Raw genomic sequence first — 57,671 nt, forward strand, 5'->3', positions numbered from 1 at the left:
GAGCTGGGTCCACTTCTGCGGGCTCGCGGAGAGGGTGCGGCGCAGCAGGTCGAGGATGTGGCCGTACTCCTCGCTGTCGTCGGCCGTGGTGGCCGGTACCGCGCCGGCCTTCTCGAACTCGACGCCCTTGTGCACCAGGAGTGTGGCGTCGCCGCCGTCGTCCAGGATCATGTTGGGGCCGCCGGTGGGGGTGTTCGGCCAGGTCAGGGCCTGCTCGGTGCACCACCAGTACTCTTCGAGGGTCTCACCCTTCCAGGCGAAGACCGGCACGCCCTGCGGGTTGTCCACGGTGCCCTCGGGGCCCACGGCGATGGCCGCGGCGGCGTGGTCCTGGGTGGAGAAGATGTTGCAGGACGCCCAGCGGACCTCCGCGCCCAGCGCGACGAGGGTCTCGATGAGGACGGCGGTCTGCACGGTCATGTGCAGGGAGCCGGTGATCCGGGCGCCGGCCAGCGGCTGGGCCGTGGCGTACTCGGAGCGCAGGGACATCAGGCCGGGCATCTCGTGCTCGGCGAGGGTGATCTCCTTGCGGCCGAACGCGGCAAGGGAAAGGTCCGCGACCTTGAAGTCGGTGGCGGTGGTGGTCATACGGGCTGCTCCTCGTGGTGGTCGAGGTGGACGTGGACACGGCGCTGCCGCGCGGCATGGCGTGTCGAGCGCTACGGACACACCTGTCCCGTTGTGGCAGCGCAATCCGTCGGAGGCCCTCTCTCCCTCGGCCGGTCGTGGTGCGGTGACCGCCCGACCGCCATCAGCAGCGACGTCTGGCTACGTATGAATCTACACCGGCCGCCCCGTCCGCCGCAGGGCCTCGCGGTCAGCGGCCGCCCGGCGTCTGGTCGGGGTCGGGGCCCGCCGCGGCGGCTGCGGCGCTGTAGATGTCGGGTTCGAGGTAGATGACGCGGGCGATCGGCACGGCGGCGCGGATGCGCTCCTCGGCGGCGTCGATGGCCGCGGCCACCTGGGCGGCGGTGTCGTCGTGGTCCACGGCGATCTTCGCCGCGACCAGGAGTTCCTCGGGGCCGAGGTGCAGGGTGCGCATGTGGATGACGCCGGTGACGGTGTCGCCGTCGGTGACGGCGGACCGGATGCGGGCCACGACGTCCGCGGCGGCGCCCTCGCCGATGAGCAAGGACTTGGTCTCCGCGGCGAGGACGAGGGCGATGCAGATGAGGAGGGTTCCGATGCACAGGGTGCCGACGCCGTCCCAGACGCCGCTGCCGGTGGCGACGGCGATACCGACGCCAACGAGGGCGAGGGCGAGGCCGATCAGGGCGCCGAAGTCCTCCAGCAGGACGACGGGGAGTTCGGGTGCCTTGGCGCGGCGGATGAACTCGGTCCAGGACAGGTCGCCCCGGGTGTGGTTGGACTCCTTCATCGCGGTGCGGAAGGAGGAGCCCTCGGCGATGATCGCGAAGACGAGGACGCCGACCGGCCAGTACCAGTGGTCGACGGGGTGCGGGTGGCTGATCTTCTCGTAGCCCTCGTAGAGCGCGAACATGCCGCCGAGGGAGAACAGGACGATCGAGACGAGGAAGGCGTAGACGTACCGTTCGCGGCCGTAGCCGAAGGGGTGCTCCTCGTTCGCGGCGCGCTTGGCCTTCTTGCCGCCGATGAGCAGGAGCGCCTGGTTGCCGGAGTCGGCCACGGAGTGCACGCCTTCGGCGAGCATCGAGGACGAGCCGCTGAACGCGAAGGCGACGAACTTGGCGAGGGCGATCGCGAGGTTGGCGCTGAGGGCCGCGAAAATCGCCCTGCTTCCGCCTGACGCGCTCATGGGTGGTGGGTGTCCCTTCGGTCGGCTGGGCCGGTGGGCCCTCGGGACCCGTCGGTTCGTGCGGTGCGGAGGCGCATTCTCGCAGAGCGGTGCGGCCGGGCGGCGGTGCGCCGGTGGTCCCCGGAGCGGGCCGGCGTTCCGGGGGTGCGCCGGCCGCCCGGTGGTGGCGGCCCGGCGCGGGTCGGCTACGCGGCCACGGTCGCGCGGAACAGGGTGCCCCGGCCGGTGAGTTCGGTGCGCTCTCCGGCGGGAACGTAGGCGGACTCGCCTTGGGCGAGGGACAGCGTGGCGTCGGCGGAGGAGGCGGTGTGCGAGGAGGTGAGGGTGCGCAGGCGGACTTCGCCGCTGGTGCACAGCAGGATCTGCGGGGTGCCCGCGGGCAGCGTGCGGGGATCGGCGCCGGCGGCGAGGAGGTAGCGGGAGAGGCGGAACTCGTCGATGGGCGCCGGGTAAAGCTCCTCGCCGTCCGGGCCGGCCTCGGGGCGGAGCACGCCCGGGTCGCCGGCCGTGAAGCGGACGACGCGCATGAGTTCGGGCACGTCGATGTGCTTGGGGGTGAGGCCGCAGCGCAGGACGTTGTCCGAGTTGGCCATGATCTCGACGCCGAGGCCGTCGAGGTAGGCGTGCGGGACACCGGCACCGAGGTAGAGGGCCTCGCCGGGCTGGAGGCGGACGTGGTTGAGCAGCATCGCGGCGATGATGCCGCGGTCACCGGGGAAGCTGTGGGCGGCCTTGGCGTAGGCGGCGTAGGAGTCGGCGCGCGGGGTGCCGGGGGTCCGAGCCAGGCGGCTCGCGGACTCGGTGGCGGCGCGGACGGTCTCGGCCATGGCGCCGGGTTCGGCGCCGAGGACTGCGGCGAGCACCTCGCGCAGGGCCTGGTCCTCCGGCTGGGCGCGCAGGATGTCGACGTAGGGGGTGAGGGCGGGGACGCCGAGCGCGTCGACGAGGTCGGCCGCCTCGGCGGGCCGGCGGAAGCCGCACAGGCCGTCGAAGGGGGACAGCGCGACGATCATCTCGGGCTTGTGGTTGGCGTCCTTGTAGTTGCGGTTCGGGGCGTCCAGGGGGATCCCGCGGGCCTCCTCGTCGGCGTAGCCGGCGGCGGCCTGGGCGAGGTCGGGGTGGACCTGGACGGACAGGGGCGCGCCCGCGGCGAGGACCTTGAGCAGGAAGGGCAGGCGGGGGCCGAAGCGCTTGACGGCCGCCTCGCCGAGTTCCGCGGCGGGGTCGGCGTCGATGACGGCGTCGAGGGCGACGGGGCCCTGGCCGCGGTCGATGCGGGAGGGCGCGCCGGGGTGGGCGCCCATCCACAGCTCGGCCTGGGGTTCACCGGTGGGCTCGATGCCGAGGAGTTCGGGGATGGCGGTGGTGGAGCCCCAGGCGTAGGGGCGGACGGTGTTGGTGAGGCGGTTCATTCCGGTCATGGTCTCTCGGTCGAGGCGACGGCCAGGTACGCGGCGGCGAAGTCGGTGAGGGCGAGGAGTTCTGCGGCGGTCGCCAGCGGGGTGCCACCGGGGGCGGTGATCTCGCTGAGCGGCGTGTCGTGGGCGTATGCCTGCTCGCGCGCCGCTGGGGCGGCGGAGCCGGGCTGGTCGGGGGCCTCCTGGAAGAGGACGACGCGCAGGCGCAGTTCGTCGGCGTCCTCGACCCGGTCGCGGAAGAAGTCGTCGGGGTCGCCGGCCAGGGTGTGGGTGCCGGCCTGCAGGGGGCCGTGAGCGGTGAGGGCCGCGGGCAGTTCGGCGGCGAGCGCGGGCCGCCCGGCGCGGGTGGCGAGGACGGTTGCGAAGCGGCGCGCGGCGGCGGCCGCGACGGGGCCCTGGCTCCACAGCAGGGGCAGGGAGCCCTCGAGTTCGGCGGCGAGGGTCTTGGCCGGGTTGGTGTAGGTGGCGACGGCGGGGCCGCAGCGGGTGGCGATCTCGTCGAGGCGGTCGGCGACGGTGCCGAGGTCGCCGCCGCTCGCACCGATCAGCCCGATCCGGCCGACGAGGGCCAGCAGCGGGGTCAGCAGGGCCCAGAAGGCGCCAGTGTCCGTGTCCCCGGCGCCGCCGCCCGCGCTCGCGGGGCCGCCGACCGGGCCGGCGAAGGGAAGCGCGATGCCGCGGACCTGTTCGACGGCCTCGGCGAGCGGTGTCTTCGCCGGTGTGACGGCGGCCGCGGTGCAGCCGCGGCGGTACGCCTGCTCGACGAGGTCTGTGAGGCCCTGCTCCGTGCCGTGCTCGCTGAGCAGGAGCAGCAGGTCGAGCGGGCCGCTCCAGCCGGGCAGTGTCCAGCGGGCCTGCTCCGGGTGGGGGCCGGTCGGGGTGAGCAGTTGGACCGGGGCCGCGCCGGAGCCGAGGGCGGCGAGCAGGTCGCAGGCGGCCGCGGCTTCGGGGCCGCTGCCCGCGACGAGCAGCGCGCGCGGCCGCCCGTCGGGCCGCAGGTCGGCCAGTCCCGCCTCGTCGGCGAGCCGCAGCGCGGTACGCACCCGCGCCCCGGCGGCCGCGACGCCGCGCAACAGCCCGTGGACGTCGGCGCGGGCGAGCGCGTCGGGGTCCTCCAGCAGCGACTCGTCGAACAACACGACCTCCCGGTCGGGTACGGATGTGGCCAGGAGTCAGGCGGGGCGGCGGGCCTCGTCGACGAGCAGGACGGGGATGTCGTCGCGCACGGGGTAGGCCAGGCCGCAGGTGTCGGACGTGCAGAGCAGTTCGGCCGCGGGGTCGTCCTCGCGCAGGGGCGCGTGGCAGGCCGGGCAGGCGAGGATCTCCAGGAGGCTGGGTTCGACGAGCGACATGGTGGATCCTCCGTGCGGGTTGCGGCGGTCTGGGGCCGTTGCGGCCTGCGGGTTCAGCCTATCGCCGTGCCCGGTGGCCGAGCGGACCCGCCTGGTCGCCGGCCCGGGTCGGGCGGAAGCCGAGTGCCGGGCGGGCACGCGGACGGTGTGGCGGAGGAGCGTCCGCGGTGCCCGCGCCGCGCGCCGGACCAGGCGGGATGCCGGCCGATGGACACCGACCGCGGGACAGCGGCCGCTGGACACCGGCCACGGGACACCGGCCACCGGATGACCAGAAGGCACCCGGCGAGCAGGCGGGGCACCGTCCACCAAGGCCGCGAGGGGTACGGCGAGGGGTGCGGCGAAAGAGACGGCGAGCGGTGTCGGGGCGGGAGAGGGCCGCCGGCCGGTGGACGGGGGGAGAGACGGTGCCGACCGTCGGCCGCCCGCCCACTCAGCCGCGGACGATGGCGAGCACCCGGTCGCGCAGGCGCGCGACCTCGGCGGCGTCGCCGGCCTCCACGTTGAGCCGCAGCAGCGGCTCCGTGTTGGACGCGCGCAGGTTGAACCACCAGCCGGGCGTGGACACCGTCAGGCCGTCGAGCTCGTCGAAGGTGACGTCCTCCTCCGTGGCGAACGCGGCCCGCACGGCGGCGGTACGGCCGGCCTGGTCGTCCACGGTGCTGTTGATCTCGCCGGAACCCGCGTAGCGCTCGTAGGAGGCGACGAGGTCGGACAGCGGGCCGTCCTGAGTGCCGAGGGCGGCCAGCAGGTGGAGCGCGGCGAGCATGCCCGTGTCGGCGTTCCAGAAGTCGCGGAAGTAGTAGTGCGCGGAGTGCTCGCCGCCGAATACGGCACCGGTCTGCGCCATCCGCTGCTTGATGAAGGAGTGACCGACCCGGGTGCGCACCGCGGTGCCGCCGTGTTCGGCGATGACCTCGGGCACCGACCGGGAGGTGATCAGGTTGTGGATGACGACGGCGCCCGGGTGCGCGGCGAGCTCGCGGGCCGCGACCAGCGCGGTGACGGCCGAGGGGGACACCGGCTCGCCCCGCTCGTCGACGGCGAAGCAGCGGTCGGCGTCGCCGTCGAAGGCGAGCCCGAGGTCGGCGCCGGTCTCGCGGACCCTCGCCTGGAGGTCGACCAGGTTCTTCGGGTCGAGGGGGTTGGCCTCGTGGTGCGGGAAGGTGCCGTCGAGCTCGAAGTACATCGGCACCAGGTCGACCGGCAGGCCGTCCAGGACGGTCGGCACGGTGTGGCCGCCCATCCCGTTCCCCGCGTCCACGACGACCTTCAGCGGGCGGATGCCGGACAGGTCGACCAGGGAGCGCAGGAAGCCGGCGTAGTCGCCGAGGACGTCGCGGGCGGTGATCGTGCCGGGGGTGGCGGCGCCGGCCGGCAGCCCGGTCGCCGCCCACCGCTGGGCGAGGTCGCGGATCTCCGCGAGGCCGGTGTCCTGGCCGACGGGCGCGGCGCCGGCCCGGCACATCTTGATGCCGTTGTAGCGGGCGGGGTTGTGGCTCGCGGTGAACATCGCGCCCGGCAGGTCGAGGTGGCCGCTGGCGAAGTACAGCCCGTCCGTGGAGCACAGGCCGATTTCGGTGACATCGGCGCCCCTGGAGGCGGCTCCGCGGGCGAACGCGCGGGACAGGCCCGGCGAGGAAGGCCGCATGTCGTGGCCGACCACGAGCGCGGTGGCGCCGGTGACCGTGGCGAAGGCGGCGCCGAAGACCTCGGCGAGCGACTCGTCCCACTGGTCGGGGACCACACCGCGCACGTCGTACGCCTTGACGATCTGCGACAGGTCGGGCGACACCGAAGGACCCGATGGTTGGGGCACTGCACACCTCTGCGTTACGGTCCCGGGCAGTCCGGTTCCGGGCGGTCCGGTCCCGACAACCTATCCGAGACGCGGCACGCGGCTCGCGGGGCCGGCCCGGGCGGGGCCCACGGGTCGGGGCGGGCCCACGAATCGGGGCGGGCCCACGAATCGGGGCGGGCCTGGCGGTCGCGCGGGGCCCACCGCCCGGGCGCGGCCCACCGGTTCGGGCGGGACCTACTGGTCGGGCGACCGCAGGACCCGCAGGTGCCCGCGCCGGGCGACCTCCATCGGGTCGATGTCGCGCGCCGTGGCCGCGCCGCCCTGGCCGCGCTCATGGGGGCGGGCCGCTTCCCGGACCGCGTTGGCGAGGGCTTCGAGGTCGTCGCCGCTGGGCCGGACCGGACCGGTGTCGGTGGCGAGGCGTACGACCTCCCACCCGCGGGGGGCGGTGAGCCGCTCGGAGTGCTCGGAGCACAGGTCGTAGCAGTGCGGTTCGGCGTAGGTGGCCAGCGGGCCGAGGACGGCCGTGGAGTCCGCGTAGACGTACGTCAGTGTCGCGACGGCGGGGCGGCCGCAAGCGGTGCGCGAACAGCGACGTACAGGGCTCACGATGTTGGACGGTACCGCACTCTTGAGCGGGCCGCGACGACTCTCCGCCAGGTCACCCGGTCGTGTCGCCTGCCGCCGTTCGGGGCCGGCCGCGCCGAGCGCAGGAGGCTGACCTGCTGCGACCGCCGGAGCGGCGAAAACGCATACCGAGAGTAACGCTCAGGCCGCGAGCGTCGGGTGCAACGGCTCGACACACCAGGTGGCGGATATCCGTCACTTCTGTGGCCCGATCCGGTCCCGAAAGTGCTCGGATGCGGCATCAGCCGGTCACCGGACGGCAGGGCGCGCGCCGCGACACGGGGGACGGGGTCGGCCGCGCGCTCCTCCGGACGGCGGCCCGGCGCTCTCCGGAGGCGACGCCCTGCTGTGCGCGGCGGTGTCGGGGGCTAGGCTCACGCTGATGGACAGTTCGGCCCCCACTCCCCCGTCCCAGCCCGAGCCCAGGCCGCGGCACCGCGACCGGCACGGCCGCGGCATGCGCGGGCCCATCGCGCCCCCGCAGGTGCCGCTCGCGCTCAGCAGGGCCGACGCCTTCGACGACTTGGTGCGCGATGCCGCGGACCGGCTGGAGCGGCGCTGGCCGCAACTGGCCGACGTGGAGTTCGCCGTGCAGGACGTGCCCTGGCCGCAGGACACCCCGCCCGCCGACGGGGACCCGGTGCCGCTCGGGCGGCTGATCGGCGCGGCCAAGGACCGGCCGAGCCGGATCGTGGTCTACCGGCGCCCGGTGGAGATCCGCGCCAAGGGGCGCGACGAGCGCGCCCTGCTGGTGCACGAGGTCGTCGTGGAGCAGGTGGCGGAGCTGCTCGGGCTGTCGCCGGAGAACGTCGACCCCAAGTACGGCGAGGAGTGACCCGATCGCCCTCACGCCCTGGAGGCGGAGGCGATCGGCACCTTTCGAGGCCAGGTCCGCGCAGGCAGCCCGCCCGGAAGGCGGGCCGCCCGGTAGTCCGCATGTCGCGGCGGCCGGACCACGGCCGGACCGGCCTCCGGATCGGCGGCCGGACCTTCGCCCGGAAGCGCTACGGCTCCAGGACGCGCAGGTCGGCGCCGGCCAGCGGCACCTCGACCAGCCCCTGGTCGTCCGGCATCGGCTGGATGGTGAACATCGGCACCCCGTCGAGCGGCAGCGCGAGCATCCGTGACGCGTACAGCCGCCCGCCGGACAGCCGCTGCACCGTCACCGCGTAGGAGCCCTTGAGGCCGGACGGCTGCGGCGGCGCCATGGACACGGTCGTGCCCGCCTTGACGGTGACCGTCCTGCTGACCGCCGTGCCCCCGGTGGAGCCCGCGGACGAGGTGATCTTCACGCTGACGTCCTTGCCGGTGGCGGTCAGGCCGAGCGTGGAGCCCTTGGACCGGTTGTCGGCCACGGACGCCTCCCGGTCGATCGGGGCGGTCGCGGGCAGGAAGGCGATCTCCTGGTCGCTGCCCTTGCCCCGGGTGACGCGCAGCCCGGCGACCACCGGCACGGCGGCGTGCGCGCTGCTCGAACCGACGATCAGCGACCCGGCGTCGCCCCGGGTGACGTCACCGAGGTCGACCGCCGCGGTCATACCGCTCTTGACGTGCAGCGTCTCGTGGTCGGCGGGGGTGATCGTGCCGCTGGAGGTGGCGAGCTTCAACGTCAGGTCGGCGTCGTCGGAGCCGGGCGCATAGGCGATCAGGCGCACGTCGGTGGCATCGGCGGGGATGCCCGGCATCACGAGGTCGCCGGACGGCTGGGCGGCCGCGGGCAGCCAGTCGGTGCCGGCCTTGGCGTCGGTGGACTGCACCGCCGCGCCGACCCGGCCGCTGCGCGCGACGACGTGCACGGTCAGGTCCTGCACCTTGTCGGCGATGAGGGTGGACAGCAGCACCGGCTTGGAACTGTCCCCGGGGACGGTGATGCCGTCGCCGGTGGAGCCCTTGAGCTGGCCGTCCTTGCCGTAGAGGTCGATGTCCACCACGGCGGGGGTGTCGTCGGGGTTGACCAGGTGCACGTAGTCCTGGCGGCCGTCCTGGGTGCTCGCCCCGGGGAACCAGAACTCGCTGTCCGGCACGACGCACGAGGTGCCGAGCAGGCCGCGGCCGGGGCCGTCGCTCACCACGGTCGTCTGCCCCACGCTCCACCCGGGCGCGAGGGAGCCGTCCGCGGTGCCGATCAGCGCGGGCGCGTCCGACGCGTCGGTGGTCGAGGTGACGGGCTTGCCCGTGGCGGTGAGCGGCTTGAGCGCCTTGGGCTTGGTGGTGGCCGGCACCAAGGTGGCCTGGCCGCCGGACGTGCCGCTGCCCGAGCCGCTTCCGGCCGGGGTGAAGGACGTGTACGTGGTGGCGGCGAACTCCGAGGTCGACGGCTCCGGGCAGAGCAGGGTGCTGCGCTGGACCGGCAGGCGCGACGACGACGCGGCCGGCGCGGCGGACGAGTCGTCGCCCCCGGCCATCGAGGCCGCGCCGGTCAGGACGGCGAGCGCGACCACGGCACCGGCCAGGGACAGGGTGCTGCGGTTCACTGGTACTCGCTCCCATCGCGGCGCTGGTCGCCGTCTGCGTGGTACGGCGCGGGGCCGGCGTAGCCGGTGGGGTCGGGATAGGTCCCGTCCCGGCCCTGCTCACCGTGCTCCTGCTGCTCGCCGTAGCCCTGGTCGTACGGCACCTGGCCGTCCGGCGCGGGCTGCGGGGGCGCGTACGGGTCGTAGCCGGGCTGCGCGGGGTAGCCGTAGGCGTCGCCGTACGCCTGCTGGTCGTACGTTCCGGGTTCGGCCGGGTAGGGCTGCGCGCCGTCCCAGCCGGGGGCGCCCTGGGCGTAGGACGGGTCCGGGTATCCGCCCTCCTGGTAGCCGCCCTCCTGGTACCCCGTGTCCTGGTAGGCGTACCCGCCGTCGGCGCCCTCAGCGGCCGCGTACGGGTCGTAGCCGGCGCCGGGGGCGGGGTAGGCCGGAGCCTGGTCGTAGTCCGCCTCCTGGGCCGCCTGGGCTTCCTCCGGGGCCGGCGGCACCCGGACCGGCAGTGGCTCGGCGGCGGGGTCCTGCGACGGCTCGGGGTCGGCGGCGGTGCCCGCGGTACCCGCGGCGGCCGCCGCTTCGGCCGCCTCCGCCTCCGCGGCGGCCTGCAGGCGGCGGGCACGGCGGCCCTCGCCGAGGGCCTGGCCGGGGATGTCGGCGGTGGCGGCGCCCTCCGCCTCCGGCAGGTCGTCGTCGATCTCCTGGCGGCGGCCCGGCAGCGCGAGCACGATCACGACGAGCAGCAGCAGCGCCTGGACGCCGATCCAGGCGATGTGGGTGATCGGCTCCTTGTAGCTGACGTCCAGCCGCCCGCCGGTGGCCGGCAGGTCGAAGCCCTGCGCCCAGCCGTCCACGGTGACCGGGGTGAGCGCGGTGCCGTCGAGCGTGGCGTGCCAGTTGGAGTTCGCGGTGTCCGCGATCCGCAGCACGCGGCCGGACGGGCCGGCGGGCACCTTGGTGTGCGCCTCGATCCGGCCGGCCGGGACGCCGACGGGCTGGGCGCCCTTGCTGGTGATGGTGATGCGGAAGACGTTCTGGTTGACCTGCCACAGCTCGGTGCCGTCGGACTGGCTGAGCCGGGACAGGCCGGGGGTGCTGTCGAGCACGCGGCCGAAGGACTGCGGCGCGCCCTTGGCCGCCAGGACGTAGCGGACCGCGTATCCGGCGAGCCTGCTGCCCTGGTCGGCACCCGAACCCGCGACGAGGTTGGCCACCACGGTGTCCAGGGCGTGGTCGCGGGGCGCCTCTGCGGCGAGTTCGGCGTCGCCGATCCGGGCGCCGGAGCCGCGCACGATCGCGTAGTCCACGTGGCCTTCGCTGCCGCTGATCACCAGGGTGCGGGGCTGGTCGGAGGTGGTGGCCTCCTCGGCGACGAAGGCGGGGACCTGCTGCGGGTCGGTGCGCTTGAGCGGGCCGTCCGCGCCGTCGATGACCCAGGTGAAGGCGGCGAGCAGCGGGGCGGCGACCGCGGCGAAGGCGACCAGGGCGGCGACCGGCTGGCGCCAGCCGAAGCCGCTGGCGGCGATCCGCTCGTTGGCACCCTCGGCGCCGATCGCGGCGGCGGCGAGCAGCGCGATGCCGTAGACCAGGGTGGCGGGGCCGGCCCAGTCCTTGCCGTTCTCGACGACCGCGAAGAGCAGGCCGGTCAGGGCGGCGGCCCACGCGGTGGCGATGGCGGTGCGGCGGGTGCCGCGCATCAGCGCAGCGAGGGCGGCGAGCACGACGCCGACCAGCAGGAACCCGCCGGACGCCTTGGGTCCGCCGGGGCTGAGCAGGAGCAGGTCCACGCCGGAGGCGGTCTTGGTCGAGTACGACAGGCCGGCCTCGTCGAGCATCCGCCCCGGGTGCCCGAGGAGGGTCAGCGACCAGGGGGCGAGCAGCACCATCGGGGTGACGACCAGCGCGGCCGCGCGCAGGAGCTGCGGCACCAGGAGCTGCCGCTGGCGGCGCACCAGGCGCCAGGCGATCGCGCCGGCGGCGAGCACCAGGGCGATCGGCCAGGTGACCGGCGTGAACGCGGTGGTGAAGGTGAGCATCAGGGCGAGCGCCCAGGTGGCGCGCCACCCGGGGCGGGCGCCGCGCTCGACGGCGGAGTCGCTCAGAGTCAGACCCGCGGAGGAGATCGCCGCGCGTGCCATGAGGGGCAGCAGGATCGCCAGGACCGCGGTGCCCAGGCGGCCGCCCGCGAGGGCGCCGGTGGCGGCGGGCAGGAAGGCGTAGGCGACCGACGCCCAGGCGCGCAGCAGGCGGGACTCGACCAGCGGCCGGGACGCGAAGTAGGCGGCGACGCCGGCCAGCGGTACGGAGGCGACCAGGAACAGCGTCAGGGTCAGGCCGGTGGAGCCGAACAGCACGGTGGCGAAGAGCGCCAGGACCGCGATGTAGGGGGGTGCGGCCTGGGTGCCGCCGGTGCCGAGCGCGTGCCAGGAGCCGGCGTAGGTGTCCCACAGGTCCGAGGCGCCGGGGTCGGCCGGCAGGAGGGCGCCGCCGGCCAGTGCACCGCCGCCGAGCAGGTTGCGGCAGGCGGCCAGGGAGACGACGAGCAGGACGGCGAAGAGCACGGGCCCGGGTTTGCGGGCGATCCGCTTCAGCCGGGCGAACTGCTCGATCTCCAGGAACTCCCCGTCGTCGTCGCCGGGTCCGGACTCCACCGCGCCGCCGTGGCGGCCGGCCGCGGCGGTGGCGGCGTCGGCACGGCCGGAGAAGTTGCTGACGACCTGGTCGACGGTCGCGCGCACGGTCGCGCCGGGCGGCGGGAACAGCGGCCGCAGTTCGGACGGCGGTACGGCGCCGCCGCCGCGCCGGCGGCGGGCGGCGAGCACGCGGCCCGGGCGCAGCAGGACGCCGAGCAGGCCGACGATCTCGTCGACGGCCTGGCCGGGCACCTTGCCGACGAGGTAGGCGAGGGTGCGCAGCAGGGTGCCGACGACTATGCGCACCATGACGTACGGGAGCAGCGGGCCGCGGGTGTTGGCCAGGAGGGTGTAGACGGCGCCGGACTTGTCGACGCGGTGCGGGTTGACCGCGGAGCGGCCGGCGCAGTCGACGGGCCGCCGTTCGCGGGAGGCCGCCTCGGCGTGCCGCATGATCGCGTCGGGGGCGATCAGGACGGTGTGGCCGGCGGCGTTGGCGCGCCAGCAGAAGTCGACGTCGTCGCGCATGAGGGGCAGGCGCCGGTCGAAGCCGCCGAGTTCCTCCCACACGTCGCGGCGCACGAGCATGCCGGCGGAGGAGACGGCGAGCACCGGGCGGACCTGGTCGTGCTGGCCCTGGTCCTGTTCGCGGCGCTCCAGCCCGGTCCAGCGGCGTCCGCTGCGGGCGATGGAGACGCCGGTCTCCAGGAGCTGGCGGCGGTCGTACCAGCTACGCAGCTTGGGGCCGACGATCACGGTGGACGGCGAGGTCTCGGCGGTGCGCAGGAGGGCGGCCAGCGCCCCGGGGTCGGGCTCGCAGTCGTCGTGCAGCAGCCACAGCCACTGGACCGGTTCGGCCTGCGGCTCGGTTCCCTGGTCGTACGCGTCGTCGTTCCAGGTCCGGCTGACGGGGTCCCAGCCGCTGCTGCGCGGGCGCAGGTAGGGCAGGTCGTCCGCGGTCAGGGGCGTGGTGGAGCGGACGGCCTCGTCGACGGCGGCGCCGAAACCGGTGCGGCGGGCGAGGTGCAGCACCCGCTGGTCGCCGAGGGCCTCGGCGAGCAGCCGGGCGGAGTCGTCGGCGCTGCCGGTGTCGGCGGCGACGACGTCCTGGACCGGGCGGTCCTGGGCGAGCAGGCCCTGGAGGGCTTTGGGCAGCCAGCGCGCGCCGTCGTGCGCGACCAGTACTGCGGTGACGACGTGGCGCGGGAACTCAGGGGTGCCGGGCTGTTGGACGGCCGGTGCTGGGCTGTTCACGGACATCGAGGTTCGGGCCCCGGTTCGCTGGACTGCGGTGGACGCATCAACCCGCCGACGGCGGGGCATGCATCTCGGACGGCCCCCCACACTAACGGCTCGCAACGGCGCGGCCGTCCGGGTGTACGCACAACAGCGGCCCGCCTGCCGTGCCGGAGGGCGCGGAAGACGGGCCGGAGACGAGGTCACCGGGGAGCGGGGACCAGGTGGCGGAGAAGTGCCGAACGGTTGCCGCGGGGTCAGACGACGCCCTTCTTCAGCCGGCGGCGCTCACGCTCGGACAGGCCGCCCCAGATGCCGAACCGCTCGTCGTTGGCGAGGGCGTACTCCAGGCAGTCGGAGCGGACTTCGCAGGCAAGGCAGACCTTCTTCGCCTCGCGGGTGGAACCGCCCTTTTCGGGGAAGAAGGATTCGGGGTCGGTCTGCGCACACAGCGCGCGCTCCTGCCAGCCGAGTTCCTCGTCGGCCTCCTCGGCCAGCAGCAACTGGAACTGCTCGGTCATGCGCGCCCCTGTCTGTCGTGCTTCCCCGTGATGGTGCCTGCCGTCGTGTCCGGCGGTCCGGCTGAACGACACGAGTGAAATTACAAGTGTGCCGATCCGAGCCAGTCAAGCCGAGATCTGCTATTGGGCCCGTTATTCACTCCGCTGAACCAAGGAGTCACAGATAGTGTTGAAATCAGCCTGAATGACCGCATCCGTCAACCGCGGCCCTACCGGCCAAACGCTCACGCTCCGTCAGACGCTGCGGCGACGGGCGACGTTCCACCCGTTCGAGTGAAACGCTGCGGATCACATTTCGATCACAGAAGCACAAGGTCATACCGGGTCGCGCGTTTTCCCAGATCCGCGAGGCAATCCCCATCGGATCTGCACGGATGCGCCACCTCCTATCCGCACCTCCCCCGACACAAACCTTTCACCTTCCGGGCCCGCCGGATCGGATGAAAGTAATCGGTCATTTCGGACATTCAGTTGACAGGCGGCCGCCCCGAACGATTTCCTGGTTCCCATGCACGCCGAGCACAACGCGCCCTTCCGGACTCGCCGCCCCGAGTCCTGCTGCGTCGCGCTCGCGCAGAGCTGTTGTTGTTCCTCCCGCTGCCGCTGATCCCCTGACCGGCCGCCCCGGCCGCCGGCACCCTCCGCATCATGCGCACCCCGAGGAACACACACCTTCATGTACTCCGACGTCTCGATCGCCGGTGACCCGCTGGAGCTGCCCCACCTGCTCCCGCCGGCGCCCCAGCACCCCAGCTCCGTCGCGGAGTTCGCCGGACTGGCCCGCTCCATCGCCGCCGACCGCACGCAGTGGGCTCCCCAGGTGCGCTACGACACCGCCACCCGCTGGTACGCCCGCCTGCGCACCGGGCCCGGCTACGAGGTGTGGCTGCTGAGCTGGCTGCCCGGGCAGGGCAGCGGACTTCACGACCACGGCCGCTCCAGCGGCGTGCTGACCGTCCTGGACGGCACCCTGCACGAGCGCGCGCTGACCGCCCGCGGCGAGACCCGGCGCACCCTGACACCCGGTCAGCAGCGCGTGTTCGCCCCCGGGTACGTCCACCACGTCGTCAACGAGTCGTTGGAGGGCGCCGTCAGCCTGCACGTGTACTTCCCCGGGCTGACCGAGATGACCCCGTACGCCTGCACCCCCGGCGCCCGCACACCCGCGCAGGCGTAGCGGCCGGAGGGGCGGACGTCCCACGTCACGGGGCTGACAGACTGGGACCATGCGAATCGTGGTTCTGGCCGGAGGTATCGGAGGAGCGCGCTTCCTGCGCGGCCTCAAGGCAGCGGCGCCGGAGGCGGAGATCACCGTCATCGGCAACACCGGAGACGACATCCACCTGTTCGGGCTGAAGGTCTGTCCCGACCTGGACACCGTCATGTACACCCTGGGCGGCGGCATCCACGAGGAGCAGGGGTGGGGGCGGGCCGACGAGACCTTCGCGGTCAAGGAGGAGCTGGCGGCCTACGGCGTCGGGCCGGAGTGGTTCGGCCTCGGCGACCGGGACTTCGCCACGCACATCGTCCGCAGCCAGATGATCGCCGCGGGCTACCCGCTCAGCGCGGTCACCGAGGCGCTGTGCGCCCGCTGGAAGCCCGGGGTACGCCTCATCCCGATGTCCGACGACCGGGTCGAGACCCATGTGCTGGTCGAGGTCGACGGGGAGCGCAAGGCGATCCACTTCCAGGAGTACTGGGTGCGGCTGCGGGCCTCGGTGCCCGCGCACGCGGTGGTGCCGGTGGGCGCGGAAGGAGCGAAGCCGGCGCCCGGCGTGCTGGAGGCGATCGGCGACGCGGACGTGGTGGTCTTCCCGCCGTCCAACCCGGTGGTGAGCGTCGGCACCATCCTGGCGGTGCCGGGCGTGCGCGAGGCCATCGCGGACGCCGGCGTCCCGGTGGTGGGCCTGTCCCCCATCGTCGGCGACGCGCCGGTGCGGGGGATGGCCGACAAGGTGCTGGCGGCGGTGGGCGTCGAGTCCACGGCCGCGGCGGTGGCGGCGCACTACGGCAGCGGGCTGCTGGACGGGTGGCTCGTCGACACCGTGGACGCGGGCGTCGTCGAACAGGTCGAGGCGGCCGGCATCCGCTGCCGTGCGGTGCCGCTGCTCATGACGGACCTGGCCGCGACCACGCAGATGGCGCGCGAGGCCCTGGCGCTGGCCGAGGAGGTGCGGGCATGACCACGGCAGCGCCCCGCTACGAGGTGTTCGGGATTCCGGGGATCGGCGAGGTGCAGCCGGGCGCGGACATCGCCAAGCTGATCGTGGCCACCGGCGCCGCCCTGGCCGACGGCGACGTGCTGCTGGTCACGTCCAAGATCGTCAGCAAGGCCGAGGGGCGGCTGGTGCTGGCCGACGACCGGGAGGCCGCGATCGACGCGGAGGCGGTGCGGCTGGTGGCGCGGCGCGGGCCGACCCGGATCGTGGAGACACGGCACGGATTCGTGATGGCCGCGGCCGGGGTCGACGCGTCCAACACCCCCGCGGGCACCGTGCTGCTGCTGCCCGAGGACCCCGACGCCTCCGCCCGCCGTATCCGGGCAGGGGTGCGGGAGGCGCTGGGCGTGCGGGTCGGCGTCATCGTCACCGACACCTTCGGGCGGCCCTGGCGCGAGGGGCTCACCGACGTGGCCATCGGCGCGGCCGGGGTGCGGGTGCTGGACGACCTGCGCGGCGGCGAGGACTCCCACGGCAACCCGCTGAGCGTCACGGTCACCGCGACCGCGGACGAACTCGCGGCGGCCGGCGACCTCGTCAAGGGCAAGGCGACGGGGCTGCCGGTCGCGGTGGTGCGCGGCCTGTCCGGCGTGCTGCTGGACGCGCCCGGTACGGCGGACGGAGGCGGCCCGGACGGCGACGGCGGCGGCCCGGACGACGGCGACCTCGGAGCGCGGGCGCTGGTGCGGGTGGCGGCCAACGACATGTTCCGGCTCGGCACCTCGGAGGCGGTACGGGAGGCGGTGTCCCTGCGGCGCACCGTGCGCGAGTTCACCGACGCCCCGGTGGACCCCGCGGCCGTACGGCGCGCGGTCGCCCTCGCGGTGACCGCGCCCGCCCCGCACCACACCACGCCCTGGCGGTTCGTCCTGCTGGAGACGCCGGAGGTGAGGGTGCGGCTGCTCGACGCGATGCGGGAGGCGTGGGCCGCGGACCTGCGCGGTGACGGCTTCTCGGAGGAGAGCGTCGCCAAGCGGCTGCGGCGCGGGGACGTGCTGCGCGAGGCGCCGTACCTCGTGGTGCCGTGCCTGGTCACCGAGGGCGGGGCGCACGCGTACCCGGACGCGCGGCGGGCGACGGCCGAGCGGGAGATGTTCCTGGTCTCCGGCGGCGCCGGGGTGCAGAACTTCCTGGTCGCGCTGGCCGGGGAGCAGTTGGGGTCGGCGTGGGTGTCCTCGGCGCTGTTCTGCCGTGACGTGGTGCGGGAGGTGCTCGACCTGCCGGCGTCCTGGGACCCGCTCGGCACCATCGCGGTCGGCCGGCCCGCGGCGGCGCCCGCGCCCAGGGCCGAGCGCGCGGCCGAGCCGTTCCTCGCGGTGCGCTGAGCACACAGCGCCGCGCCTGGTCCGGGCGGGCCGCCGCCGGATTCCGCTTCGGCTTCCGCTTCAGCGGTGCCGGGGCGGCGCCATTCTCGGGGCGCGCCGGGGCGGGCCGGGGGCGGCGAGCAGGATCAGCCGGGCGGCGCGGTGCCGCTGGCCCGCGTACGGCGCGAGCAGGCGCAGCATCGTCTCGTCGTCGGAGCGCGGTTCGCCGGTGAGGGCGTAGCCGATGTGGTGCGGCAGGTGGAGGTCGCCCACGGTCACGGCGTCCGGGGCGCCGTGGCTGCGCTGGAGGGTCTCCGCCGCGGTCCACGGGCCGATGCCGGGAACGCTCCGGAGCAGGGCGGATGCCTCCTCGGCCGGGCGATCGGCGAGGGAGTCGAGCCGGCCGCCCAGGCGTACCGCGCGCAGGACGGCCGAGGCGCGCTTGTCGTCGACGCCGGCGCCGCGCCAGTCCCAGGACGGCACCCTGGCCCAGCCGGCCGGGTCGGGCATGACCCGCATGCCGGGCGGGGCGGCGGCGCCCCGCGGCCCCGGGGCGGCCTCGCCGTGCTGGAGCAGGAGCAGCCGCCAGGCCCGGTACGCCTCGATCGTGGTGACCTTCTGCTCCAGGACGGACGGGATCAGCGACTCCAGCACCAGTCCGGTGCGGGTCAGCCGCAGTCCGGGGTGCCGCCGGTGGGCGGCGTGCACGACGCGGTGCCGCGGTACGAACGCGGACGGGTCGTCGTCGGCGCCCAGCAGCGAGGGGAGGCCGTCGAGCAGCCACTGCGCGCCCGGGCCCCAGGCGGTGCCCTCGATCGCGGCGGGGCTGCCGGTCAGGCGCAGGGTGGCCGGGCCCGCGGGGGTGCGGCTGGCCCGCCACACGGTCCCGTCGGGGGTGATGCGGAAGGTGGGGTCGCCGCCGCCCCGGCGCAGCGGCATGAGGGTGCGGCGCACGTCGAGGGGGGACGGAGGTGCCCAGGTGCGCGTACGCCCCGGCGCCTGCGCGGCGGCGGGCCTGGGGGGCGCGGTGTCTTCGGGCACCCCGGAAGGGTATAGGGGCGCGGGCTCTCGGGCCCGGTCGGTGTCCCGTCGTGGCCGGTCCCGCCGGCGTGAAGGGGAGGGCCGGCCCGGGAGGCCCGGCAGGCCCGTACCGCGGCGGGGCCCCGGCCCATGGGGGCCGGCACCGCTTCCTCCGTGACGGGTTCCGCTTACCGCCCGGCCGCACCCGGTGGGGCCGGCCGCGGGCCCCACCCGGGTACGGTCCCACCGGTGCGCGGGCGGCTACTGGTCGGAGGAGAAGCGGATCGCGGCCGGGGGAATGCGCGCGTCGCACCAGACGCGGGTGCCGTGCAGCAGCTCGTTGTCGGGGCCGATCTCGGCGTTGTCACCGACCACGGCGCCGACCAGGACGCTGTTGGCGCCGACGCGCGCGTTGGCGCCGACGAGGCTGTCGCGGACCACCGCACCGGGCTCGATGCGGGCCCCGGCCAGGACGGCGCTGCCCTCGACGAGGGCGCCGGAGCCGATGACGGCACCCTCGGCGACGCAGGTGCCGGCGAACAGCTTGGCGTCGTCGGCGACGTCGGCGCCGGGCAGGACCAGGTGCTCGCCACGGCGCCCGGGCACCGCCGGCGAGGGGGCGCGGCCGAGCACGAGGTCGGCGGAGCCGCGGACGAACGCCTCCGGGGTGCCGAGGTCGAGCCAGTACGTGGAGTCGACCATGCCGTGCAGGTGGGCGCCGTCGGCGAGCAGGCCGGGGAAGGTCTCGCGTTCGACGGAGACCGGTCGGCCGGCGGGGATGGCGTCGAGCAGGGCGCGGGTGAAGACGTACGCGCCGGCGTTGATCTGGTCGGTGACGATCTCCTCGGGCGTCTGCGGCTTCTCCAGGAAGGCGGTGACGCGGCCGTCGGGGTCGGTGGGCACCAGGCCGAAGGCGCGGGGGTCCTCGACCCGGGTGAGGTGCAGCGACACGTCCGCGCTGCTGGCGCGGTGGGCGGCGACCAGGGCGCCGATGTCCAGGCCGGTGAGGATGTCCCCGTTGAAGACCAGCACCGGCTCGTCCGGCGCGGAGTGCAGCCGGTGGGCGACGTTGCGCAGGGCGCCGCCGGTGCCGAGCGGATCGGTCTCGGTGACGTACTCCAGGTGCAGGCCGAGCGCGGAGCCGTCGCCGAAGTACGGCTCGAAGACCTCGGCCAGGTAGGACGTGGCCATCACGACGTGCTCGACACCCGCGGCACGGGCCCTGGCGAGCTGGTGCGTGAGGAACGGCACCCCCGCGGCCGGGACCATCGGCTTGGGGGTGTGTACGGTGAGCGGGCGCAGTCGGGTGCCCTTGCCGCCGACCAGCAGGATCGCCTCGGTGGCGGGACGTCGGGTCGGATCGGCTGCGCCGGCCGCGGAAGCGGGATGTGCTCGCATGGGAACGATAGTGGCATAAGCCGTAAACCCGATAAACCATCACCTGATAACTCGTCAGCTCTTTCGCCACACCGGCCCCTTGCCGGGCCCGCGCGGCGCCACGGATGCCGCCCGGTAGCCTGACCCGCGTGACCTCCAGCGCACTGACCCCCGCCGGACTGCTCGCCGACGCGCTGCGCGCCGACCCGGGCCGCCCGTTGATCACGTTCTACGACGACGCGACCGGCGAACGCGTCGAGTTGTCGGTGGCGACGTTCGCCAACTGGGTCGCGAAGACGGGCAACCTGATCCAGGACGAGCTGGGCGCCGAGCCCGGCGACCGGGTCGCGCTGCTGCTCCCGGCGCACTGGCAGACCGCGGTGTGGCTGGTGGCCGCGTTCTCCACCGGCGTGGTCGCGGTGCCCGGCGGCGATCCGGGGGCGGCCGACCTGGTGGTGAGCGGCCCGGACACGCTGGAGCAGGCCGGGCGCTGCGGCGGTGCGCGGGTGGCGATGGCGCTGCGTCCGCTCGGCGGACGGTTCCCGCAGCCGCCGCCGGCGCCGTTCATGGACTACGCGGTCGAAGTGCCCTCGCAGAGCGACCGTTTCGTGCCCTACGTGCCCGTCGGCCCGGACGACCCCGCGCTCGAACTGCCCGGCGGCGAGTTGCTGACCGGTGCCGAGGTGGTGCAGAGGGCCCGCGCCGAGGCCGGGGCACTGGGCCTGACGCCGGGTTCCCGGCTGCTGTCCGGGCTGCCGTACGACGGCTGGAGCGGGCTGGCCGCGGGACTCCTGGCGCCGCTCGCCTCCGGGTCCTCAGTCGTGTTGTGCCGCCACCTGGAGCAGTTGTCGGCCGACGGGCTGGCCCGTCGGAAGGACGCGGAGCGGGTCACCCACACGGCGGCACCGGGCGTCGCCTGAGCCCCACCCGTCACGCTGGTGCCGATCCCGCGTGAATGTTCTCCCAACTCCCGCGCAAGATGGGTGCCCTGGGCAACCCTTGCGGTGTTTCGACTGTCTGAACGAATGCCGTGCGGGTACTCGGGTCCGATCCCTCCGGCGACTGGACTCCGCCCGGCGCAGCACACCGGGCCCCTGACCGAGGGACGGGCACGACGTGACCACTCCAGCAGAGCCGCCGAAGGACGCCTCCGCCGCGGGCTCGCCGGAAGACTCCGCACCGGAGGCGGCCGACGACGAAGCAGGCGGGGAAGCGGGCGTTCCGGCCGGGAAGACGGCCGGGACCGGGGAAGGGGCCGGGGCCCCGGACACGGCCGACTCTGCCGGCACCGCCGGCACCGCCGGCACCGCCGAAGGGCCGGACGCGGAGGAGGAGCCGGGCACCGGCCCGGGAACCGCCGAGCAGAAACCTTTCGGCGCCGACGAGGACGAGGCCGTATCCACGTCCGAGGCCGAGGCGGCGGGGGATGCGCAGGCGGAGCCCGAGAGCGAGCCCGACGCCGCCTCCGGGACCGAGGCCGTGTCGGCGTCCACGCCCGAAGCCGACGCGGACACCGACACCGACACCGTGAAGCCTGCCGAGGATTCCGCCGAGGCTTCCGCCGCACCCGGCTCCGATGCTGCCGTCCCCGACGCCGACCCGGACGCCGGCACCGACACCGCGGCCACGGCCGGCGGTTCCCCCGCGCCCCGGCGCCGGTTCAAGTGGCTGAAGGCCCTCGCGATCAGCACCTCCGTGCTGGTGCTCGCCGGGGCGGGCGGCATCTGGTACGTCTACCAGCACCTCAACGGCAACATCACCACCGACACCGTGACCGAGAACGAGCTGAAGGCGCAGGCGTCCCAGCGCCCGCCGGAGGGCCCGGCCTCGACCGAGAACATCCTGCTGATCGGCTCGGACAGCCGCAGCGGCGGCAACGACAAGTACGGCCAGGACACCGGCACCCAGCGTTCGGACACCACGATCCTGCTGCACCTGTCGGCGGACCGGACCAACGCCACCGCGGTGAGCATCCCGCGCGACCTGATGGTCCACGTCCCCACCTGCACCAAGTCCGACGGCAGCACGATCAGCCCGAAGTTCGAGCAGTTCAACTGGGCCTTCGAGTTCGGAGGCGCCGCCTGCACGATCCGCGCGGTCGAGGAGCTGACCGGGGTGCGGGTCGACCACCACCTGATCGTGGACTTCAGCGGCTTCAAGAGCATGGTGGACGCGGTCGGCGGTGTGGAGGTCTGCACGCCCGAGGCGATCCACGACACCGACTCCCACCTCGACCTGTCCGCCGGCAAGCACAAGCTGGACGGGGAGCAGGCGCTGGGCTACGTGCGGGTCCGGCACGGCATCGGCGACGGCAGCGACACCGAACGGATCGGCCGCCAGCAGGACTTCCTCGCGTCGCTGATCAAGAAGGTGCAGAGCAACGGGGTGCTGCTCAACCCCGGCAAGGTGTACCCGCTGCTGAACGCGGCCACCAAGTCGCTGACCGCCGACCCGGGCCTCGACTCGCTGAGCGACCTGTACTCGCTGGCGCAGCGCCTGCAGAAGATACCGGCCGGCGCCATCCACTTCGTCACCGCGCCCGTCGAGCCGTACGTCGCGGACCACAACCGGGACCAACTGGTGCAGCCCGACGCCGAGTCGCTGTTCGCCGCGGTGCGCGCCGACCAGCAGGTACGGGTGAGCAGCGGCGACGACAGCAGCAGCAGCAGCAAGGACAGCGGCGGCAGCGGCGGCTCGGACAGCGCCTCGCCGTCGCCGTCGGACACGTCGCCCTCGGACACGCCGGACCCGACCGCGACCGGCAGCCCCTCCGGCACTCCTTCCGGTTCCTCGTCGGCGACCCCTTCGGACACGCCTTCGGGCACCCCTACCTTCAAGGGGACGACGGCCGACCGAGACGTCTGCGGCTAAGGCCGATGAACTATGGTGGGGCGCTCCGGCCACTGCGGATGGAGGTCCTGAGCGACCGTGGACACGCAAGGCTCCGGGTACGTCGACCCGGCGGACCAGTGGGTGCTCGACCCGGTCACGGGCACCTACCAACTGCGGCTGGACCCGGCCGAGTCGGCGCAGCCGCCCGCGACCGGTCCGGTACCCCCCGCGGAAGTGCCCGCGCCGCAGGTGGGCGGCCTCACCGGCACCGGCACCGGTCCGGCCGCCGGGCCCGGTTCCCTTGCGGCCAGCGGTGACGACGCCGGACACACCGTCGGCCACGGGGCCGGTTCCGAGCCCGGGACCGGCCCCGCGGTCAAGCCCCGTAGCGCCTCCACCGCCGCGCCTTCCGCCCCGCGCCCGCCCGGCAGCCGGCGCGCGCCCTCCGGCCGGGGCACCCGCCGGGCCGGGGCAGCCCCGAGCCGCCGCAAGCCCAAGCAGCACAGGAGCATGACGACGGTGTGGGCGGCCGGCACCATCGGTCTCGCGATCGTGGCGGGCGGGGTCGGCGGCTACGCCGCCTTCCACCGGACCGGCACCGTGGTGCACTCGGTGGACGTCGGCAACGCGGGCAGCGCGGCCTTCTCCACCACCGGCCAGATGAACGTCCTGATGCTGGGCACCGACAGCCGGGCCGGCCTCGGCCACGAGTCAGGCGCCCCGGCCGCGACCGGGCAGGCCGACACCGCGGTCCTCCTGCACCTGTCGGCCGACCGCAGCAACCTGACCGCGGTGAGCATCCCGCCGAACCTGGTCACCGACGTGCCCGAGTGCCCGGTGGGCAACGCGGTGGTGAAGGGCGCGAGCGGGCAGCGGTTCTCCACGGTGCTCTCCGGACGCGACCCCGGCTGCGCGATGCGGCTGGTCACCCAGCTCACCGGGATCCACGTGGACCACTTCCTGATGGTGGACTTCGCGGCCGTGCAGAAGCTCACCACGGCGCTCGGCGGCGTGGAGATGTGTCTGAAGGAGCCGCTGCGCGATCCGTCGACCGGCCTGTCGCTGGGCGCCGGCAAGCAGAAGGTCGCCGGCGCCCAGGCGCTGGCGCTGGTGCGCGCCGAGAAGGAGCTGCCCGGTTCCTCGGGGGTGCCCGCCGGCGGCGACCTGGCGCGGGTGCAGGTCCAGGAGCAGTTCCTGGCGGCGCTGTTCCGCACCGCCACCTCGGGCTCGACGCTGACCGACCCGAAGAAGCTGAAGGCGCTGGCCACCACGGCCGCGGGCGTGCTCACCGTGGACACCCCGATCGGCAGCGTCGGCGCGCTGGACGACCTGGCCGGCCAGTTCGGCAAGGTCGACGAGAAGCACGTCACCCTCGCCGAACTGCCGGTGAAGCAGAACCCGGCCGACAGCACCGGTCGCACGGTCGTCATCGACCAGGCGAAGTCCACCCAGCTCTTCGACGTGGTGAAGCAGGACATCTCGCTGTCGAGCGGCCCGGTCGCGCCCGATCCGAAGCTGGTCGGCTCCAAGGCCACCCCGCACAACACGCGCGTCACCGTCTACAACGGCACCGGCGCCTTCGGTGCCTCGCAGGACGTGCTGCTGTGGCTCCAGAACGACGAGGGCGTCAACCGCTCGGCCAACGGCGGCGACTCCGCGAAGCGCGTGGCGAAGACGACGCTGCACTACGCCCCCAACCAGGCAGACCAGGCCCGCTCGCTGGCCGCGATGATGGGGCTGCCGGCGTCCGCGCTGGTCGAGGGCACCAAGGACGTGCCGCCGCTGACGTACATGTCGCTCACCCTGGGCGCGGACTACACCGCGCCGGGCACCCCGATCGCGCCGCCCACCACGCCCCCCAAGGGCCTGGAGTCGATCACGGCGGACGACACCTCCTGCGTGGGATAGGTCACACCCGCTCCCGTCCCGCGCCCGCCATGTGTCCGGTCCCGGAGCCCCGTTGGCGACGGCGGGGCGCGCCCGCGGACGGGCCTGCGGACGGGCCCGGCCCTGGAGCCCGTGAGGGACAAGGCGCCGGTATGACAACATCACCGCGACAACGGCACACGGCAAGTGCAGGACATCGGGTGCAACTATGGCCGGTGCCCGACCGTCTGACATAAGGACGGTCTGAGAAGGCGGTCACGGACGGTCCGAAACGGCCAACCGTAATGACGGTCTGATAAGCAGACGGCGAAGACAGGAAGACGGCTGACGGCTGGCACGGCCGGACCGGCGAGTGGAGGAGTCCGTATGCGCGACGGCAGGGCGGGAGGGCCCGGTTACGGGTCCGCTTCCCACCCCGGCGGCCCGGACTGGGACCAGGGCTCCCACCACGACGGCCACCCGCAGGACCTCCGCCAGGGCCCGCCCGCGGGCGACCCGTCGTACGCCCGCTACGGGGACGGCTTCCCGCCGGCCGCGGACCCACGCCACGACGGCGCGATACCCGGGCCGCGCTCGGGCGGGCACCCCGGCGGCCCCCGCGACCTGGACCCGGACGGCCCCGGCGCCGTCGGGACGGGCGGCGGCCCGGGTCCCGGCGGTTCGGGTCCCGGCGGTTCGGACGGATCCGGCGACGGCACCGCCCCGGCCGGCCCCGCGGGCCCCGGCGGCGGCCACCGGCGCGGCGGGCGGCGCAAGGCCAAGAGCCGCAAGCGCAAGGCGATCCGCTGGGTGGCCATCGCGGTCGCCGTGGCGGTCCTCGGCACCGCAGGCGCGGCCTACGGCTACTACGAGTACCTCTCCGGCAAGATCCGCAAGGGCGAGCGCAACAGCGGCAAGACCGACGTCGCCAAGTCCAAGGCGAACTCCGCGGGCCAGACCCCGATGAACATCATGATCCTCGGCTCCGACACCCGCTCCGACCCCGAGGACGCGAAGCTCGGCGGCGCCGCCGACTCGACCGGCGCCCGGGCCGACGTGATCATGATCGCCCACCTGTCCGCCGACCGCTCCAACATGTCGGTGGTGAGCATCCCGCGCGACACCCGGGTGGACATCCCCGAGTGCACCGACCCCAAGACGCACAAGGTCTACCCGAAGACCAACGACATCATCAACGCCTCCCTCAGCCGGGGCGGGGCGGGCTGCACCCTGGCCACCGTGCAGAACCTCACCGGCGTCTACATCGACCACTGGCTGACCATCGACTTCGCCGGCGTGGTCAAGATGGCCGACGTGGTCGGCGGCGTGGACGTCTGCGTCAAGGAGAACGTGGACGACCACGCGACCGCGGCCCAGCCCGGCGGCTCGCACCTGCACCTGACCGCGGGCACGCACACCGTCAAGGGCGAGCAGGCGCTCCAGTGGCTGCGCACCCGCCACGCGTTCGGCAGCGACGCGGGCCGCTCGAAGGCCCAGCACATGTACATGAGCTCGCTGATCCGCAAGCTGCGCAGCCAGAACCTCTTCACCGACCCGTCGAAGCTCAACAAGATTGCCACCACGGCGATGTCCGCGTTCGAGGTGTCCTCCGAGATCGGCACCCCGAAGAAGCTCTACGACCTGGGCATGCAGCTCAAGACGATCCCGCCGGACCGGATCACGATGCTGACCATGCCGCGGATCGAGGACCCCGAGGACCCCAGCGCGCACTACCTGCCCGCGCCGAGCGCCACCACGGTCTGGTCGCTGCTGCGCAACGACGTGGCCATGGACGCCAACGGCAAGGCGAAGAGCACGTCGTCGGCGACTCCGACCACCCCGGCGACGTCCGGCCCGGCGGCCCACCCCGCGGCGGACATCCCCGTCACCGTGGTCAACGGCACCGCGGGGAGCGCCGACGGAACGCCGACCGACGGCCGCGCCAGCTCGCTCGTCCAGACCCTCAGCGCCGCCGGCTTCACCCAGGCCGAGGCGAGCGACCAGGCGACGCCGCGCGAGAGCACCGTGCTGAACTACCCGACCGACGGCGGCGCGCAGGGCAGGTCCGACGCGCTGTCCGTGGCGAAGGCGCTGAAGATCCCGTCGACCGACGTGAAGGCGTCCTCCGACGTGCAGGCGATCACCCTGACCGTCGGCTCGGACTGGAAGACCGGCACCGACTACAGCGCGACCCTGCCGAAGGCCGGTGCGGTGCCCGACGACGCCGACGCGCTCAACGGCGCCAGCAAGGGCTGCATGGACATCCTGCCGACGTACCAGTTCTGATCGCCGGCCGCGGACGCGGCGAGGGGCCCACCGGAGGTTTCCGGTGGGCCCCTCGTGCCGCTGGCGGGGCGGACGGCCGCTGCCCGTACGGCGAAGACCGCGGGAACCCGCGGCGGAGGTCCCGGGGACCGGCCCTACACGTCGGCCGGCTCGGTCCGCTCCTGGTCGGTGACCGCGGGGCGGCGGCTGGCGATGACCCGGCGGGCGAGCGAACGCGGGCTGGTCAGGAAGCCGAACCCCCAGCACATGTGCATGGTGGCCAGCGCGAGCGGGACGCGCAGCCGGGCGCCGACCGGCAGCCCGCGGCCGGCCGGCAGCGATCCGGCGGTGATGCCGGCCACGTACGCGGCCGGGACCAGCAGCGCCCAGGGGGTGAGGGCGGCGCCGACCACGATGCCGGCGGCGTTGGCCAGCAGGGCGGCCGGGGCGGCGAGGTAGCGCAGGTTCACCGAGCCGCGGTGGTAGCGCGTCACCACGCGGCGCCAGCGGCCGTAGTCCTTGTACTGCTTGGCCAGGGTGCGCACGCTGGGGCGGGGGCGGTAGGAGACCCGCAGCTCGGGCGAGAACCAGATCAGGTGGCCGGCCTCGCGGATGCGGTAGTTCAGCTCCCAGTCCTGGGCGCGGATGAACTCGATGTTGTAGCCGCCCTGCCGTTCCAGCACCTCGCGGCGGAAGACGCCGAGGTAGACGGTGTCCGCGGGGGCCGCGGTACCGCCGGTGTGGAAGGCCGCGTTGCCGACGCCGATCTTCGACGTCATGGCGGCGGCCACCGCGCGCTCCCAGTCGTTCTCGCCCTCGGCGTGCATGATGCCGCCGACGTTCGCCGCGCCGGTCTCGTCCAGCAGGCGGACGGCGGTGGCGATGTAGTTCGGCGAGAGCATGCCGTGGCCGTCCACGCGGACCACGACCGGGTGCCGGGACGCCTTGATCGCCGCGTTGAGGGCGGCGGGCGTGCGGCCGGTCGGGTTGGGCACCGTGTGGACCCGGGGATCCTCGGCGACCAGCTCCGCGGCGATCGCGTCGGTGCGGTCCGCGGACGGGCCCAACGCGATGACGACTTCGAGTTCGCCCGGATAGTCCTGTTCCAGGATGTGCCGGACGGAATTGCGCAGGTGGCGCTCCTCGTTGAGCACCGGCATGATCACGGAGACGGCCGGGAGCGCGGAATGGGTGGCGGCGTTCATCCCGGCAAACGTTACCGCTAACGGGGGACACCAGCGCGTGGGGTGAAGACTGACAGTCCTATTTGTCCCTAGCCTGAACGGGTCAGCAGGCAGCCGCTGTGTCCCAGCGCGCCGCAGCGCGCGCGTCGCAACGGCTGCACCGCAACCGTTCGGAGGTCGCCCGTGCCGCCCACCCGCAGCAGCCAGCCGTCCGGGGTCCGCTCCAGGGCCGTGGTCCCGGCGCCGACGCCGGCACCGGCCCGGGGGCGCGGCTCGACGGGGCGGCGGCCGGCGGGGACCGGGCGGGCGGCCGGACGCGGTGCGGGCACCCGGCGGCCAAGACGCAGGCCCCCGGTGCGGCTGAGCACGCGGATCGCGGGCGGGGTGGCGCTGCTGGTGATCACGGCCAGCGGGGTCGGCCACGCGATGGTGGCCGGGCTGAACGGCGCGATCAACCGGGTGGACGCCTTCGGCGGCATCCAGGACCGCCCGGGGGGCAGCAAGGGCACCAACTTCCTGCTGGTCGGCACCGACGGCCGGGACGGGCTGAGCGCGCAGGAGAAGAAGCAGTACCACCTCGGCGGGGCGCCCTGCCACTGCACCGACACGATCATGCTGGTGCACCTCTCGCAGGACCGGCAGCGCGCGAGCGTGGTGTCCATCCCGCGCGACACCTACGTGCAGTTGCCGGACGTCGGCCCGGCGGCCGTGCTGGCCGAGCGGCGGGGCACCGTACCGCCCCATGGCAGGGCGACCGCGACCGCGACCCCCACCTCGGCGGGCGGCCGGCCACTGGTCCCGACCCACCCGGCGAAGATCAACGAGGCGTACGCCGACGGCGGCCCCAAACTCACCGTCAGCACCGTCGAGAAGCTGACCGGCGTCCACATCGACCACTACCTGGAGGTCGACTTCGTCAGCTTCATGAAGACCGTGGACGTGCTCGGCGGCGTCCCGGTGTGCACCACCCGCCCGCTCAAGGACTCCTACAGCGGGCTGGACCTGCCGGTGGGCACCACGACCCTCGACGGCGGCCAGGCCCTGCAGTACGTGCGCTCCCGGCACATCGACGCCGACTCCGACCTCGGACGGATGCGGCGCCAGCAGCAGTTCGTCTCCCAGGTCATCCACAAGATCACCTCCGGCGGCACCCTGACGAACCCGGTGAAGCTGGAGAAGGTGACGGGCACGGTGCTCGGCTCGGTCCGCGCGGACGAGGGGCTGCGGCCGACCGACCTGATCTCGCTGGCCCGCAGCATGAAGAGCTTCACGTCCGACTCCTCGGAGTACGCGTCGGTGCCGCTGAGCAGCCTGAACTACAACGTGCCCGGGGTCGGCTCCACGGTGCGGTGGGACACCGCCGGGGCCGGCAGGCTGTGGGCGGCGATCCGAGCCGACCAGCCGCTGACCGCCCGCCGCGCCTCGCCGGGGGCGTCGGCCGACTCCTCGGGGTCCGCGCCAGCCTCCCCCTCCCCCGCGGCCGCCAAGGTCGATGTCGCCCCCGGCGGGATCAGTGTCACCGTCGCGAACGCCACCGGCGTCAGCGGCCTGGCCGGCACCGCGCAGAAGGCCCTGCGCGCGACCGGCTTCGCCACACCGGGGCTGCCCACCACCGCCGACCGGCACGCCGAGCACACCACCATCCGCTACGACCCCCGGTGGGACCGCTCGGTGAGGACGCTGGCGGCCGCGCTGCCGGGTGCGCGGCTGGTGCAGGCGAAGGGGCAGGGTCCGGTGATGCAGGTCACCCTCGGCATGGACTTCAAGGGCCGCACGGTGCGGCCGGTGACCGCGCGGGCGCCGCAGCCGGCGCAGCCGACCCGGACAGCCGGGACCGGCGACCCGGTGGGCTGCTGACGGCCCGCTTCCCCGTAGGCGCCAACGCAGAGCCGCCGGACAGGCTCTGGCCGTCCGGGTCCTGGCCGTCCAGGTCCTAGCCGTCCAGTCCTCGGCCGTCCAGGCCCTCCGCGGCCCGCTCGCGGCGCAGTTCCAGGATCGCGCGGCGGCGGGCCAGCCGGTGGGTGCGGCGGATCTGGGCCTCCTGCCAGCGGCCGCGGTCCCGGTCGTTCTCGGGGATCACCGGCGGCACGCACCGCGGCCTGCCCTCGGCGTCCACGGCCACGAAGACGAGGTAGGCGGTCGCCACCTGCTCGCCGGGGCCCGCCTGGTTCCACCGCTCGGCGACCACCCGGACCCCGACCTCCATGGACGTCCGGCCCGTCCAGTTCACCTGCGCCTCGACCCTGAGCAGGTCGCCGACCCGGACGGGGGCGAGGAAGGCCATCTCGTCCATGGCGCCGGTGACCGCGGGCCCCTCGGAGTGGCGGCCGGCGACGGCTCCCGCCGCGTCGTCCACCAGCTTCATCACCACACCGCCGTGCACGGTGCCCAGCAGGTTGGTGTCGTGGGCGCTCATGATGTGGGAGAGCGTGATGCGGGAAGCGGCGGTGGGCTTGCCCGGCAGGACGGGCACCGGCGGGGTGGGCAGCGGTTCCGGGGCGGAGGAGTCGATCACGCCTTCAACTGTATGCCGGTGCCCCCCGGTGCATGCGGGCCCGATGTATGCCGGTGCCCCCGGTGCGTGCCGGCCCGAGTCCCGCCGCGGGGGCGGTGCGCTTTCCGTCGCGGGTGTGCTGCGGCGCGTGGCCGAATGCATCGGATCTGCTACAGAACCGCCGGTGATTGCGGGACCCGCGCCGGGGCCGGGCACACTGGCGGACATGAACGGTTGGAGCGATGACACCGAGCGGCGCAGGCTAGCCGAGCCTCCGCTGCCCCCAGAACTGTCGCCGCGCCGAGCCGCCGCCGCCCACGGCGGGGTCCCGCCGCAGCAGGCACGGCGGCCGCAGCCGGGCCCGCAGCCGGGCGCCGGCTCCGGCGGCGGCCACGGGTCGCCGAGCATCGGCGGACCGGGCGGCCGCGGACCCCGCGGCCCGCGCTGGAGCACCCGCAGGAAGCTCGGCTACGCCGCGCTCGGGCTGGTCGTGGTGCTGCTCGTGGTGTCGGTCTCCACCTACTTCTGGGCCGACTCCAAGGTGCGCCGCCAGGTGGACCTGAGCGCCATCAACAAGGAGGCCGGCGCCCCCGCCAAGGGCAAGGGCACCAACTACCTGATCGTGGGCTCCGACAGCCGCGAGGGCCTGACCAAGGCCGAGGAGAAGGAGCTGCACACCGGCTCCGACTCCGGCCAGCGCACCGACTCGATGATGATCCTGCACACCGGCGACAACGGCACCACCATGCTGAGCCTGCCGCGCGACTCCTACGTGACGATCCCGTCGTTCTACGGCAAGGAGACCAAGCGGCAGTACCCCGCCTCCACCCACAAGCTCAACAAGGCGTACGCGGACGGCGGCCCCGAGCTGCTGACCCGTACCGTGGAGCAGGCGACGGGCATCCACATCGACCACTACGCGGAGATCGGCTTCTCCGGCTTCGTGAACCTGGTCGACGCCCTGGGCGGGGTGCGGCTGTGCCTGGACGCTCCGCTGAAGGACGAGGCGTCGGGCGCGGACCTGCAGAAGGGCTGCCAGAAGGTCAACGGCAAGGAGTCCCTGGCCTACGTCCGCGAGCGGCACCAGGAGGCGGACCAGGACCTGGGCCGGATGAAGCACCAGCAGCAGTTCCTCGCCACGCTGGCGCACCAGGCGGCGTCGCCCTCCACCATCCTCAACCCGTTCAAGCTCTACCCGGTGATCGGCTCCGGCCTGGACACCCTGGTGGTGGACAAGGGCATGAGCCTGCTCGACCTGACGCACATGTTCTTCGCGATGAAGAGCGTCAGCGGCGGCGACGGCAACCAGCTCACGGTGCCGATAGCCAACGCCAACTACGAGACCTCCGACGGCGACTCCGTGCTGTGGGACAAGACGAAGTCGGCCAAGCTCTTCGGCGAGCTCCAGCAGGACGAGAAGGTCGACGTCGGCGTCAGCAGCGGCTGACGGCACCGGCAGGCGGCACGCGTCCGCCGCACGAGGGCTCCGCGCACAGCGGCCCCGGCACCCGCGAGGCGGGGTCCGGGGCCTCTGCCGTCTGCGCTGCCGGTGCGGTGCCGGGCCGGTGCCGGTATGGGCCGGTCCCGGTGCCGCCGCTCAGCACACGACAGGCGTTGCTCAGGAGGCGACGGGCATCCCGGTCGCCGCGGGCACCCACTGGTCCAGCTCGTTGCGCCAGTAGCGGGCGACGTTCAGCCGGGTCGGCTTCTGCTGGCCCGGCAGCAGGAACTTCAGCGAGCTCCACATGGTGTTGCGGTGGATGTCGCTGATGAGGCCGGCGGCCTCCTGCCGCGGTATCGCCGCGACCAGTTCCTTGGGACGGGCGCTCATCCGCCCCGCCTTGTGGAAGACCACGGCCTGCTCGGTGACCGTGACGAAGTAGTACTTCACGAACAACGTGCCCATGGCGCCGACGGCCGCGATCAGCCACGGGCTCGGACCGGTCTGGACGTGGATCGTGGCGATCGGCCGGTCGCCCGGGTTGATCTGCGCGATGGCCTGTGCCACCTGCTCCTGCATGGTGGACTTGCGAATGGCCATGGACGTGCCCCCATTGATTTCGACGTGCTGACATGCGAAGACGCCGCCGCCGGCGTACCGGCGGCGGCGTCGCAGCGTACCGTCCTCGAAGCTGTCGGGGACATGCTGGGAGCGTCGTTGAGACGAACCCGTGACGAGCCCTGGGTCAGTGGCGCGCGGAGGCGGTGCGCCGGCGCAGGCCGAAGACGGCGCCGCCGCCCACGACCACGAGGGCGCCCGCGATGCCCGCGATCATCCCGGTGTTGCTGCCGCCACCGGTCTCGGCGAGGTTGCCGCTCGGCGACGGGGAGCTGGTGTCGGCCACGGCGGCGGCCGACGTGCTGGCCACGGCGCTCGGGCTGGCCGACGGCACTCCGGCGCTGGGGGACGTGGTCGGCGACGTGGTCGGCGAGTCGGACGGCGTGGGCGAGTCGGTGGGGCTCGCGGGCGGCGAGGTCGGGGTGGTGGACGCCCCGCAGTCGGTGTTCGGCAGGGTCACGCCGTTGCCCACGGACTGGTTGTCGAAGTACCGCTGGACGGACGCGAGCACCTGGTAGTGCGCGCCGGCGGACCACGGCACCGAGATGGTGAAGTCACCGCTGCGGCCGGTGTACTGCTGCGTGGCGAGCTGCTTGCCGCTGTCGTCCTTGACCGTGATCGTCACCGGGCGGGTGCCGTCGGTGTCGTGGACGGTGATGACGCCGGTGCCGCTCGGCTGGTCACAGGTGACGGAGCCGGTGAACGAGAAGTCCTTGATGTTGCAAGCTGACGCGGTGCCTGCGACGCCGAGCGCGAGAGCGGCTGCGGCGGAGGCAACGCCTACGGTACGCACCGTAAGGGAGGTGCGGCGGGATATGGACACGTTTGCCCTTCACAGAATCGGAGCAGAAGCGCGGATGGCCATCCGGCGAGTGACGCATCGCCCCCCGGGTCTCCGCCGATGGCCCACACAGCTCTACAAGCGTCCGCAGCCGCTTGTCAATTGGCGGCAAACCGCCCACTAAACCTTTCCAAGTGCACAAAGTTCGCACGAACGGTCGCGATCATGTGAGGGTTTATTACAGAGTTGAGACGCGGGGAACCACCGCGGCGCCCGCGGCGTTCCGCCACACAGGCCACTCTCGCCCCGCACGTGCACACCCGCCGCGGACCCGCGCGCCCCACCGCGGCGGGGCGGCAGGGCGGCGGCGACACGGTCCGCGGCGGGGCAGGGGCGGGGGCGCGGCGCTCCGGGCCGGTCAGCCCTTGAGGACCTGACGGGCCATCACGATCCGCTGGACCTGGTTGGTGCCCTCGTAGATCTGCGTGATCTTGGCGTCGCGCATCATGCGCTCCAGCGGGTAGTCGCGGGTGTAGCCGTAGCCGCCGAGGAGCTGCACCGCGTCGGTGGTGATCTCCATCGCGGCGTCGGAGGCGTAGCACTTGGCGGCGGCGCCGAAGAAGGTCAGGTCGGCGTCGGAGCGCTCGGACTTGGCGGCCGCCGCGTAGGTGATCTGCCGGGCCGCCTCCAGCTTCATGGCCATGTCGGCGAGCATGAACTGGATGCCCTGGAAGTCGGCGATGGCCTTGCCGAACTGCCTGCGCTCCTGGACGTACCCCTTGGCGTAGTCCAGCGCGCCCTGGGCGATGCCGAGCGCCTGGGCGGCGATGGTGACACGGGTGTGGTCCAGGGTCTTCATCGCGGTGGCGAAGCCGGTGCCCTCCTCGCCGATCCGCCGGCTCGCCGGGATGCGGACGTTGTCGAAGTAGACCTCGCGGGTCGGGGAGCCCTTGATGCCGAGCTTCTTCTCCGGGGCGCCGAAGGACACGCCCTCGTCGCCCTTCTCGACCACGAACGCCGAGATGCCCTTCGAGCGCTTGTCGGGGTCGGTCACGGCCATCACCGTGTAGTACTCCGACACACCGGCGTTGGTGATCCAGCGCTTGACCCCGTTGAGCACGTACGTGTCGCCGTCGCGCACCGCGCGGGTCTTCATGCCCGCCGCGTCGGAACCGGCGTCGGGCTCCGACAGCGCGTAGGAGAACATGCCCTCCTTGCGGGCGAGTGCGCCGAGGTACTTCGCCTTCAGCTCCTCCGAGCCGGACAGTTGCACCGGCAGCGAGCCGAGCTTGTTGACCGCGGGGATGAGGGAGGAGGAGGCGCAGACCCGGGCCACCTCCTCGATCACGATCACCGTGGACAGCGCGTCGGCTCCGGAGCCGTCGTACGCCTCGGGGACGTGGATGGCGTGCAGGTCGTTGGCCTCCAGGGCGTCACGCGCCTCCTGCGGGAAGCGGGACTGCTCGTCGACCTCGGCGGCGAAGGGGGCGATCTTGGCCTCGGCGAGCGACCGGACGGCGTCGCGGAGCATCTCGTGCTCCTCGGAGGTCCGGAACAGGTCGAAGTCGGCTGCGGCCATGAAGTCTCACTCCCGAGTGTTCGCTACTGTCGAGTAACCCCGCAACCCTACGGTCGCAGGACGCGGGTGCCAACGGGCCCGCGCGTGTGATCTTTGCCCCGCGTGATGTCGGCGACACCGGGCCGGACCGGTTCGGCGGTACCCGGCCCGGCCGATCAGGACACGTTCGTGCCGAGCGTGTCGACCCCGTCGGTGGTCGCCATGTAGTGCGCCATGGTGTCGTTGCGCATCGCCTCCCACAGCTCACCGGAGGCGTTGGGGTCGAGCAGCACGACCGACTGCTTGTCGATGGTGTCGAAACCGGCGACGGGGGCGTTCATGAACGCCATGTCCTTCGACCGCACCCCGCGCATGTTCCACACCAGGTCGCGCAGGTCGCCGTCGGAGAGCTTGTCGTCGAAGCTGACCACCGAGGTCACTTGGTCGAGGGTGCGCTTGAGCTTCAGCGGGTTGGTGAAGGTGCCGGTGGACAGCATCTTGCCGAGCACGGCGCGCAGGAAGTTCTGCTGGCGGTGGGTGCGGTCGAGGTCTCCGCGCGGCAGGCCGTAACGCTCGCGGACGTAGTCCAGCGCCTCGGCGCCGTCCATGTGGTGGGTGCCGGCGGTCCACACGCCGCCGGGGCCGTTGCGCCGCGAGACGGTCTTGTCCACGGTGATGTCCACGCCGCCGATCGCGTCGGTGAGCTTCTCGAAGCCGCTCCAGTCGATCACCATGAGGTGGTCGATCCTCACCTTCGTCAGGCGCTGGACGGTGTCGATCAGCAGCGGCGGACCGCCCCAGGAGAAGGCGGCGTTCAGCTTGGCCTTGCCGTGGCCGGGGACGTCGACCCAGGAGTCGCGGGGCAGCGAGACGACGTAGGCGTTCTTGTGGTCGGCCGGGATGTGCACCAGCATCATCGTGTCGCTGCGCTGGGCGCCCGGCTTCCATTCGGGGGCCTTGGCGCCCTTGCCGGTGGTGGGCAGGTCGGACCGCGCGTCCAGGCCCACGAGCAGGAACGTCTGGCTGCCGTCCTTGGACGACTGCGGCAGCGCCGACTCGGGGACGTCGGTGGGGAAGGCGTTGGGGATGCGCTGCACCCGGCCCGTGTAGTGGTGGTAGGCCCAGTAGCCGGTGCCGGCGATGAGCAGGGCGCCGACGCACAGCAGGCCCAGCGCGGAGTAGAGCACCCTGCGGGTACGGCGCCGCCGCCGGGCGCGCCGGTCCGGCCCGGGGGCCGGGGCGGCGGGTCCGGGATCGGGCTCGGGGCCGGGGCCGAACGGATCAGGTCCGTGGTCCGGGACATCGGGTTCCGCGTGCCGCGGGCCGGGCTCCAGCGGGCCGGGTCCGGGGGCCGGTGCCTCCGGTCCGTGGGCCGCGGACCACGGACCCGCGGGACCGTCCGGCCCCGCTGTCCCGCCGTCCGGTCCGTCCTCGTCCGCCATGACGCACCCCCACCCGGTTGACCTGTGGCCGTATGCACGCATTGTGGCCCTCTGGCCACGCCTCCACCCGGGATTCGGCCGAGCCGGTGCGGACTATGCTTCGGCGCATGCCTCTGAAGCTCACCGTCATCGGCACCGGTTACCTCGGCGCCACCCACGCCGCCGCCATGGCCGAGCTGGGATTCGAGGTGCTCGGCCTCGACATCGACGAGAGCAAGGTCGCCACACTGGCCCGGGGCCGGGTGCCGATGTACGAACCGGGCCTTGAGGACCTGCTGGCCCGGCACGTGGCCGGGCTGGAGGGCTCCACCGGGCGGCTGCGCTTCACCACCTCCTGGGAGGAGGTGGCCGACTTCGGCGACGTCCACTTCGTCTGCGTCAACACCCCGCAGAAGCAGGGCGAGTACGGCTGCGACATGAGCTACGTCGACAGTGCCGTCGGCCTGCTCGCGCCGCACCTGCGGCGGCCCGCGCTGGTGGTGGGCAAGTCCACCGTGCCGGTGGGCAGCGCGGCCCGGCTGGCCGGGATGCTCCGTGAACTCGCGCCCGCGGGCGAGGACGTCGAGCTGGCGTGGAACCCGGAGTTCCTGCGCGAGGGCTTCGCGGTGCAGGACACCCTGCACCCGGACCGGATCGTGGTCGGCGTGGCCAGCGACCACGCGGAATCACTCCTGCGGGAGGTCTACGGCGGCCCGATCGCAGAAGGGACGCCGTTCATCGTCGCGGACTACCCGACCGCCGAACTGGTCAAGACCGCCGCGAACGCCTTCCTCGCCACGAAGATCTCCTTCATCAACGCCATGGCCGAGGTGTGCGAGGCCGCCGGCGGCGACGTCGCGGTGCTCGCCGAGGCCATAGGGCACGACGACCGGATCGGCCGGAAGTTCCTGCGCGCGGGGATCGGCTTCGGCGGCGGCTGCCTGCCCAAGGACATCCGCGCGTTCATGGCGCGGGCCGGCGAGTTGGGCGCCGACCAGGCACTGACCTTCCTGCGCGAGGTCGACTCGGTCAACATGCGGCGCCGCACCCACATGGTGGAGTGGGCCCGCGAGGCGCTGGGCGGGAGCTTCCTCGGGCGCAGGATCGCCGTGCTCGGCGCCGCCTTCAAGCCCGACTCCGACGACGTGCGCGACTCCCCCGCGCTCAATGTCGCGGGCCAGATCCACCTCCAGGGCGGCCAGGTCACCGTCTACGACCCCAAGGGCATGGAGAACGCGCGGCGGCTCTTCCCCACCCTCGGCTACGCCCCCAGCGCCCTGGAGGCGGTCCGCGGCGCCGACGTCGTCCTGCACCTCACCGAGTGGCGGGAGTTCCGCGAGCTGGACCCGGCCCGGCTGGCGGAGGTGGCGGGGCAGCGGCACATCCTCGACGGGCGCAACGCCCTCGACGCGCAGTTGTGGCGCAAGGCGGGCTGGACCTTCCAGGCGATGGGCCGCCCGAACGCGTAGCCACGCGCTGACCGGACGCCGTACGCCCCCAGGCCGTGCGCGCAGCGGCGCGACCGCCGTCCGGTAAGGACCGGTCTCCAGGACCACGGCCCTTACCGGGGCCGGAACGTCACGTCGCGGCCGCGGGGCCTGCGGGCCGCACCGGCCACGGCCCATGGGCGCCGGTCCGCTCCCGGCGAGGCGGTCACCTCCTGCCGCGGTACGCCCGCATCTTCGCCCGGCTGCCGCAGACCGCCATCGAGCACCACCGGCCGCGGCCGGCCGGGCTGCGGTCGTAGTAGACCCAGCGGCAGTTGTCGGCGGCGCACGCCTTCACGCGCTGCCAGGTGCCGGCCGCCGCCGACGCCGCGATCACGGCGGCCACCTCCGCGGTGAGGGCGGCGACCCCTCCGGCGGAAGCCGCTGGCACCACCCTCGCGGCACCCCGCGGGTCGACCGCGAGCCGCAGCGGGGCCCGCGCCAGCAGCCCGTCGAGCGCGGCCACCACGTCGGGAGCCATGTCGAGCCCCGCGTGCGCGGAGCACACGTCGCGCAGCGCCTCGCGCAGCACCAGGACCGCGTCGAGCCCCGCCCGGTCGAAGCCGTCCCCGCCAGGGTCGATGCCGCGCTCGCGCACCCAGGCGGTCAGCGCCTCCGGGCTGTGCAGCTCGTCCGCCTCCGCTTCCAGGTCGACGGTGTTGACCAGGTCCTGCACCAGCCGCAGCGGCTCGGGCGCGGCGTGGCGGTCTCCGGGCTGTTCCACCCGCGCAACGTTACTGCGGAACCACCCTTGCGGCGTTACCGGCAGAACGCCATCATGGGGTAACGGTTACCGGCAAGGATCTTCAACCGGTAACTAAGGCCGGCGGCCGTACGCCTTGCCTCCGGCGCGGGCCCTCGGTCCGCCTCCCGGCCACCCGTTCCCGAACTCCCCAAGGAGCCCGCATGATCGGCACACTCGGCGCCGTCGTCCTCGACTGCCCCGACCCCGCCTCCCTCGCCGCCTTCTACGCGGAACTGGTCGGCGGCACCGTCGACGCCGAGGACAGCACCTGGGTGGATCTCAACCGGGAAGGCGGCCAGCGGCTGTCCTTCCAGCTCGCCCCCGAGCACCGGGCCCCGGCGTGGCCCGACCCGGAGCGGCCGCAGCAGTTCCACCTCGACATCGCGGTGCCGCGGGCCCGGCTCGACGCCGCCGAGCAGCAGGTCCTCGGCCTGGGCGCGACCCTCCTGGAGGGCGACCAGGACGGCGCGCGCAACTGGCGGGTGTACGCCGACCCGGCGGGCCACCCCTTCTGCCTGTGCGCCTGCTGACCCCGTCGCCGGCCTGACCGCCGGTCCCGGCAGGGCCGCGGCCCGGCCCCGTCGGCGGATACGGCTCCCGGCACGCGGCACCCTCCGGCACGCCGGCGCGGCCCGCCCCGGCGGGGTGGCGCCCGGACCGGGCCCGGCCGACGGCGGGGACGCCCCGGCCGAAGCCGCCGGGGCGTCCCCACGCGGGCCCCTGCGCCCCTGTGGCGGCGACCGCCCCCGCGCACCCCGTCGGGGCTCCTCACGGCCGTCCTGATCGCCGTGCGGGCGCTCCTGCGCCGTCCGCGACGGCGTCCGGCCGGCGCGGCACGGCCGGTGCCGCCGGCCCCGGTCGGCCGCGGGCGGCACCGGGCCGGCCGGGTCGCCGCCGGCTCCCCCGCCGGGGCCGCCGCGTCGGCGGCGCCCGGCCTTCCGGATCGCCGCCGGCCGGCCGCCGCCGCTGTCCGCGGCCCTGGTGCTGGGCGCCCCGACCCGCCGCGGGGTGCAGACCGGCCGCCGTCCCGGGTCTGCGGACCTCCGGGCCGGGAGGGTCCGGCGCGGACTACCATCAACCGCATGACCCGCGTACTTCTCGCCGAGGACGACGCATCCATCTCGGAACCGCTCGCGCGCGCCCTGCGCCGCGAGGGTTACGAGGTCGAGGTGCGCGAGGACGGACCCGCCGCGCTGGAGACCGCGCTGCTCGGCGCGGTCGACCTGGTGGTGCTCGACCTGGGCCTGCCCGGCATGGACGGCCTCGACGTGTGCCGCCGCATCCGCACGGAGGGCCACACGTTCCCCGTCCTGGTGCTCACCGCGCGCGCCGACGAGGTCGACACCGTGGTCGGCCTGGACGCCGGCGCCGACGACTACGTCACCAAGCCGTTCCGCCTCGCCGAGCTGCTCGCCCGGGTCCGCGCCCTGCTGCGGCGCGGCACCACCGAGGCAGCCCAGCCCTCCACGCACGGGGTGCGGATCGACGTCGAGTCGCACCGCGCCTGGATGGGCGACGACGAACTCCAGCTCACCGCGAAGGAGTTCGACCTGCTGCGGGTCCTGGTACGGGACGCCGGCCGGGTGGTCACCCGCGAGCAGCTGATGCGCGAGGTCTGGGACACCACGTGGTGGTCGTCGACCAAGACCCTGGACATGCACATCTCGTGGCTGCGCAAGAAACTCGGCGACGACGCGGCCAACCCGCGCTTCATCGCCACCGTCCGCGGGGTCGGCTTCCGCTTCGAGAAGAACTGACCCGCCCGCTCGATGCGCCGCCGCCTGATCTCCTCCACGTTGGCCGTGGTGCTCGTCGTGATCGCCGTCTTCGGCATCTCCCTGGTGATCGTGGAGGCCAGGACCATCCAGAGCAGCGCACAGGACGGCGTGCAGTCCGAGGCGGTCCGGCTCACCGGGATCGTGGAGAACCGCATCCTGGCCGGTGAGTCGGTCGACGCCAAGGGCCTGGACCGGCAGATCGCCGACAACCGGTACGCGCTCGTGCGGGTGCCCGGCCACCCCGAGGTGCGCCTCGGCGACCGGCCCCAGGGCGCGGTCCTGAAGTCCACGCAGCGCGGCGACCACGGCGAGTCCGTGACCGTGGAGGAGTCGCGCTCCACCGTCAGCCGGCAGATCGGCCGCACCCTGCTGGTGATCCTCGCGGTGGCGCTGCTCGCGGTGCTGGCCGCGGTCGTGCTCGCCATGCGCCAGGCCCGGCGACTGGCCAGCCCGCTCACCGACCTCGCCGAGACCGCCGAGCGCCTCGGCTCGGGCGATCCGCGCCCCCGCCACCGCCGCTACGGGGTACCGGAGCTCGACCGGATCGCGGACGTCCTGGACGCCAGCGCCGAGCGGATCGGCCGGATGCTCACCGCCGAACGCCGGCTCGCCGCCGATGCCTCCCACCAGCTGCGCACCCCGCTGACCGCGCTGTCGATGCGGCTGGAGGAGATCATGGACAGCGCCGAGGACCACGAGGCGGTCAAGGAGGAGGCGGCCATCGCGCTCGGCCAGGTCGAGCGCCTCACCGACGTCGTCCAGCGGCTGCTGACGAACTCGCGCGACCCCCGCAGCGGTTCCGCGGTCGACTTCGAACTCGACGAGGTGATCCGGCAGCAGATCGAGGAGTGGCGGCCCGCCTACCAGAACGAGGGGCGCGCCGTGGAGCTGTCCGGCGCCCGCGGGCTGCGGGCGGTCGGCACCCCGGGCGCGGTCGCGCAGGTGCTCGCCACCCTGATCGAGAACTCGCTGATGCACGGCGCGGGAACCCTCGCCCTGCACACCCGGGTGACCGGCAACCAGGCGGTCGTCGAGGTCTCGGACGACGGTGCCGGGGTGCCGCCGGACCTGGGCGCCAGGGTCTTCGAGCGCACGGTCAGCGGCCGCAACTCCACCGGGCTCGGCCTGGCGGTGGCCCGCGACCTCGCCGAGGCGGACGGCGGGCGGCTGGAACTGCTCCAGCAGCGGCCGCCGGTCTTCGCGCTCTTCCTGGCGCAGGAGATCACCCCGCCGCCACCGCGCGAGGAGGTCATCGGCTGAGGAGGGCCGCCGGCAGGGAAGGCCACCGGCTGAGCACGCCACCGGCTGCGCAGCATGTCGGCTGAGCGTCCCGCCCGGCGGTGCGCGGCCGCGGCGGCAAGGTCAGCCGATGCGGTCGGCGGCCGCCCGCTTCTGCTTGCCGACCTTGTCCGCCTTCCCGGACCCGGACCCGGCCTCGGCCTCGGCCTCGGCCTCGGTCAGGAACGACTCCGCCTGCTCCACCGCCTCGCGGGCCGGCAGCCTGCGGAACACCCAGGTGCGGTACGACCAGAACCGGAAGAGCGTGGCCACGCCGATGCCGACGAACTTGAACACGTTGCTCTGGAGCTGGGTGTCCCAGCCGAAGCCGTAGGTCGCCGCATAGAGCACACCGTTCTCGATCACCAGGCCGATGATGCTGAAGAACAGGAAGAGGCTGAGTTCCTTGGTGCGGCCCGCCCGGTCCCGGTCGCGGTAGGTGAAGTACCGGAAGCCGAGGTAGTTGAAGACGATCGCCACCAGGGTCGCCACGATGCTGGCCCGCACCGTCTGGAGCCCGGTGTCGTGTCTGACCAGGTTGAACACGCCGATGTTGACGAGCACGCCCGCCGCGCCGACCGCACCGAACTTGGCGATCTCGCGGTAGACCAGGGCAAGCTTCGATCGCAGTGCGCGCAGTCCGCTCATGATGTCGCTGTGCCTTGTTCCGTCGGGGTCCGGGGACTCGGCTTCCTGTGGGCTCGGGGTGCCGGATGGCGGCGTTTCGACCACAGCCTAGCCGCCTCGCGGAGTGAGACGGCCTCCGAAGCCGGTGGGTTCCGTCCCGCGGCCGCCGGATATCCTGGACAGCGCCCAGCCCCCGTACCACCGGCAGGACACACACCGTGACATTCCCCGTAGTCGGCATGGTCGGCGGCGGCCAGCTCGCCCGCATGACCCACGAGGCCGGCATCCCGCTCGGCATCCGGTTCCGCCTGCTCAGCGACACCCCGCAGGACTCCGCGGCCCAGGTGGTGTCCGACGTCACCGTCGGCGACTACCGCGACCTGGACACGCTGCGGGCCTTCGCGGCGGGCTGCGACGTGATCACCTTCGACCACGAGCACGTGCCCACCGAGCACCTGCGCGCCCTTGAGGCCGACGGCATCGCGGTGCGGCCCGGCCCCGACGCCCTGGTGCACGCGCAGGACAAGGCGGTCATGCGCCGCCGCCTCGCCGCGATCGGCGTGCCCTGCCCCCGCAACCGCGTCGTGGCCGACCCGGACGACGTGGTGCGGTTCGCCGCGGAGGGCGCCGGGTTCCCGGTGGTGCTCAAGACCGCGCGCGGCGGTTACGACGGCAAGGGCGTGTGGGTCGTCCGGTCCAAGGAGGAGGCCGCCGAGCCGTTCAGGGCCGGGGTGCCGGTGCTCGCCGAGGAGAAGGTGGACTTCGTCCGCGAGCTGGCCGCGAACGTGGTGCGCTCGCCGCACGGCCAGGCGGTGGCCTACCCGGTGGTCGAGTCGATCCAGGTGGACGGCGTGTGCGACACCGTGATCGCGCCCGCGCCCGGGCTGCCGGACGACGTGTCCGCGAGCGCCCAGCAACTGGCGCTGAACGTCGCCCGCGAGCTGGGCGTGGTCGGTCACCTGGCGGTCGAGCTGTTCGAGGTGCGCCGGCCGGACGGCACCCCCGCGGTGCTGGTCAACGAACTCGCGATGCGCCCGCACAACAGCGGCCACTGGACCATGGACGGCGCGGCCACCTCGCAGTTCGCCAACCACCTGCGCGCCGTGCTCGACCTGCCGCTGGGCGACCCGCGCCCCCGCGCGCCCTGGACGGTGATGGCCAACGTCCTCGGCGGCGACTTCCCCGACATGTACCCCGCGTACCTGCACTGCATGGCCCGCGACCCGGGGCTGAAGATCCACATGTACGGCAAGGACGTGAAGCCCGGCCGCAAGGTCGGCCACGTGAACACCTACGGCGACGACCTGGCCGACGTGCGCGAGCGCGCCGCCCACGCGGCCGGCTACCTGCGAGGAACCATCGATGAGTGAAGCGTCCCCCGCCGTCGGCATCGTGATGGGCTCCGACTCCGACTGGCCGGTGATGGAGGCCGCGGCCGAGGCCCTGGACGAGTTCTCGGTGCCCTACGAGGTCGACGTCGTCTCCGCGCACCGGATGGTGCACAAGATGGTCGACTACGGCGAGCAGGCCGCCGACCGCGGCCTGAAGGCGCTGATCGCGGGCGCGGGCGGCGCCGCCCACCTGCCGGGCATGCTCGCCGCGGTCACCCCGCTGCCGGTGATCGGCGTGCCGGTGCCGCTGAAGTACCTCGACGGCATGGACTCGCTGCTGTCGATCGTGCAGATGCCCGCGGGCGTCCCGGTCGCCACCGTCTCGGTGGCCGGCGCGCGCAACGCCGGGCTGCTGGCCGTGCGCATCCTGGCCGCCCATGACGCGGAGCTGCGCGGCCGGATGCGCGAGTTCCAGACGTCGCTGACCGAGCAGGCGACGCAGAAGGGCGACCGGCTGCGTGCGAAGGTGAAGGGGACCGCGGGCTTCGGCTTCGCCCGGTAGCCGCGCGGTCGGCCGACCCCGTCGCGGTGCGCACTGCCGGTTGCGTGCGCACCCCCGCACGCACCTGGAGCACTGCTGTGGACCGCCTCCTCGACCGCGCCCGTGACCTGCTGGCCGCCCACCCCGTGGTGGACGGACACAACGACCTCCCCTGGGCGCTGCGCGAGCAGGTCGCCTACGACCTGGACCGGTTCGACCTCACCGCCGACCAGAGCGCCCGCACCCACACCGACCTGCCGCGGCTGCGGGCCGGCGGGGTGGGCGCGCAGTTCTGGTCGGTGTACGTGTCGGTGGCGCTCAAGGGCGGCGCGGCGCTCACCGCGACCCTCGAACAGGTCGACGTGGTGCACCGGCTGGTCGAGCGCCACCCCGGCGACCTGCTGCTGGCGACCAGTGCCGACGACATGGAGGCGGCCCGCGCCTCGGGCCGGATCGCCTCCCTGATGGGGGCCGAGGGCGGACACTCCATCGACTGCTCGCTGGCCGCGCTGCGCGCCCTGTACGCGTTGGGGGTGCGCTACATGACGCTGACCCACAACGACAACACCCCCTGGGCGGACTCCGCGACCGACGAGCCCGCCGCGCACGGGCTGACCGCCTTCGGCGAGGAGGTGGTGCGCGAGATGAACCGGCTGGGCATGCTGGTGGACCTCTCGCACGTCTCCCCCGACACCATGCGCGACGCGTTGCGGGTGGCGCAGGCGCCGGTGCTGTTCTCGCACTCCTCGTCCCGGGCCGTCTGCGACCACCCGAGGAACATCCCCGACGACGTGCTCGCCCTGCTGCCCGGCAACGGCGGCGTGGCGATGGCCACGTTCGTGCCGAAGTTCATCCTGCCGGCCGCGATCGAGTGGACCCAGGAGGCCGACGCGAACATGCGCGCCCACGGCCTGCACCCCCTGGACACCACCCCCGCGGGCATGGCGGTCCAGCGCGCGTTCGAGGCCGTCCATCCCCGTCCGACGGCCACGTCGGCGACGGTCGCCGACCACCTGGACCACATGCGCGAGGTGGCCGGCATCGACCACCTCGGCATCGGCGGCGACTACGACGGAACCGCCTTCACCCCCACCGACCTCGCCGACGTGGCCGGCTACCCGCGCCTGGTCGCGGAACTCCTCGACCGCTCCTGGTCCGACGCCGACATCGCCAAGCTCACCTGGCACAACGCCGTCCGGGTACTGCGCGACGCGGAGTCGGCGGCGACCGGGCTGCGCGCCCAGCGGGGCCCGTCGTTGGCGACAATCGGCCGGCTCGACGGCTGACCGCGGCCGGCCGCAAAGGGGCCGCGGGCGGCGGCGCGAGGCCACGCCGCTCCGAGGCCCGGGGGCGGGCCTGTACGCCCTTGTGACGCTCCCGCGGGACGAGCCGGGGAAACGGCCCATCGGCGGCGTGCGAGGCGCCTGGGGCCCGCTTGGGGCCCGCTGGGCCGCCTCTGGAGCGGCACGGCCCTCACCCGCGCGTGCCCGTAGGCAGGGGACGGGCCCCTGCGTGCGGGCCCCGGGGCAGCACGGGGATCGGCGCGCGGACCCGTACGCGGGGGGAGTGCGGCGGGAGTAAAGCGGTCGCGGTGCCGCCCTGACGCGTGCGCGGGTGCGCGGGCGGAACAGTGCGCGGCTACTGCGGGGCCGCCAGCTCCGCCCACACCGTCTTGCCCGGGCGCTCGCCGTCGCGGACCACGCCCCAGTCCAGGCAGAGCCGCTGCACGATGAACATGCCGTGGCCGCCGGGGCGGCCGGCGCGGTGCGGGGAGCGCGGCGCGGGCTCGCCGCCGCCGCCGTCCACGACCTCCAGCCGCAGTGCCTTGCCGCTGCGCACCAGCCTCAGTTCGTCCGGGCCGCCGGCGTGCAGGCACGCGTTGGTGACCAGCTCGGAGACGACCAGCAGCACGTCCTCGGCGGCCGCCCTGCGGTCGGCGGTCGCCCCGGGCAGCCAGCCCCAGTCGCGCAGCGCCTGGCGGGTGAAGTCCCGGGCGCGCGGCACGATCCCGCTCTCCCCGGTCAGCGCCAGCCGGCGCACCGGCTCCGGCGCCCGCACCTCCACGTCCGCCTCACTCTCGCCATCGCCCGCGTCGGGGACGCGGTCACCCGCGGCGTAGGGCCGAGTGGTGCTCATCGTGGCCTCACCTCACGGATGTCCGGCTGGTTCCGAACTGTCTTCTGCCCGGTCGATCTCCGGGAACACACCTCCCGCGCGATCAATGCGTGGGCGATCCGGCTGGTCCCTCTCATGCAGCTTGCCCCCCTCCCCGGCCCGGTTACTCCTGAAGCGCCTGGTCGAGCGTCTCGTGCACACTGAACACCGAGTCGGCGCCGGTGATCTCGAACACCCGCGCCACCGTCGGCCGCATGGCCGCCAGGTGCACCGCTCCGCCGCGCGCCTCCGCCTGGAGCCTCGCCCCGAGCAGCACGTTCAAGCCGGTGGAGTCGCAGAACTCCAGGCCGGAGCAGTCCACGACCAGACGGGTCGCGCCCTCCTCGACGGCCTTGGTGATCGGCTCGGCGAGGAGGTCGGCGGTGTGGTGGTCGAGTTCTCCCGCCGGGGTGAAGACCGTACTGCTGCCGTGCTGCCCCACCTCGACGTGCAGTCGCCGGCCGAGACCGGCGGTGCCCACCGCCTCGTGGTCCATCTGTTCTCCCTCACTGCGTCCCTGGTCACACACCCTGCGCCCCCCGGGTGACGCGACGCCGACCCTACGCGTTTCGGGGGGCGCGCGGTAGTCGGTCGGGCAACCCCAGAACTTGCGGGACACCGCCGGATGGCGGTAGGGCTGAAGTACGGCAGAGGAAAACACCCGCGCCGCGAGAGAGGGATGAGCACATGACACCCCGGCTCGGCCCGGATCAGGAGCAGGTGCGACGAGGGGGCGACCGCGCCCGGTGGGAGGCGCAGGACACGGAGGGGCACGGGGCGGCGGCGTCCGTCGGCCTCGACCACCGTGACCCGGGTCACTTCGACCTCGAACTCGAAGGACTCCCCGAGATCCCGCCCTACGACGAGATCGGCCCCGTCGACGCCCGAGCGCTGTCCAAGACGCTCTTCGCCCGCCTGCAGTCCCTGGAGGAGGGCACCGGGGAGTACAGCTACGTCCGCAACACGCTGGTCGAGCTGAACCTCGCGCTGGTGAAGTTCGCCGCGACCCGGTTCCGCAGCCGCAGCGAGCCGATGGAGGACATCATCCAGGTCGGCACGATCGGCCTGATCAAGGCGATCGACCGGTTCGAGCTGGCCCGCGGGGTGGAGTTCCCGACCTTCGCGATGCCGACGATCGTCGGGGAGATCAAGCGGTTCTTCCGCGACACCTCCTGGTCGGTCAGGGTGCCGCGGCGGCTCCAGGAACTGCGGCTCGACCTGGCCAAGGCCGGCGACGAGCTGGCCCAGCAACTGGACCGCACCCCTACCGTGCGCGAGCTGGCCGAGCGCCTGGACCTGCCCGAGCACGAGGTGATCGAGGGCATGGCGGCGAGCAACGCGTACACCGCCAGCTCGCTGGACGCCCAGCCCGCCGAGGACGACCCCGAGGGCGCGCTCGCCGACCGGATCGGCTACGACGACCACGACCTGGAGGGTGTGGAGTACGTCGAGTCGCTCAGGCCGCTGATCGCCAAGCTGCCGGCCAGGGACCGGACGATCCTGTCGCTGCGCTTCGTCGGCAACCTGACCCAGTCCGAGATCGGCGAGGAGCTGGGCATCTCGCAGATGCACGTCTCCAGGCTGCTCAGCCGCACCCTCGCCAGGCTGCGCCGCGGCCTGATGGTCGAGGAGTAGCCCTCCCCGGCGCCCCCGGGCGCCCACGCCCCACCGCGGCCCGGCCCCGGTGAACGCCCCGCTCCCGGGGTGCTCACCGGGGCCGGTCGTCGTAGCGCGCCCTGCTCTCCTCGATCGCGGCGTTGTTCTCGATCGCCCAGCCCGCGAGGGTCAGCGCGGGCGGGATCAGGCTCCTGCCCATGGCGGTGAGCGCGTACTCGACGCGGGGCGGCACCTCGGCGTAGGCGGTGCGGGAGACCAGGCCGTCCCGCTCCAGCTTGCGCAGCGTCAGGGTCAGCATCCGCTGGGAGATGCCGGGGATGTGCCGGTGCAGTTCGCCGAAGCGCATGTGCCCGCCGTCGAGGGTGGCCACGACCAGCATCGTCCACTTGTCGCAGATCCGGTCCAGGACGGCGCGGATCGCCCGGCCGCCGTCGCCGCGGATCGTGCAGGTGTGCTCGTAGCGCGCCATGACGCCCCCTCTTTCGTGTCGTGCGCGGTGCCGTCGCGGGGCACGGCGGATGTGCGTAGAGCACACGCGTGTGCCTTTTGTGGAGCCTTAGCCACTGACCCATCATGGGGCAACTTACGGTTCGTAACCATCGGGAGTCGCCGTGCATGTCGCGTACTGGGTCCTCGCCCTGCTGCTCGCCGCGTTCTACGCCTACTCGGGCGGCAAGAAGCTCTTCCAGGACCGCGAGCGGCTGCGGCCGATGATGGGGTGGGTCGACCAGGTGCCCATGCCGCGGGTGCGGGCGATCGGGGCGGTGGAGGTGCTCGGCGCACTGGGGCTGCTGCTGCCGCCGCTGACCGGCGTGGCGGTCGGGCTCGCCGTCGCGGCGGCCGTCGGCCTGGCCCTGGTGCAGGTCGGCGCCGGTGCGCTGCACCTGTCACGCGGCGAGGTGCGGGAGATCGGGCTCAACATATCCCTGCTGGTGCTGGCCGCCGTGGCGGCGTGGCTGGCCACGTCCCTGCTCTGACGGGCCCCGCGTGGGTCTCCCCCGCGTCCCCGGCCCCACACGGCGGACGCGGCCTCCCGGGGTCTTCGCACGCTCGCGCCCCTGCCGGACGCCGCGGGGCCGGTGGGGCCGCCCGCGCGTCCCCACCGGCCCCTTCGGCCGTCCCGATCCGCCGCCCGCCGGGCGGCGGGCTCAGCGGCCGGCCGCCTCCGCCCCGACCGGCGTCCTCGCCGTCCGGGCCGCCTGTGCGGCCTCGGCGCCGAAGTGCCCGTCCGCGAGCCGCTCCTCAAGGCGCTGGCCCTCGATGTCCGGGTCGGGCACCCAGCGCCCGAACCACTTGGGGTGGTACCAGATGCGCCCGCCCGCGATCGCCATCACCGCCGGCACCAGGGTGAGCCGCACCACGAAGGCGTCGAGGAAGACGCCGACCGCGAAGCTGAAGCCGATCGCCCTGATGGTCGGGTTGTCGGTGAAGGTGAAGGCCACGAAGATCGAGAACATGATCAGCGCGGCGGCGGTGACCACCCGGGCCGACAGGGAGGTGCCGCGCTGCACCGCCGCGCGGGCGTCGCCGTGCCGGGTGAACTCCTCCTTGATCCGGGAGACGACGAAGACCTCGTAGTCGCTGGACAGGCCGAAGATGATCGCGAGCATGATGATCGGCAGGAAGCTGATCGTCTCGGTCGGGGTGATGCCGAGCAGGTTCTTTCCCCAGCCCCACTGGAAGACCGCCACCTGTGCGCCCAGGGCGGCCGCCATCGACAGCAGGAAGCCGACGATGGACTTCAGCGGCACCAGGACCGTCCGGAAGGCGAAGGTCAGCAGGACGAACGCCAGGCCCACGACGGCGATCAGGAAGACCGGCAGCGCGCCGGAGAGCTTGGCGGAGACGTCGATGTTGGAGGCGGTGGTGCCGCCGACGAGGATGTGCGCGCCGGTGCCGGACGCGAGTGTCGCCCGGTCGTCGCGCAGCGTGTGCACCAGGTCCTGGGTCGCGGAGTCGTTCGGCCCGGACTTCGGGACGACCCGGATCAGTGAGACGCCGTTCTGCCCGGCCAGCGGGGTGACCTGGGCGACGCCGGCCTGGCGGCCGAGCGCGGCGGCGATCCTCGCGGTGTCCGAGGGCGAGGAGACGTCCTGGGCGACGACGAGCAGCGCGCCGTTGAAGCCCGCGCCGAAGCCCTCGGTGGTGAGGTCGTACGCCTTGCGCTGGGTGTTGTCGGTCGGTTGGGAGGCGCCCGACGGAAGGCCGAGCCGGATGCTCGCGGCCGGGATCGCCAGCACGCCGAGCAGCACCACGCCGGCCACGGTGACCAGCACCCGGTGGCGCACGACGAACCGCGACCAGGCGGCGCCCGCGGTGCTGTCCGGGTCGGCCGCGGTCCGGCGGGCCACCCGTTCGGCGTGCGCGCCGAACTTCGGCAGCCGGCTGAAGCGGGCCACCCGGTGGCCGGCGAAGCCGAGCAGCGCGGGCAGCAGGGTCAGCGCGATGAGCAGCGCCACCGCGACCGCGGCGGCCGCGGACAGGCCCATGATGGTCAGGAACGGGATGCCGACCACGGTCAGGCCGCACAGGGCGATGATCACCGTGAGCGCGGCGAAGACCACCGAACTGCCGGCCGTGCCCATCGCCAGGGGCACCGACTCCTCCGGTGGCACGCCGCGCAGCAGGTTGGCGCGGTGCCGGGACAGGATGAACAGGCCGTAGTCGATGCCGCAGGACAGCCCGAGCATCAGGGCGACGGTGGTGGAGGCGGAGGCGATGGTGACGACCGAGGCGACCGCGGTCACACCCATCAGGGTGGTGACCACGCCGATGATCGCACTGATGATCGGCATGCCGGCTGCGGCGAACGTGCCGAAGGTGATCATCAGGATCGCGAAGGCGATGACCAGGCCGACCAGCTCGGGTGTCTCGGAGATCTCGAAGCGCCAGCCCGGGTAGACGCTGCCGTTGTACTCGACCTGCACGCCGGCGGCGCGCACCGGCTTCATCGCGTCGTTGACGGCGTCGAGGCCGGCGTCCTTGACGTCCGCCGGCTTGGCGCTCCACTGGACCTGGCCGAGCGCGATCCGGCCGTCCTTGGAGACCAGGTGCCCGGTGAACGGGTCCACCGACTTCGACACCTGGGGCACGGACGACAGCTTGGCCATCGCCGTGCGGATCTCGCCCTGGGCGGCGGTCACCCGGGCCCCGTCCTTCGCCGCGAAGACGATGGTGCTCTGCCCGCCGCTGAACGCGGGGAGCTTGGTGCTCAGCACGTCGGACGCCCGCTGCGCCTCGGTGCCCGGGATCGTGAAGTCGTCGTCCGTCTTGCCGCCGCTGATCTGGGCGATGGTGACGGCGGCGATCGCGGCCACCAGCCACAGCACGAGGACGAGCACGCGTCGCCGATAGGAAAAGCGGGCGAGGCGGTACAGATAGCTGGACATATGTGTCTTCCCCACGTCTCCCGTGCGTCCGGCGTCGGGCCGGCACGGTTGCCGTCCCGGTCGACGACGCTAGGCTTTCACTAGCCGATCGTCAAGCGAATGACTGGCCGTCGGCAGGTGGTTCACCAGCCGCAGGCCGGTGAAATCGTCATGCCGGGACCTGTCCGGCGACGCGGGTGCGCAGGTGGGACGGCGGCCTGGGAGCGCGGCGCGCGATCTGGTGACGGTGTGTCCGGCGGCTTGTATGCTGCGGGCCCAGGGGACGAGAGAGGAACGCAGCCATGGCGATGCCGGCCAGGGGCCTGACCAGTCGCGCGGCGCAGGCCGAGCAGACCCGGCAGCAGATCCTCGACACCGCCCAGCGGCTCTTCTCCGAACTCGGCTACAGCGCGACCTCGCTCCAGATGATCGCGGACGAGCTGGGCCTGACGAAGGCCGCGGTCTACTACCACTTCCGGGCGAAGAACGACATCCTGCACGCGGCCCTGCAACCCGGCATCGAGCGGCTGAACACGCTGCTGGACGAGGCGGGGGCGATGCGCGGCCGGCGGGCCAGGACCGAGCACCTCGTGCACGGCTTCGTGGACTTCCTCGTCGCCAACCGGCAGAACATGGTGATGGCCTCCACCGACCCCGACCGGCCCGAGCACCGGGACAAGACCGAGGTGTCCGCCCTGCACGAGCGCGGGCTGGGGCTGCTGTTCGGCGAGCACCCGAGCGGCGCCGAACGCCTCGCCTACAACGCGGTGTTCACCCTGCCCGACTGCCTGGCCGAGCTGACCGACCTCACCGACCAGGAGTTGCGCGAGGCGCTCGCCTCGACCCTCCTGCGCATCCTCCGGGTGCCGCCCGCCCGCGCCTGAACGGCGACCGGGCGGGACGGCGCCCACGCGACCGGCGCGCCCCGCGCGGCCCCGGTGGTCGCGCTCACGCCACGGCGGGCTCCGGGCGCACCCGCTCACCGGCCTGCCACACCGCCGCCGTGAGGGGGACACCCGGGCGGTAGGCCAGGTGCAGGTGCGTGGGGGCGTCCAGCAGGTGCAGGTCGGCCCTGGCGCCGGGGGCCACGGTCCCGACGTCGCTGCGGCGCAGGGCGCGCGCCCCGCCGAGGGTGGCGGCGCGGACCGCCTCGTCCGGGGACATGCCCATGTCCCGGACGGCGACGGCGACGCAGAAGGCCATCGAGGAGGTGTACGACGACCCGGGGTTGCAGTCGGTGGACAGCGCCACCGTGGCCCCGGCGTCGAGCAGGCGCCGCGCGTCCGGGTAGACGGCCCGGGTGGAGAACTCGGCGCCGGGCAGCAGCGTGGCCACCGTCCCGCCGCCGGCGAGGGCGTCGACGTCGGCGTCCGTGAGGTGGGTGCAGTGGTCGGCCGAGGCCGCACCGAGCTCGACCGCGAGCTGCACGCCCGGGCCGGGGCCGAGCTGGTTGGCGTGCACCCGCGGGGTGAGGCCGCGCGCGACGCCCGCTTCGAGGACCGCGCGCGCCTGGTCCGCGTCGAACGCGCCCCGCTCGCAGAAGACGTCCACCCACCGGGCGTGCGGCGCGCAGGCGTCGAGCATCGGGCCGGTGACGAGCGCGACGTAGCCCGCCGGGTCGTCGGCGAACTCGGGGGCGACGACGTGGGCGCCGAGGTAGGTCGTCTCCGGCGTCTGCCGCGCCGCGATCCGCAGCGCCCGGGCCTCGTCGTGGACGGTCAGGCCGTAGCCGGACTTGACCTCGACCGTGGTGGTGCCCTGCCGCCGGGCCTCGGCCAGCAGCCGCGCGAGGTTGCCGGCCAGCTCGTCGTCGGAGGCGGCCCGGGTGGCCGCCACCGTGGTGCGGATGCCGCCCGCGCCGTAGGGGCGCCCCGACATGCGCGCGGCGAACTCGGCGGCGCGGTCGCCGGCGAAGACGAGGTGGGCGTGGGAGTCCACGAAGCCGGGCAGCAGGGCCCGGCCGCCGGCGTCGACCCGGTTGTCGGTGGTGGGTGCTTTGCTGGAGGCACCGGTCCAGACGACGCGGTCGCCCTCGATGACGACGGCGGCGTCCGGTACCAGTCCGAGGGGGTTGTCCGCGCTCATGAGGGAGGGATCGTTGGTGACCAGGCTGCCGATGCCGGTCACGGCCGTGCTGACGGTCATGGCCTGCTCCTTCGTGGTGCTCGCGTGGGCGTGGACAGCCGCGGGGGTTCGGGGGCCCGCGGGGGTAGGGGGGTCCGCCGGGGTCGGGGGCCGTTCCGCGGGGGCACGGGGGTCCTCCGCGGGGCGTGCGCCCCGGCCCGCGGGCCGGCCGCCGGCCGCCCGCACCGGCCCGGCGGCGCACCGGACCGACCCTGCGGCGCGCCGGACCGAAGGCGCGCCTGCCCGCTTCGTACGCTTCGCACCCGGCCGGCCCGCCCTCAGTCCCGGACGGCGGCGATCGCCGCGGCCAGGGCGCCCGCCGTGTCCGGCACTCCCAGGTGCCGTCCGTCCGCGACGATCCGGCGGCCCGCCACCACCGTGTGCCGCACGTCCGCCGCGGTCGCCGCGAATACCGCGGTCTCCGCGCCGAGCCGGGGCGGCGGCCCCGCGGTGCGCACCGAGTCCAGCGCGATCGTGGTGAAGTCGGCGAGCGCGCCCGCCTCCAGCCGGCCCGCGTCGGGCCAGCCGAGGCAGGCGTGGCCGTCGGCGGTGGCCGCGCGCAGCAGGGCCGGCGCGGTCCAGTGGCCGCGGGTCCGGGTGCGCAGCCGCTCGTCCAGTTCCATCGCGCGGGCCTCCTCCAGCAGGTCCACCACCGCGTGGCTGTCGCTGCCCAGGGCGAGCGGGCTGCCGGCCCGCTGGAGCGCGGGCGCGGGGCCGATCCCGTCGGCGAGGTCGCGTTCGGTGGTCGGGCACATGCACACCGCCGTCCGCGAGCCGCCGAGGAGCGCGACGTCGTCGTCGGTGAGGTGGGTGGCGTGCACCGCGGTGGTGTTCGGGCCCCAGAATCCCGCGTCGGCCAGCAGCCGGGCCGGGGTGCGGCCGTGCACGGCCCGGCACGCCTCGTTCTCGGCGGGCTGCTCGGACAGGTGGATGTGGACCGGCACGTGCCGGGTGCGCTCCGCGAAGGCGGTGTAGCCGTCCCGGTCGGAGAAGGCCCGTACCGAGTGCAGTGCGGCGCCGATCCGCACCCGCGCGCGGTCCTCCAGCCGCGACCAGCGGTCGTACCACCGGTCGGCGGTGCCGTCGCCGAAGCGCCGCTGCGCCCCGTCCAGCGGCTGGTAGCCGTCCGCCGTCAGGCCGCCCCGCAGGTAGGCGGTGTCCAGCAGGGTGATCCGGATGCCCGCGTCGCCGGCCGCGGCGATCAGCGCCTCCCCCATCGCGTTGGGGTCGGCGTAGGGGGTGCCGTCCGCCTGGTGGTGCAGGTAGTGGAACTCCCCGACGCAGGTGATGCCCGCCAGCGCCATCTCGGCGTAGACCGCGCGGGCCAGGTCGAAGTAGGAGTCGGGGTCGAGGCGGCGGGCGGTGGCGTACATGGTCTCGCGCCAGGTCCAGAAGGTGCCGCCACCGGTCTGGGCGGTGCCGCGCAGCGCGCGGTGGAAGGCGTGGCTGTGCGCGTTGGCCAGGCCCGGCACGGTCAGGCCGCGCAGCGCGGTCGAACCGGGCGGCGGGTCGGCCACGCCGGTGCGCAGTCCGGTGATCCTGCCGCCGTCGGCGGTGAGCAGCACGCCTGGCTCGACCCGCGGGTCGAGCCAGGCGTGCTCCAGCCAGTACGTCACCGGCACGCGAGCCCCTCCAGTACGTCGGCGAGCGCGGTGACGCCCGCGGCGCAGTCGTCCTCGGCCGCGAACTCCGCCGGCGAGTGCGAGACGCCGGTGGGGTTGCGCACGAACAGCATGGCGGTCGGCACCGCGTCGGCGAGGATGCCGGCGTCGTGTCCGGCGCCGGTCGGCAGCACCGGTACGGGCGCGTCGGTGCCGAGCAGCGCGGCGAGCCGGTCGCGCAGCACGGGCGCGAACTCGACCTCGGGGGTGAAGGACTCGCGGACCACCTCGACGGCGACGCCGTCGCGGGTGCCGCCCTCCCGCGCGGCCCGCTCGATCCCGGCCACGACCGCCGCGAGGGTCTGCTCGTCGGCGGCCCGGGAGTCCAGCCAGCCGCGGACGAGGGAGGCGATGGCGTTGACGCCGCCCGGCTCGACGGCGACCTTGCCGAAGGTGGCGAGCGCGCCGGCCAGCCGGGCCTGCTCGCGGGCGGCCAGCACCGTGCCGGCGTAGGTCAGCATCGGGTCGTGCCGGTCCTCCAGCCGGGTGGTGCCGGCGTGGTTGGCCTGGCCGCGGAAGTCGAACCGCCAGCGGCCGTGCGGCCAGATCGCGGAGGCCACGCCCACCGGGTGGCCGCCGAGGTCGAGCGCGCGGCCCTGCTCGACGTGCAGTTCGACGAACGCGCCGACGCGGGCGAGGCGTTCGGGGTCCGCGCCGATCGCGTCGGGGTCGTGTCCGGCGCGTTCCATGGCGCGGGCGAGCGTCACGCCGTCGGCGTCGCGCAGCCTCCGGGCGTCCTCGGCGCCGATCCGGCCCGCGGTCAGCCGGGAGCCGACGCAGGCCAGGCCGAAGCGGGCGCCCTCCTCGTCGCCGAAGTTCACCACGGCGAGCGGGCGCCCGGGCACGGCGCCCCGGGCGCGCAGCTCGTCCACCGCGGCGAACGCGGAGACGACGCCGAGCGGCCCGTCGAAGGCGCCGCCGTCGGGCACGGAGTCCAGGTGCGAGCCGGTGACCACCGCGTCGCCGGCCGCGGGGTCGCCGAGCCAGGCCCACTGGTTGCCGTTGCGGTCGGTCTCGTAGTCCAGGCCGCGGGCGGCGGCCTGCTCGCGGAACCAGGCGCGGCAGTCGGTGTCGGCCGGTGTCCAGGCGTAGCGGCGGTAGCCGCCGCTGCCGGCGTCGCGGCCGACCGCGGCCAGCTCGCGCCACATCGTCTGGAAGCCGGGCGGTGCGGAGCCGGGTGCAGCGGAGGCGGGCACAGCGGAGCCGGCCGCCCGGGAAGCGGCAGCCGGGGATGCGGCCGCCTTGGTGCCCGGTGCCGGGGAGCCGGCCCCGCCCGCGGGAGGGCGCCCGGCGCCGGGGCCCGCCGGAGCACCGGCTGCGGCCGGGCGCGTGTCGTCGGTGCCGCTCACGTGGCGTCGCCCTCCCGCATGGGCACCCGCACGCCCCGCTGGTCGGCGATCTCCTCGGCGCGGTCGTACCCGGCGTCCACGTGCCGGATGACGCCCATCCCGGGGTCGTTGGTGAGCACCCGGCGGATCTTCTCCGCGGCCAGCGGGGTGCCGTCGGCGACCGTGACCTGGCCGGCGTGGATGCTGCGGCCGATGCCGACACCGCCCCCGTGGTGGATGGAGACCCAGGAGGCGCCCGAGGCGACGTTCACCATCGCGTTCAGCAGCGGCCAGTCGGCGATGGCGTCGGAGCCGTCGAGCATGCCCTCGGTCTCCCGGTAGGGCGAGGCGACGGAACCGGTGTCGAGGTGGTCGCGGCCGATGACGATCGGCGCCTTGAGGGTGCCGTCGGCGACCATCTCGTTGAACCGCTCGCCGGCGCGGTCCCGCTCGCCGTAGCCGAGCCAGCAGATGCGGGCGGGCAGGCCCTGGAAGTGGACGCGCTCGCCGGCGAGCTTGATCCAGCGGGCCAGCGACTCGTTCTCCGGGAAGAGGTCGAGGATCGCCTTGTCGGTGTGGTGGATGTCGGCGGGGTCGCCGGACAGGGCCGCCCAGCGGAAGGGGCCCCGGCCCTCGCAGAACAGCGGGCGGATGTAGGCGGGCACGAAGCCGGGGAAGGCGAACGCCCGCTCGTAACCGGCCAGTTGGGCCTCGCCGCGCAACGAGTTGCCGTAGTCGAAGACCTCGGCGCCGGCGTCCTGGAAGCCGACCATCGCCTCCACGTGCCGGGCCATGGACTCCCGGGCCCGCTGGGTGAAGTCGGCGGGCTTGTCGGCGGCGTAGGCGGCCATGTCGGCGAAGTCCATGCCCAGCGGCAGGTAGGCGAGCGGGTCGTGCGCGGAGGTCTGGTCGGTGACGACGTCGATCGGCGCGCCCATGGCGAGCAGTTGCGGCACCACCTCGGCGGCGTTGCCGAGGACCCCGACGGACAGCGGGCGGCGGGCGTCGCGGGCCTGCGTGGCCAGGCGCAGCGCCTCGTCGAGGGAGTCGGCGCGCACGTCGAGGTAGCGGTGCTCGATGCGGCGGTCGATGGCGCGCGGGTCGCAGTCGACGCAGATGACCACGCCGCCGTTCATGGTCACGGCCAGCGGCTGGGCGCCGCCCATGCCGCCGAGCCCGGCGGTGAGGGTGATGGTGCCGGCCAGCGTCCCGCCGAACCGCTTGGCGGCCACGGCGGCGAAGGTCTCGTAGGTGCCCTGGAGGATGCCCTGGGTCCCGATGTAGATCCACGACCCCGCGGTCATCTGCCCGTACATGGTCAGGCCGAGCGCTTCGAGGCGGCGGAACTCCTCCCAGGTGGCCCAGTCCCCGACCAGGTTGGAGTTGGCGATCAGCACCCGGGGCGCCCACTCGTGGGTCTGC

General features: G+C 74.0%; 49 protein-coding genes (2 of these 49 only partly in view). 20 read left to right on the top strand and 29 right to left on the bottom strand.

The features are described from left to right. From ahcY to RVR_RS12670, 7 genes are all read right to left on the bottom strand, one after another. Positions 1-588 carry the 5' portion of an adenosylhomocysteinase gene (ahcY, locus tag RVR_RS12640; protein WP_202233945.1) on the bottom strand. Its footprint begins 864 nt before the window's first position, so the window shows 588 of its 1,452 coding nt (coding positions 1-588); the start codon lies at positions 586-588; its stop codon lies off the left edge, out of view. Between the two features lie 229 nt (positions 589-817). Beyond that, entirely contained in the window at positions 818-1,777 is a 960-nt protein-coding gene (locus RVR_RS12645) for a cation diffusion facilitator family transporter (RefSeq protein ID WP_202233946.1), read from the bottom strand. A gap of 185 nt (positions 1,778-1,962) precedes the next feature. After that, entirely contained in the window at positions 1,963-3,189 is a 1,227-nt protein-coding gene (gene manA / locus RVR_RS12650) for a mannose-6-phosphate isomerase, class I (RefSeq protein ID WP_202233947.1), read from the bottom strand. Positions 3,190-3,194: 5 nt separating this feature from the next. Further along, positions 3,195-4,331 (bottom strand): SIS domain-containing protein, encoded by a 1,137-nt coding sequence (locus RVR_RS12655; protein WP_202238567.1) that lies wholly within the window; start codon positions 4,329-4,331, stop codon positions 3,195-3,197. A 36-nt stretch (positions 4,332-4,367) separates the two neighbouring features. Next, positions 4,368-4,547: a Trm112 family protein gene (locus RVR_RS12660; RefSeq protein ID WP_202233948.1), complete on the bottom strand. Its 180-nt coding sequence runs from the start codon at positions 4,545-4,547 to the stop codon at positions 4,368-4,370. Between the two features lie 433 nt (positions 4,548-4,980). Beyond that, positions 4,981-6,342 carry a phosphomannomutase/phosphoglucomutase gene (locus RVR_RS12665; RefSeq protein ID WP_202233949.1) on the bottom strand — a complete coding sequence of 454 codons (1,362 nt, stop codon included), beginning with the start codon at positions 6,340-6,342 and terminating at the stop codon, positions 4,981-4,983. 240 nt (positions 6,343-6,582) lie between these two features. Next, complete coding sequence (locus RVR_RS12670; RefSeq protein WP_202238568.1) at positions 6,583-7,008, bottom strand: DUF3499 domain-containing protein; 426 nt, start codon at positions 7,006-7,008, stop codon at positions 6,583-6,585. A gap of 349 nt (positions 7,009-7,357) precedes the next feature. Between RVR_RS12670 and RVR_RS12675 the strand changes: the two genes are divergently transcribed. Continuing rightward, on the top strand, positions 7,358-7,810 hold the full coding sequence (locus RVR_RS12675; protein WP_202233950.1) for a metallopeptidase family protein: 453 nt from the start codon (positions 7,358-7,360) through the stop codon (positions 7,808-7,810). A gap of 169 nt (positions 7,811-7,979) precedes the next feature. Here RVR_RS12675 and RVR_RS12680 read toward each other — a convergent pair whose 3' ends face one another. From RVR_RS12680 to RVR_RS12690, 3 genes are all read right to left on the bottom strand, one after another. Beyond that, positions 7,980-9,449 (bottom strand): DUF5719 family protein, encoded by a 1,470-nt coding sequence (locus RVR_RS12680; protein ID WP_202233951.1) that lies wholly within the window; start codon positions 9,447-9,449, stop codon positions 7,980-7,982. Continuing rightward, positions 9,446-13,333, bottom strand: coding sequence for a glycosyltransferase (locus RVR_RS12685; RefSeq protein ID WP_202233952.1), 3,888 nt, complete (start codon positions 13,331-13,333; stop codon positions 9,446-9,448). Before RVR_RS12685 ends, RVR_RS12680 begins: the two co-directional genes overlap by 4 nt. Positions 13,334-13,566: 233 nt before the next feature. Continuing rightward, positions 13,567-13,830 carry a WhiB family transcriptional regulator gene (locus RVR_RS12690; RefSeq protein WP_031519519.1) on the bottom strand — a complete coding sequence of 88 codons (264 nt, stop codon included), beginning with the start codon at positions 13,828-13,830 and terminating at the stop codon, positions 13,567-13,569. Positions 13,831-14,506: 676 nt separating this feature from the next. Between RVR_RS12690 and RVR_RS12695 the strand changes: the two genes are divergently transcribed. Genes RVR_RS12695 through RVR_RS12705 form a run of 3 tightly spaced genes read left to right on the top strand, consistent with a single transcriptional unit; the run spans position 14,507 to position 17,374 of the window. Next, on the top strand, positions 14,507-15,007 hold the full coding sequence (locus RVR_RS12695; protein ID WP_202233953.1) for a cysteine dioxygenase: 501 nt from the start codon (positions 14,507-14,509) through the stop codon (positions 15,005-15,007). 49 nt (positions 15,008-15,056) lie between these two features. After that, a complete protein-coding gene (gene cofD / locus RVR_RS12700; RefSeq protein WP_202233954.1) occupies positions 15,057-16,013 on the top strand; it encodes a 2-phospho-L-lactate transferase in 957 nt (318 codons plus the stop codon). Next, positions 16,010-17,374: a coenzyme F420-0:L-glutamate ligase gene (locus RVR_RS12705; protein WP_202233955.1), complete on the top strand. Its 1,365-nt coding sequence runs from the start codon at positions 16,010-16,012 to the stop codon at positions 17,372-17,374. Before cofD ends, RVR_RS12705 begins: the two co-directional genes overlap by 4 nt. A gap of 60 nt (positions 17,375-17,434) precedes the next feature. Here the strand turns inward: RVR_RS12705 and RVR_RS12710 are convergent, their stop codons facing one another. Together RVR_RS12710 and manB are read right to left on the bottom strand one after the other, a co-directional pair. Further along, a complete protein-coding gene (locus tag RVR_RS12710) occupies positions 17,435-18,394 on the bottom strand; it encodes a DNA-3-methyladenine glycosylase family protein (RefSeq protein ID WP_202233956.1) in 960 nt (319 codons plus the stop codon). A 240-nt stretch (positions 18,395-18,634) separates the two neighbouring features. Continuing rightward, positions 18,635-19,771, bottom strand: coding sequence for a mannose-1-phosphate guanylyltransferase (manB, locus tag RVR_RS12715; RefSeq protein WP_202233957.1), 1,137 nt, complete (start codon positions 19,769-19,771; stop codon positions 18,635-18,637). 128 nt (positions 19,772-19,899) lie between these two features. Between manB and RVR_RS12720 the strand changes: the two genes are divergently transcribed. The 4 genes from RVR_RS12720 to RVR_RS12735 all read left to right on the top strand — a co-directional run bounded on the left by RVR_RS12720 (position 19,900) and on the right by RVR_RS12735 (position 26,734). Next, the gene (locus tag RVR_RS12720; RefSeq protein WP_202233958.1) at positions 19,900-20,670 is read left to right on the top strand and encodes a TIGR03089 family protein; all 771 of its coding nucleotides are present in this window, start codon (positions 19,900-19,902) and stop codon (positions 20,668-20,670) included. 196 nt (positions 20,671-20,866) lie between these two features. Further along, positions 20,867-22,621, top strand: coding sequence for an LCP family protein (locus RVR_RS12725; protein WP_237404704.1), 1,755 nt, complete (start codon positions 20,867-20,869; stop codon positions 22,619-22,621). 57 nt (positions 22,622-22,678) lie between these two features. Further along, entirely contained in the window at positions 22,679-24,490 is a 1,812-nt protein-coding gene (locus tag RVR_RS12730) for an LCP family protein (protein WP_202233959.1), read from the top strand. A 345-nt stretch (positions 24,491-24,835) separates the two neighbouring features. Beyond that, positions 24,836-26,734 carry an LCP family protein gene (locus tag RVR_RS12735; RefSeq protein WP_202233960.1) on the top strand — a complete coding sequence of 633 codons (1,899 nt, stop codon included), beginning with the start codon at positions 24,836-24,838 and terminating at the stop codon, positions 26,732-26,734. A 134-nt stretch (positions 26,735-26,868) separates the two neighbouring features. On the opposite strand, the gene RVR_RS12740 is transcribed toward RVR_RS12735, so the two are convergent. Both RVR_RS12740 and RVR_RS12745 read right to left on the bottom strand, forming a co-directional pair. Beyond that, a complete protein-coding gene (locus RVR_RS12740) occupies positions 26,869-27,918 on the bottom strand; it encodes a glycosyltransferase family 2 protein (RefSeq protein ID WP_202233961.1) in 1,050 nt (349 codons plus the stop codon). Positions 27,919-27,986: 68 nt separating this feature from the next. Beyond that, a complete protein-coding gene (locus RVR_RS12745; RefSeq protein ID WP_202233962.1) occupies positions 27,987-28,301 on the bottom strand; it encodes a hypothetical protein in 315 nt (104 codons plus the stop codon). Here RVR_RS12745 and RVR_RS12750 point away from each other — a divergent pair. Further along, entirely contained in the window at positions 28,294-29,754 is a 1,461-nt protein-coding gene (locus tag RVR_RS12750) for an LCP family protein (RefSeq protein WP_237404705.1), read from the top strand. The genes RVR_RS12745 and RVR_RS12750 overlap by 8 nt on opposite strands. Before the next feature lie 76 nt (positions 29,755-29,830). Here the strand turns inward: RVR_RS12750 and RVR_RS12755 are convergent, their stop codons facing one another. Next, positions 29,831-30,313: an acyl-CoA thioesterase gene (locus RVR_RS12755; protein ID WP_202238571.1), complete on the bottom strand. Its 483-nt coding sequence runs from the start codon at positions 30,311-30,313 to the stop codon at positions 29,831-29,833. Positions 30,314-30,617: 304 nt separating this feature from the next. On the opposite strand from RVR_RS12755, the gene RVR_RS12760 reads away from it, so the two are divergent. Then, entirely contained in the window at positions 30,618-31,838 is a 1,221-nt protein-coding gene (locus tag RVR_RS12760; protein ID WP_202233963.1) for an LCP family protein, read from the top strand. Between the two features lie 171 nt (positions 31,839-32,009). Here the strand turns inward: RVR_RS12760 and RVR_RS12765 are convergent, their stop codons facing one another. The 4 genes from RVR_RS12765 to RVR_RS12780 form a co-directional block, all read right to left on the bottom strand. Further along, a complete protein-coding gene (locus tag RVR_RS12765) occupies positions 32,010-32,432 on the bottom strand; it encodes a hypothetical protein (RefSeq protein WP_202233964.1) in 423 nt (140 codons plus the stop codon). A gap of 145 nt (positions 32,433-32,577) precedes the next feature. Then, positions 32,578-33,243, bottom strand: a complete 666-nt coding sequence (locus RVR_RS12770; RefSeq protein WP_237404706.1) for an LAETG motif-containing sortase-dependent surface protein — start codon at positions 33,241-33,243, stop codon at positions 32,578-32,580. A gap of 406 nt (positions 33,244-33,649) precedes the next feature. Continuing rightward, the gene (locus RVR_RS12775; RefSeq protein ID WP_202233966.1) at positions 33,650-34,810 is read right to left on the bottom strand and encodes an acyl-CoA dehydrogenase family protein; all 1,161 of its coding nucleotides are present in this window, start codon (positions 34,808-34,810) and stop codon (positions 33,650-33,652) included. A 155-nt stretch (positions 34,811-34,965) separates the two neighbouring features. Continuing rightward, on the bottom strand, positions 34,966-35,976 hold the full coding sequence (locus tag RVR_RS12780) for an LCP family protein (RefSeq protein WP_237404707.1): 1,011 nt from the start codon (positions 35,974-35,976) through the stop codon (positions 34,966-34,968). 362 nt (positions 35,977-36,338) lie between these two features. Between RVR_RS12780 and RVR_RS12785 the strand changes: the two genes are divergently transcribed. Continuing rightward, positions 36,339-37,679 carry a UDP-glucose dehydrogenase family protein gene (locus tag RVR_RS12785; RefSeq protein WP_202233968.1) on the top strand — a complete coding sequence of 447 codons (1,341 nt, stop codon included), beginning with the start codon at positions 36,339-36,341 and terminating at the stop codon, positions 37,677-37,679. A gap of 184 nt (positions 37,680-37,863) precedes the next feature. Here the strand turns inward: RVR_RS12785 and RVR_RS12790 are convergent, their stop codons facing one another. Next, positions 37,864-38,421 (bottom strand): CGNR zinc finger domain-containing protein, encoded by a 558-nt coding sequence (locus tag RVR_RS12790; RefSeq protein WP_237404708.1) that lies wholly within the window; start codon positions 38,419-38,421, stop codon positions 37,864-37,866. Between the two features lie 182 nt (positions 38,422-38,603). Here RVR_RS12790 and RVR_RS12795 point away from each other — a divergent pair, with 182 nt between their 5' ends. The 3 genes from RVR_RS12795 to RVR_RS12805 all read left to right on the top strand — a co-directional run bounded on the left by RVR_RS12795 (position 38,604) and on the right by RVR_RS12805 (position 41,480). After that, a complete protein-coding gene (locus tag RVR_RS12795) occupies positions 38,604-38,972 on the top strand; it encodes a VOC family protein (RefSeq protein ID WP_202233969.1) in 369 nt (122 codons plus the stop codon). 552 nt (positions 38,973-39,524) lie between these two features. Further along, positions 39,525-40,199, top strand: a complete 675-nt coding sequence (locus tag RVR_RS12800; protein ID WP_202233970.1) for a response regulator transcription factor — start codon at positions 39,525-39,527, stop codon at positions 40,197-40,199. Between the two features lie 12 nt (positions 40,200-40,211). Then, positions 40,212-41,480, top strand: a complete 1,269-nt coding sequence (locus RVR_RS12805; RefSeq protein WP_202233971.1) for an ATP-binding protein — start codon at positions 40,212-40,214, stop codon at positions 41,478-41,480. A gap of 102 nt (positions 41,481-41,582) precedes the next feature. On the opposite strand, the gene RVR_RS12810 is transcribed toward RVR_RS12805, so the two are convergent. Continuing rightward, positions 41,583-42,146, bottom strand: coding sequence for a GtrA family protein (locus RVR_RS12810; RefSeq protein ID WP_202233972.1), 564 nt, complete (start codon positions 42,144-42,146; stop codon positions 41,583-41,585). A 218-nt stretch (positions 42,147-42,364) separates the two neighbouring features. Here RVR_RS12810 and RVR_RS12815 point away from each other — a divergent pair, with 218 nt between their 5' ends. The 3 genes from RVR_RS12815 (at position 42,365) to RVR_RS12825 (ending at position 45,283) form a co-directional block, all read left to right on the top strand. Further along, entirely contained in the window at positions 42,365-43,495 is a 1,131-nt protein-coding gene (locus tag RVR_RS12815) for a 5-(carboxyamino)imidazole ribonucleotide synthase (RefSeq protein WP_430393231.1), read from the top strand. Next, the gene (purE, locus tag RVR_RS12820) at positions 43,488-44,018 is read left to right on the top strand and encodes a 5-(carboxyamino)imidazole ribonucleotide mutase (RefSeq protein ID WP_202233974.1); all 531 of its coding nucleotides are present in this window, start codon (positions 43,488-43,490) and stop codon (positions 44,016-44,018) included. The genes RVR_RS12815 and purE overlap by 8 nt, the downstream gene beginning before the upstream one ends. A 77-nt stretch (positions 44,019-44,095) precedes the next feature. After that, positions 44,096-45,283 (top strand): dipeptidase, encoded by a 1,188-nt coding sequence (locus tag RVR_RS12825; RefSeq protein WP_202233975.1) that lies wholly within the window; start codon positions 44,096-44,098, stop codon positions 45,281-45,283. A 352-nt stretch (positions 45,284-45,635) separates the two neighbouring features. On the opposite strand, the gene RVR_RS12830 is transcribed toward RVR_RS12825, so the two are convergent. Further along, positions 45,636-46,133: an ATP-binding protein gene (locus tag RVR_RS12830; protein WP_202233976.1), complete on the bottom strand. Its 498-nt coding sequence runs from the start codon at positions 46,131-46,133 to the stop codon at positions 45,636-45,638. A gap of 142 nt (positions 46,134-46,275) precedes the next feature. Continuing rightward, on the bottom strand, positions 46,276-46,647 hold the full coding sequence (locus RVR_RS12835; protein WP_202233977.1) for an STAS domain-containing protein: 372 nt from the start codon (positions 46,645-46,647) through the stop codon (positions 46,276-46,278). Between the two features lie 191 nt (positions 46,648-46,838). On the opposite strand from RVR_RS12835, the gene RVR_RS12840 reads away from it, so the two are divergent. Next, on the top strand, positions 46,839-47,786 hold the full coding sequence (locus tag RVR_RS12840; protein WP_202233978.1) for an RNA polymerase sigma factor SigF: 948 nt from the start codon (positions 46,839-46,841) through the stop codon (positions 47,784-47,786). A 73-nt stretch (positions 47,787-47,859) separates the two neighbouring features. On the opposite strand, the gene RVR_RS12845 is transcribed toward RVR_RS12840, so the two are convergent. Then, on the bottom strand, positions 47,860-48,237 hold the full coding sequence (locus tag RVR_RS12845) for a winged helix-turn-helix transcriptional regulator (RefSeq protein ID WP_202233979.1): 378 nt from the start codon (positions 48,235-48,237) through the stop codon (positions 47,860-47,862). 142 nt (positions 48,238-48,379) lie between these two features. Here RVR_RS12845 and RVR_RS12850 point away from each other — a divergent pair, with 142 nt between their 5' ends. Next, a complete protein-coding gene (locus tag RVR_RS12850; RefSeq protein ID WP_202233980.1) occupies positions 48,380-48,745 on the top strand; it encodes a DoxX family protein in 366 nt (121 codons plus the stop codon). Positions 48,746-48,916: 171 nt separating this feature from the next. Here RVR_RS12850 and RVR_RS12855 read toward each other — a convergent pair whose 3' ends face one another. Then, positions 48,917-51,157: an MMPL family transporter gene (locus RVR_RS12855; protein WP_202233981.1), complete on the bottom strand. Its 2,241-nt coding sequence runs from the start codon at positions 51,155-51,157 to the stop codon at positions 48,917-48,919. Positions 51,158-51,438: 281 nt separating this feature from the next. On the opposite strand from RVR_RS12855, the gene RVR_RS12860 reads away from it, so the two are divergent. Continuing rightward, positions 51,439-52,020 carry a TetR/AcrR family transcriptional regulator gene (locus RVR_RS12860; protein WP_202233982.1) on the top strand — a complete coding sequence of 194 codons (582 nt, stop codon included), beginning with the start codon at positions 51,439-51,441 and terminating at the stop codon, positions 52,018-52,020. A 64-nt stretch (positions 52,021-52,084) separates the two neighbouring features. On the opposite strand, the gene hutI is transcribed toward RVR_RS12860, so the two are convergent. The 4 genes from hutI to hutU all read right to left on the bottom strand — a co-directional run. After that, entirely contained in the window at positions 52,085-53,281 is a 1,197-nt protein-coding gene (gene hutI, locus RVR_RS12865) for an imidazolonepropionase (RefSeq protein ID WP_202233983.1), read from the bottom strand. 257 nt (positions 53,282-53,538) lie between these two features. After that, positions 53,539-54,882, bottom strand: coding sequence for a formimidoylglutamate deiminase (locus RVR_RS12870; RefSeq protein ID WP_202233984.1), 1,344 nt, complete (start codon positions 54,880-54,882; stop codon positions 53,539-53,541). After that, entirely contained in the window at positions 54,873-56,069 is a 1,197-nt protein-coding gene (locus RVR_RS12875; RefSeq protein ID WP_202238573.1) for an allantoate amidohydrolase, read from the bottom strand. Before RVR_RS12875 ends, RVR_RS12870 begins: the two co-directional genes overlap by 10 nt. A 197-nt stretch (positions 56,070-56,266) precedes the next feature. After that, positions 56,267-57,671 carry the 3' portion of a urocanate hydratase gene (hutU, locus tag RVR_RS12880; RefSeq protein ID WP_202233985.1) on the bottom strand. The gene runs 260 nt beyond the window's last position, so 1,405 of the gene's 1,665 nt are visible here — the last part of the coding sequence; its start codon lies beyond the right edge, outside the window; the stop codon is at positions 56,267-56,269.

The sequence above is a fragment of the Streptomyces sp. SN-593 genome, from assembly GCF_016756395.1.
Lineage (GTDB): Bacteria > Actinomycetota > Actinomycetes > Streptomycetales > Streptomycetaceae > Actinacidiphila > Actinacidiphila reveromycinica.

Coding starts and splice junctions, on each gene's coding strand:
- RVR_RS12645 (WP_202233946.1), bottom strand. CDS start 1,777: ATGAGCGCGTCAGGCGGAAGCAGGGCGATTTTCGCGGCCCTCAGCGCC.
- manA (WP_202233947.1), bottom strand. CDS start 3,189: ATGAACCGCCTCACCAACACCGTCCGCCCCTACGCCTGGGGCTCCACC.
- RVR_RS12660 (WP_202233948.1), bottom strand. CDS start 4,547: ATGTCGCTCGTCGAACCCAGCCTCCTGGAGATCCTCGCCTGCCCGGCC.
- RVR_RS12675 (WP_202233950.1), top strand. CDS start 7,358: ATGGACAGTTCGGCCCCCACTCCCCCGTCCCAGCCCGAGCCCAGGCCG.
- RVR_RS12685 (WP_202233952.1), bottom strand. CDS start 13,333: ATGTCCGTGAACAGCCCAGCACCGGCCGTCCAACAGCCCGGCACCCCT.
- RVR_RS12690 (WP_031519519.1), bottom strand. CDS start 13,830: ATGACCGAGCAGTTCCAGTTGCTGCTGGCCGAGGAGGCCGACGAGGAA.
- RVR_RS12695 (WP_202233953.1), top strand. CDS start 14,507: ATGTACTCCGACGTCTCGATCGCCGGTGACCCGCTGGAGCTGCCCCAC.
- cofD (WP_202233954.1), top strand. CDS start 15,057: ATGCGAATCGTGGTTCTGGCCGGAGGTATCGGAGGAGCGCGCTTCCTG.
- RVR_RS12705 (WP_202233955.1), top strand. CDS start 16,010: ATGACCACGGCAGCGCCCCGCTACGAGGTGTTCGGGATTCCGGGGATC.
- manB (WP_202233957.1), bottom strand. CDS start 19,771: ATGCGAGCACATCCCGCTTCCGCGGCCGGCGCAGCCGATCCGACCCGA.
- RVR_RS12735 (WP_202233960.1), top strand. CDS start 24,836: ATGCGCGACGGCAGGGCGGGAGGGCCCGGTTACGGGTCCGCTTCCCAC.
- RVR_RS12740 (WP_202233961.1), bottom strand. CDS start 27,918: ATGAACGCCGCCACCCATTCCGCGCTCCCGGCCGTCTCCGTGATCATG.
- RVR_RS12755 (WP_202238571.1), bottom strand. CDS start 30,313: ATGAGCGCCCACGACACCAACCTGCTGGGCACCGTGCACGGCGGTGTG.
- RVR_RS12760 (WP_202233963.1), top strand. CDS start 30,618: ATGAACGGTTGGAGCGATGACACCGAGCGGCGCAGGCTAGCCGAGCCT.
- RVR_RS12765 (WP_202233964.1), bottom strand. CDS start 32,432: ATGGCCATTCGCAAGTCCACCATGCAGGAGCAGGTGGCACAGGCCATC.
- RVR_RS12775 (WP_202233966.1), bottom strand. CDS start 34,810: ATGGCCGCAGCCGACTTCGACCTGTTCCGGACCTCCGAGGAGCACGAG.
- RVR_RS12785 (WP_202233968.1), top strand. CDS start 36,339: ATGCCTCTGAAGCTCACCGTCATCGGCACCGGTTACCTCGGCGCCACC.
- RVR_RS12795 (WP_202233969.1), top strand. CDS start 38,604: ATGATCGGCACACTCGGCGCCGTCGTCCTCGACTGCCCCGACCCCGCC.
- RVR_RS12800 (WP_202233970.1), top strand. CDS start 39,525: ATGACCCGCGTACTTCTCGCCGAGGACGACGCATCCATCTCGGAACCG.
- RVR_RS12805 (WP_202233971.1), top strand. CDS start 40,212: ATGCGCCGCCGCCTGATCTCCTCCACGTTGGCCGTGGTGCTCGTCGTG.
- RVR_RS12810 (WP_202233972.1), bottom strand. CDS start 42,146: ATGAGCGGACTGCGCGCACTGCGATCGAAGCTTGCCCTGGTCTACCGC.
- RVR_RS12815 (WP_430393231.1), top strand. CDS start 42,365: ATGGTCGGCGGCGGCCAGCTCGCCCGCATGACCCACGAGGCCGGCATC.
- purE (WP_202233974.1), top strand. CDS start 43,488: ATGAGTGAAGCGTCCCCCGCCGTCGGCATCGTGATGGGCTCCGACTCC.
- RVR_RS12830 (WP_202233976.1), bottom strand. CDS start 46,133: ATGAGCACCACTCGGCCCTACGCCGCGGGTGACCGCGTCCCCGACGCG.
- RVR_RS12835 (WP_202233977.1), bottom strand. CDS start 46,647: ATGGACCACGAGGCGGTGGGCACCGCCGGTCTCGGCCGGCGACTGCAC.
- RVR_RS12840 (WP_202233978.1), top strand. CDS start 46,839: ATGACACCCCGGCTCGGCCCGGATCAGGAGCAGGTGCGACGAGGGGGC.
- RVR_RS12845 (WP_202233979.1), bottom strand. CDS start 48,237: ATGGCGCGCTACGAGCACACCTGCACGATCCGCGGCGACGGCGGCCGG.
- RVR_RS12855 (WP_202233981.1), bottom strand. CDS start 51,157: ATGTCCAGCTATCTGTACCGCCTCGCCCGCTTTTCCTATCGGCGACGC.
- RVR_RS12860 (WP_202233982.1), top strand. CDS start 51,439: ATGGCGATGCCGGCCAGGGGCCTGACCAGTCGCGCGGCGCAGGCCGAG.
- hutI (WP_202233983.1), bottom strand. CDS start 53,281: ATGACCGTCAGCACGGCCGTGACCGGCATCGGCAGCCTGGTCACCAAC.
- RVR_RS12875 (WP_202238573.1), bottom strand. CDS start 56,069: ATGTGGCGCGAGCTGGCCGCGGTCGGCCGCGACGCCGGCAGCGGCGGC.